The organism is Glycomyces rhizosphaerae, assembly GCF_042647865.1.
GTDB lineage: Bacteria > Actinomycetota > Actinomycetes > Mycobacteriales > Micromonosporaceae > Glycomyces > Glycomyces rhizosphaerae.
The window spans coordinates 113,277-169,358 of record NZ_JBHRWO010000015.1 but is presented as its reverse complement, the minus strand read 5'-3'; the positions used below and the strand labels follow the sequence as shown (position 1 = coordinate 169,358).

Here is a 56,082-nt window from a genome sequence, read left to right as displayed (position 1 = left end):
CGGGACGCCTCGAAGGTGAGGTCCGTGATCGAGCCGGTCGGGACCGGGACGCGCAGGGAGTAGCCGTCGAGCTTGCCGTTGAGCTCGGGCAGCACCAGGCCGACGGCCTTGGCGGCGCCGGTCGTGGTGGGCACGACGTTCAGGGCGGCGGCGCGGGCGCGACGCGGGTCGCTGTGCGGGCCGTCCTGCAGGTTCTGGTCCTGCGTGTACGCGTGGATCGTGGTCATGAGGCCCTTTTCGATGCCGATGGCGTCGTTGAGGACCTTGGCCATGGGAGCCAGGCAGTTGGTGGTGCAGGAGGCGTTCGAGATGATGTGGTGCTTCTCGCCGTCGTACAGGTCGTTGTTCACGCCCATGACGATGGTGATGTCCTCGTTCTTCGCCGGAGCGGAGATGATGACCTTCTTGGCGCCGCCTTCGATGTGGGCGGCGGCCTTCGTGCCGTCGGTGAAGAAGCCGGTGGACTCGATGACGACGTCGGCGCCGACCTCGCCCCACGGGAGGTTCTTCGGGTCGCGCTCGCTGAAGGCCTTGATGGTCTTGCCGTTGACCGTGATCTCGCCTTCGCCGACCTTGACCTCGTACGGCAGGCGCCCGAGGATCGAGTCGTACTTGAGCAGGTTGGCGATGGTGTTGAGGTCGCCCAGGTCGTTGAAGGCGACGATTTCGATGTCGGCACCGGAGGCGAGAACCGCCCGGAAGAAGTTGCGCCCAATGCGGCCGAAGCCGTTGACGCCAACGCGGATGGTCACTTGGCCATCTCCTCGCTTGAACAGGATCGGATAACTGACTGAGACCGGAGGCGGTCTCGCACACGATCCGTTCAACCGAATAGCGACGGTGGAACAGATCGCTGTTCGGCCTCGTCGCCGAGCACTCTTTGACCCTACCGCTGTGGTTCCTGAACCCTTAGCGGCCGGTTCCCCCCGATCATGTCACACCCGGGACGGGGGTGTGACATCGCGGTTAAGCGTAGCTCTTGGAAGTCCGCCGGTGCGACGTACCGCGCCCATGGACGAAAGGTCGTCCGCGGTTCAGCCGACGAGCATTTCCTCTTCGGCGACAACATCGTCGGGACCAGGGATGCCGTGCTCCTGGGCGCGCTTGGTCGCCATGTTGATGAGGCGGCGGATCCGCCCGGCGATCGCGTCCTTGGTGAGCGGCGGGTCGGCGAGCGCGCCGAGCTCCTCCAGGGAGGCCTGGCGGTGGTCGAGGCGCAGGCGCCCGGCCGAGGCGAGGTGCCCGGGGACGTCGTCGCCGAGGACTTCGAGGGCGCGCGTGACCTTCGCGGCGGCGGCGACGGCGGCGCGGGCCGAGCGGCGCAGGTTGGCGTCGTCGAAGTTGGCGAGGCGGTTGGCGGTGGCGCGGACCTCGCGGCGGACGCGCCGCTCCTCCCAGGTGAGGACGGAGGAGTGGGCGCCGAGGCGGGTGAGCAGTTCGCCGATGGCGTCGCCGTCGCGGATGACCACGCGGTCGACGCCGCGCACGTCACGGGACTTGGCGGCGATGCCGAGTCGGCGGGCGGCGCCGACGAGCGCGAGCGCGGACTCCGGGCCGGGGCAGGTGACCTCGAGGGCCGAGGAGCGGCCGGGCTCGGTGAGCGAGCCGCGGGCGAGGAAGGCCCCGCGCCAGGCGGCCTCGGCGCAGCACGGGTAGGCGCCGACGACGTGGTTGGGCAGGCCCCGGATCGGGTAGCCGCGCTGGTCGGTGAGGCCGATCTGCTTGGAGAACGCCTGGCCGTCGGCCATGACGCGCAGCAGGTAGTGGTTGTTGCGGCGCAGCCCTGCGGCGACGAGGACGTGGATCTCGGACTCGTAGTGGTACAGATCGTTGATCATGCGCTTGGCGCGGCGGGCGACGTTGCCGGCGTCGACCTCGGCCTCGACCACGACGTTGCCCTGGCCGACGAGGTGCAGCCCGCCTGCGAAGCGGAAGAGCGCGCCCAGCTCGGCACGTTGGCAACAGGACTTCGTCACCTCGATGCGACTGAGTTCGTCCTTGACCTCCGAGGTCATCGCCATTCGTTAACCACCATCTTCGACCAGCAGATTTCCCAATACGGCAGCCAAAGCGCTGACGTCGTGCGTCACGCCGTCGGAGGCGAGGTGCGCCGCGACCAGCTCTGCCTCCAACGATTGTGCCGCACTGTTCAACGATCCGGGATCGGCGAGGGTTCGGGTGTCGCCTGAGACGACGTAGTGAAACCGGACACCTTCGGAGTAACGACGCAGCGTGTCGACGTGACCGGCCAGGGTCAGGCCGTCGGTCTCCTTCTCTTCCGAGAGGTTGAGCACGACGATGCGCTTGGCTTTGGAGGCGCCGATGGCCTCGCGGAGGTCGGGCAGGAGCAGGTGCGGGATCACCGAGGTGTACCAGGAGCCGGGGCCGAAGATGTGCCAGTCGGCGTCGGCGACGGCCGCGAGGGTCTCGGGGCAGGCGGTGGCGACCGCCGGCAGGAGGCGCACGTCCTTGACGCTACCGTCGGCGATCGCGACGTTGTGCTGGCCGACGATGGTGCGGATGCCGGGGCCCTCCTCGAGGTCGGCCTCGATGTCGAGCGGGGTGCGGGACATGGGGAGGACGCGGGCGCGGGAGCCGAGGAGGCGCGCGGCGAAATCGAGGGCGTCGACCGGGTTGGCGTGGAGTTCCAGGAGCCCGGTGAGGACCACGTTGCCGACGGGATGGCCGGTCAGGAAGTCGTCGCCGCCGAAGCGGTGGGAGAACAGGCGCGCGGTCTCGGACTTGCCAGGGTCGGCGGTGGCGACGAGGGCCTTGCGCAGGTCGCCGGGGGGCAGGACCGGGCGGTTGGCGCGGATGTCCCCGGTGGAGCCGCCGTCGTCGGCCACGGTCACTACCGCCGTCAGCTCGACGTCGAGCTTCGTGAGAGCGCGCAGCGAGGCCGAGAGGCCCCGCCCGCCGCCGAATGCCACGACTTTGAGCATGCGGTTACCTCGGTATCGGGGTGCGTGGGCGGACCGAGGCATTGGCGCCCACCGGTCCGGCTGCGGCGGCGAAGCCGCGGTCACCGAACCACTGGGCGCGTCGGTCACTCGTTGCCCCGGTCGCGGTGATGGGTGTTCGCTGGGAACCCGGCGGCGTTCAGACGCTTCGCCAGTGATTCGGCGATGGCGACGGAGCGGTGCTTGCCGCCCGTGCAGCCGATGGCGATCGTCATGTATCGCTTGCCTTCCCGTTCGAACCCTCGGGTAGTGCCGAGCAGCAGGGAGGCGTAGGCGGCGACGAATTCCTCGGCGCCGTCCTGGCCCAGAACGTAGTCGGAGACGTCCTGGTCGATCCCGGTGTGCTCGCGCAGGGTGGGAACCCAGTACGGGTTGGGAAGGAATCTTACGTCGGCGACGTAGTCCGCATCACGCGGGATGCCGTACTTGAAACCGAACGACATGCAGGTGAAGGAGAGGCCCGGGGTCGAGGGCGCGAGGAAGGCCTCCTCGACGCGGGACCGCAGCTGGTTCTCGTTCATGTGCGTCGTGTCGAACAGCGTGTCGGCCGAACCGCGCGCCGGCTCCAGGATGCGGCGCTCGGCGGCGATCCCGTCCGCGAGCATCCCGTCGCCCTGGAGCGGGTGGGCGCGGCGGACCTTCTCGAAGCGGCGGATGATGATGTCGTCATCGGCGTCAACGAACACCAGGTGGGGTTTGAAGCCGCCCTTGCGGAGGTCCTCGATGACCCCCACGAGGTCGGTCATGAACGCGCGCGAGCGCACGTCGAGGACCATCGCGGTGCGCCGCACCTCTTCTCCCCCGGCCGCCGCCAACTCGGCGGCCTGGCCGACGAGCGACTCGGGGAGGTTGTCGATGACGTAATAGCCGACATTCTCCAGTGCGCGCGCCACCGTCGAGCGGCCGCCGCCGGAAATGCCGGTGACGATGACGAGGTCCAATTCGCCGCGGTCGGTCGAACCCGATTGCACTGCTGCCACACCCATAAGTCAAGTATCCCCGAGATCGATCCTGCCGCCGTGGTGACACGGCGCCGATGTGCTTGCCGAACTGACAAGCGTATTACTACCTACCGCTTCTCAAGCCCCGTTGTCATCGGGATTACGCAGATGTGTCTGCAAAGCCTCGGCCAGTTTCGGCCCGATCCCCGGAACGGCTTCCAAATCGGACAGTTCGGCCTCCCGGATGCGCTTGACCGAGCCGAACTGCTTGAGGAGGGCCTTGCGCTTGGACTCGCCGAGACCGGGCACGCCGTCGAGGGCTGACGTGATCAGGCTCTTGCGCCTTCTGGTGCGGTGCAAGGAGATCGCGAAGCGGTGGGCCTCGTCGCGGACGCGCTGCATGAGATACAGGGCCTCGGAGGTGCGCGAGAGGATCACCGGGTACTCCTCGCCGGGAAGCCAGATCTCCTCGAGCCGCTTGGCGAGCCCGGCGAGGTTGACCGTGTCGATCCCGAGCTCGGCGAAGACGGCCTCGGCGGCGGCGACCTGCGGCTGGCCGCCGTCGACCACGAGCAGCTGCGGCGGGTAGCGGAAGCCGCGCTTGGGCTCCTCGTCTTCTTCGGTGGGCGAGCCGGCGGGCTGGTCGGCGAGCCTCGCGAGGCGCCGGCGCAGCGTCTCCTGGAGCGAGGCGAGGTCGTCCTTGCGCTCGCCCTTGATGACGAAGCGGCGGTACTCGCTCTTGCGCGGCAGGCCGTCCTCGAAGACGACCATCGACGCGACCACGTCCTCCCCCTGGGACTGCGAGACGTCGTAGCATTCGATCCGCAGCGGCGCCTCGGGCAGGTCGAGGGCGTCCGCGAGCTCTTCGAGGGCCTTCGAGCGGGCGGTGAGGTCACCGGCACGCTTGAGCTTGTGGCGCTGAAGGTTCTCGATCGCGTTCTTCTCGACGGTCTCGGCGAGCGCGCGCTTGTCGCCGCGGCGCGGCACGCGCAGATCGACCTTGGAGCCGCGGCGCTCGGACAGGAGTTCGGCGAGGGCTTCGGCGTCGTCGGGGAGGGCCGGGACGAGCACCTCGCGGGGCACGACCTCGTTCTGCTCGCCGTAGAACTGGAGGCAGAACCGCTCCACGATCCCGGGCAGGTCGACCGGCTCGGCCTTGTCGATGACCCAGCCGCGCTGGCCGCGGATGCGGCCCCCGCGCACGTGGAAGACCTGGACGGCCGCTTCGAGCTCGTCGTCGGCCACGGCCATCACGTCGCAGTCGACGTCCTCGGCGAGGACGACGACCTGCTGTTCGAGGACCTTGTCGAGCGCGCCGATGTCGTCGCGCAGACGCGCGGCCTTCTCGAATTCGAGGGCCTCGGAAGCTTCCTGCATCTCCTTGATGAGGCGCCTGCGGACGGGGGCGTGGTCGCCGGACATGAAGGCGCAGAAGCCGTTCACGAGTTCGCGGTAGTCCTCGGCGGAGATCCGCCCGACGCAGGGAGCGGAGCACTTGCCGATGTCGGCCAGCAGGTTGGGGCGTCCGATCCGTTCGCAGCGTTTGAACTCCGAGTCGGAGCAGGTGCGGATCGGGAAGACGCGGGTGAGCAGGTCGAGGGTCTGGCGGATGGCCCAGGCCGAGCCGAAGGGCCCGAAGTAGCGCACGCCTTTGCGGCGCGAGCCGCGCATGACCTGGGCGCGGGGGAACTCCTCCCCCACGGTGACGGCGAGCCACGGGTAGGACTTGTCGTCCTTGAACATGACGTTGAAGCGCGGGTCGTACTCCTTGATCCAGGTCCACTCCAGTTGGAGGGCCTCGACCTCGGTGGCGACCACGGTCCACTCGACGCTGCGCGCCGTGGTGACCATGCGGCGGGTTCGCTCGTGCAGCCGCGTCTCGTCTGCGAAGTAGGAGTTGAGGCGGTTGCGGAGGTTCTTGGCCTTGCCGACGTAGATGACGTGCCGGTCGCGGTCCCGAAAGCGGTAGACGCCCGGCGCTGTCGGGATGGTGCCGGGGGCGGGACGGTAATCAACTGCCACACCATAAGGATATGACCCGCCCCCGACACACCCGTGCCTACGGCATGGCCGCCAAGGCCTTCAGCTCCGCCTGGAGGTCTTCGACCTCGTCGCGGGCGATGCCGCGCGCGGTGAACCACGAGCCGAGGTTCTCGACGTCCCGCTCCAGGAAGCCCATTCCGAGCGGGTTCGCGTAGATGTCCACGACCTGCGGGAGGTCGAGGACGACGAGGCGGCCGTCGTCGACCACGGTGTTGTACGGCGAGAGGTCGCCGTGGGCGAAGCCGAGCTCGGTCATGCGCCGCAGCGACTCGGCGGCCTGCTCCCATAGGCTTTCGAGCTCGTCCGCGTCGGGCTTGGTCTCGGCGAGCCGCGGCGCGGCGGTGCGGCCGTCGCCGATGAACTCCATGACCACTTCGCGGCCGAGGACCTGGACCGGGTACGGGACCGCGACCCCGGCGTTGTAGAGGCGCTTGAGCGCCTCGAACTCGGCGGCGGCCCAGCGTCCCGCGGCCTGCTCGAGGCCGAACGTGGTGCGCTTGGCCATCGCGCGGGCGTCGCGCGAGCGCTTCGCGCCGCGCCCGGCCATGTAGTCCCCGGCCCGGTTGAACTGGGTGTGCTCGGCGCTGCGGTAGCGCTTCGACGCGAGGATCACGGCCCGGTCGGTGCCGGGTACGGCGCGTTCGATGAGGAAGACGTCGGCTTCCTTGCCGGTCTTGAGGACGCCGAGCTCGTAGTCGACGGCCCCGTGGTCGGTGATGACCCACGCCGGCCGGGGTTCAGGGCCGCGCTGCAGCGGCTCGGAGTCCCACCAGATCGACCATCGGTCGCCGCTGGGCGGGCCGTCGTCCTGCGGCATCTCGTCGAAGTCGGTGCGCATCTCCTCGAACCGCGCGTGGTCTTCCTCTGAGAAGATCCGGCTGTTCTTGGACTTGCGGCTTTTGATGGACTGGAAGGATTCGGAAAAGTCAGACTTGCGTGCCAAGGTGGCGAGCTCCTGGAGGAAGGTCCGTCGCTCGCTGCGGAATCAGCGCGAGCCGACGGGAGGTGAACTGAGTTTCAAGGCATGAGCGCGGACAACGACAGCCATCAGTGACACCTCCAATCCTTAAGAGCCCCAAGGCTTCGCACCTCAGGCAGCTTCGAAGACCCTAGCGGATCCCGTCGGACTCGCGCAAGTGGTTTTTCCGCGTGTGCCCCGCCACATCAGTGACCTGCCGATTCGTAGCGCCGCAGACCCGCTCTCGCCACCAGGGCGGCGACGGCGAAGAGGACCAGGGCGACCAACGGCGGGATCGCCAGCCACCAAGCGGGGAGGTCGCCGGTGAGGATGCGGACGGGGATGTAGTTGACGAAAGCGAGCGGGACGGCCCACGTGAGCAGGGCGCGAACCGCCCTGGGGTAGATGGTCAGCGGGAAGCGCGTGGCGGTCTCCTGAGTCTGGGCGGTCAGCCAGGCGAAGACCGGGCTCGGGCCCTTGAGCCAGAAGTTGGCGCAGTTCATGGCCGTGATGACCGTCAGCTGCACGACGACGCCGCAGAGGAAGAGCAGGACCGCCGCGGGGATCATCGACAGCGCGATGCCCGCGCCGCTCCAGCCGATGACGATCATCGTCGCGCCGGTGGTCAGGTTCGCCGCCGACTGCATGCCGATGGCGCTGGCGCCGATCTGCATCATCACCGGGGCCGGGCGGACCACCGCGTAGTCGAGCCCGCCGTCGATGATCTTGCGGCCGACGGTCCACATGCCGTCCCAGCCGACCTCGGTGACCGAATCGGTGAGGACCATGAAGCCGATGAGCATGAGCATCTCCGGGAATCCCCACCCGTCGATGGTGGTGACCTGCGCGAAGATCACCGCGATGAAGGAAATTTGCGCGGCCTGCTGGATCAGCGCGACCGAGACCATCGTCCAGAAGTCGGCGGGGTACTCGGTGATGGAGCGGAACTGCGCCGCGATCAGGCGCGCGTATACGGACGCGGTACGGCGCATGTCAGCCTCCATGGATGGTGACGGCCCGGACCGCGCGGCTCCACAGCCAGCGCCCGAGGAACCAGAGCGCGACCACCCACGCGAGCTGGGCCGCGATGAGCCCGATCGCGCCCAGGGTGTCGACCCGGCCGAGGTAGATCTGGGACGGGGTGGTCGTGAAGTGGACGAACGGCAGGCACCAGGCGAGGACCTGCAGCGGTCCGGGCATGATCGCCAAGGGCACCATCGCCCCCGAGAAGAACGCCACGACGGTCTGCCGGGCCCACATGATGCCGTGGTAGCTGCGGGTCCAGAAGCACAGCATCGTGGACAGGTAGACGACGCTGAACGCGATCGGCGCGATCAGGGCGATGCTGACGAGGGTGAGCAGTCCCGCGGCGAAGGAGGCCGGCGGCAGCGGCGTGAAGAAGATCAGGGCGATGGTCAGCCCCACCGCCATGGTCGGCAGCGAGCCGGCGAGGCCGCCGTAGAACTCCGCGGCCCGGGCCCGCTGGAAGTCGACGGGTTTGAGCAGGTCGATCGCGACGCTGCCGTCGAGGATGCGGTGGGCGGTGTCGGAGCCGCCGAAGATGAAGGTGGCGGTCACGAAGCCGATGACGTAGTAGGTGCGCATCGCGTCCCAGTCGTAACCGGCGACCGAGCCCTGCTCGGCGAGGATGGTCCCCCACAAGGTGAGTGAAACGAGGAGTTCGCCGCCGCCGAGCACGACCCCGAAGATCCAGTTCATGCGGTAGGCGAGGCGCCGTTTCAGCGCGACGACGGCCAAAGCGAGATCGACGGAGAACGCGCTGGGGCGCACTCGGAGGGGTGCGGCTGTCAACGGCATCAGTGTCCTGAGTTCGAGGGGAAGGCGAGGAACCAGCTTGCACTGCAACGGTTCCTGCGTCAAAGCCAATTCCGCTGAGCGGGTCGCGGTGAGGACCTCGGCGGGCCGGCGCGGTACCGTCCTCGCGCGCCACCTGGTACACAAATTATGATACGGTAACCATTATGGGACTCAAGAAGCCGAGTGAAATCGGAATTCGCGAACTCCGGCAGAACGCCAGCGAGTACTTGACCTGGGTAGGCCAGGGCCACGAGCTCATCGTGACCAACCACGGCCGTCCGGCGGCTCGGCTCGTGCCGATCGACGACCCGAATGAAGACCGGATAGAGGCGTTGATTCGCTCCGGCCGACTTATCGGTCCCGAAGATCCCGGCAATCCACGGGACATCAAGAGCATCCCCGCTGTTTCCGGCGCCGCGTCAAGCCAGGAAATCCTCGACGAATTGCGCGAGGACAGGTTTTGATCTACTTCGACACCTCGGCATTGATAAAGCTCGTGGTCACCGAGGACGAGACGGCCCCACTCGAAGCATGGCTTGACGGCCATCCGGAGCAGCCTTGGGCCACAAGCGATCTGACCCGGGTCGAACTACTCCGCGGTGTGATGCGCAGGCAGCCTATGGCACTGCTGCAAGCCCAGCAGCTCATCACGCGCATGGTCCGAGTCCCGCTGTCCGACGGCATCCTGCTCTACGCGTCCACGTGCCAACCGCCGCTGCTGCGATCACTCGACGCAATCCATCTAGCGTCCGTGATGGAGTTCCGCAAGGAAATCGACTGGATGCTGGTCTACGACAAGCGGCTCCTCGAAGTCGCGAACCTCAACGGCATCAACGTCGCCTCGCCTTCCTGACCGTTGCCTGGTGTTCGGTTCAGTGGCCGGCGGAGTCGTAGGCTTTCAGGCCCGCACGGAAGCTCCAGATCGCGATGGCCACGGTCGCCGCCGCTGCGATCGGCGGGGTGAGGATCCACCATTCGGAGAGCCTGCCGGTGAGGATCTGAGCCGGGATGAAGCTGGCGAACGCGAGCGGCAGGCCGAAGGTCAGGGCCAGACGCACCGCAACCGGGAAGATCGTCAGCGGGAAGCGCAGAGCCTCGTTCTGAAGTTCGGTCAGCGCGAACGCGATGACCGGCGTGCGTCCCTTCATCCAGAAGTTCACGGCGTTCGCGACGGTCAGCAGCGATGCCTGGATGACGATCGCGCACGCGAGGAGGAAGAGCCCCACCGGGATCGCGGCAAGGCCGAGCCCGGCGCCGGTCCAGCCGATCACGAGCATCACCAGGCCCATGGTGACTTCGCCGAAGACCTGCATGCCGACGTGCTTCGAGCCGACCTGGACGAGCACGGGCGCGGGCCGGGTGATCCGGTAGTCCAAGTCCCCTTCGACGATCATCTTGCCGGTCTCCCAGATCCCGTCCCACAGCAGCGCCGTGGCGGACCAGGAGGTGGCGAGGAAGCCCGCTAGGACCAGCATTTCGTGGTAGTCCCATCCGGCGATGGCCTTGACGTTCGCGAACAGGATGCTCAGGAACGCGAACAGCATGCCCTGCCAGAAGGTCCCCGAGACGGTCATGACCCAGAAGTCCGCCGGGTACTCCCCGATCGACCTGAGGTAGGCGCCGATGGAGCGGCGGTAGACGCCCGCGGCGTGGAGAGCAGTTCCCTTATCCGCCATGGACGGTCACCTTCTTGACGAGCCGGCGCCAGATGAGGCGCCCGATCACCCAGAGACCGACGGCCCAGGCGGCTTCAGCGGCGATGAGGCCGAGAGCGCCCGCGGTGTCGACCCGGCCCAGGTAGATCGAAGCGGGCGTGGTGGTGAAGTGGACGAACGGCATCGCCCAGGCGAGACCCTGAAGCCAGACGGGCATGAGCGCGATCGGGATCATCATCCCCGAGAAGAACGCCACCATGCTGTCCTTGGCCCACTGGATGCCGAGGAACCGCTGCGTCAGGAAGCAGGCGAGCGTCGCGAGGTAGCTGATGCCGAAGGCCAGCGGGAAGATGAACAGCAGGCTGAACGCGGTCAGCGCCGCCGCGAGCGGCGAGACCGGGCCCGCGGGCCGGAAGAGCAGCACCGCGGCGGCGGTCCCGAGGATCGCGGAGGGGATCGAGGCCGTCATGCCGCCGATGTACTCCGCAGCGCGCGCCCGCTGGAAGTCGATCGGTTTGGTCAGGTCGATCGCGACCATGCCGTCGAGGATCCGGCCGGCCATCTCCCAGTCGGACCCGGCCCAGGCGAGCGTCCCGGTGAGGAAGCCGATGATCAGGTACGCCTTCATGGCGTCCCAGTCGTAGCCGCCGATCTCACCGTCGCCGATGAGGTGGTTCCACACGGCCAGGCCCGCCAGGAGCGACCATCCTCCGAAGAGGACGGAGAAGAACCAGGTGGACTTGTACGCGATCTTGCGTTTGAACGAGATGGTCGCGAGCGCGACGTCCAGGTTCGCCATGTCAGTGCCCCGCCGAGTCGTAGGCGCGAAGGCCGAGCCGGTACACGCCCACGGCCAGGAGCACCGAGCCGATCACGGCCGCGGGGATCCCAACGAGCCACCATGCGGACATGTGCCCGGTCAGGACCGACACCGGCACGAAGTTGATGAACGCCACCGGCACGAGGAACATCGCCACGACCCGCACGCCGATCGGGAAGATCCCCAGCGGCAGCTTCATCGCGTTGCCCTGCAGCTCGATCATGAGGAACGCGAAGATCGACGCCTGCCCCTTGATCCAGAAGTTCACCGCGCACAGCGCCGTCACGAGCGCCGACTGGATGACGGCGGCGCAGGCCATGGCCAGGACGCCGATCGGGATGGCGGCGAGTCCGATCCCGGCCCCGATCCAGCCGTAGACGAACATCGCGGACCCGAAGACCACCTCGCCGATGGACTGCATGCCGATGTGGGAGCTGCCGACCTGGATGATGACGGGCGCCGGCCGGGTGATCCGGTAGTCGATGTCGCCCTTGATGACCATCGCGCCGGTGCCCCACGCGCCGTCCCAGAACAGCGCGTTGCAGCCGCCCGCGACGCTGAGGAGCCCCGAGAGCAGCAGCATCTCGTGGTAGCCCCACCCGACCACATCGGGCACGTTGGCGAAGAGGACGGCCAGGAACGCGAACTGCAGGACGTTCCAGACCGCCCCGGCCGAGGCCATGACCCACAGGTCGGCGGGGTACTCGACGATCGAGCGGATCTGCGCGAACCAGGTGCGCCAATAGATGGCGAACACGTGCCGCGCGGGCACGGCGTATCCGGGGGTGAGCGTGTCAGCCACCGTGCACCGTCACTTTCTTCACTGCTTTGCGGAAGACCAGCCAGCCGAGCACCCACAGGCCGACGGCCCAGGCGGCCTCGGCCGCGAGGAGGCCCAGGGCGCCCGCGGTGTCGATGCGCCCCAGGTAGATCGCGGACGGCGTGGTCGTGAAGTGCGGGAACGGCAGGGCCCAGGCGATGGCCTGGAGCCAGCCGGGCATGAACGCCAGCGGGATCATGAGCCCCGAGAAGAAGCTCAGCAGGGCCTCGCGCAGCCACATGATGCCCAGGTACCGCTTCGTCCAGAAGCACACCAGGGTCGAGAGGTACGTCAGGCCGAATGCCAGCGGGAACATCAGCGCGAAGCTCACGACGGTGAGCAGCCCGGCGAGCGGCGTCGCCGGACCGGGCGGTTCGAAGAGGAGCCAGGCGGCGACGACGCCCATCAGGGCGGTCGGGAACGTCGAGAGCATCGAGCCGATGTACTCGGCGGCGCGGGCCCGCTGGAAGTCGACGGGCTTGGTGAGGTCGACCGCGATGTGGCCGTCGAGGATGCGGTCGGCCATGATCCAGTCGGCCGCGCCGAAGACCATGGTCGCGGCCACGAACCCGATGATCGTGTAGGCCCGCATCGAGTCCCAGTCGTACCCCGAGAGCGTGCCGGTGCCGATGAGGTTCTGCCACATGACCATCGCGATGAGCATGGAGCCGCCGCCGATGGCGAGGCCGAAGAACCAGTGGGACTTGTACGCGAGTCTTCGTTTGAAGGCGATGACCACGAGCGCGCGGTCGACGGCGAGACTGTGGCTCACTTGGAGAGCTCTCCGGCGTACAGGCGGCGGATGACGTCCTCGATGCTCGGCTCGGAGAGGGAGAGGTCCCTCGGGGAGAGCTGGGCGGTGAGGGAGCCGAGCACTTCGGCGGTGGTGAAGCGGCTCGACTCGTACGTCACGACGACCTCGGAAGGTGCTTCGCCCGCGGTCCACTCGTAGTCGGGGAACTTCTCGGCCAGGGCCGGGACGTCGGCGGTGCCTTCGAGGTAGAGGTTCACAGCCTTGGTGGTGATGTAATGGGCCTTGAGCCGCTCGATCGAGCCGTCATAGGCGATGGCGCCCTTGTCGATCACGACGATCCGCTCGCAGACCTCCTCGATGTCGGCCAGGTCGTGGCTGGTGAGCAGGAGCGTGGTGCCGTCGTTGACGAGTTCGCGCAGGAACGCGCGAAGGCGGTCCTTCACCGAGATGTCGAGGCCGATGGTCGGTTCGTCGAGGTAGACCATCTTCGGGTCGTGGATGAGCGCGCACGCGAGGTCGGCCCGCATCCGCTGGCCGAGCGAGAGGGTGCGGGCGAGCGCCGGCATGAACTCGTTGAGGTCGAGCAGCTCGTCGAACCGTTCGATGCGGCGCTTGTAGTCGGCGTCCGAGACGCCGTACATGTGCTTGAGGAGCTTCAGGGACTCCTCGACGGGCAGGTCCCACCACAGCTGGGTGCGCTGGCCGAAGAGGACGCCGATGTCGTGGGCGTTGGCGATGCGCTCGGTGTGCGGGTCGCGGCCCATCACCCGGACGGTGCCTTCGGAGGGGCGCAGGATCCCGGTGAGGAGCTTGACGGTGGTGGACTTGCCCGCGCCGTTGGGTCCGACGTAGGCCACCGACTCGCCCGCCTCGATCGAGAGGTTGATCCCGTCGACCGCCGTGTAGTTCTTGTACTTGCGCTGCATCAGGTGTTTGACGGCGCCCTTGAACCCCGAGGCCTTGTCAGGCCTGCGGAAGTTCTTGGTGAGGGATTGGGCTTCGAGAATCGGCATGCGTCCACCGTAGGAAAATCCGGTGGGAGCGGGCCACTTGTTTTCCGCGACTTAGGACGTCGGTTCGGGCTCCCGGGCCGTCTCGTCGGGTGTCCTTTGCGCAGGTATCGCCTTGCGGGCCTTCAGTTTCCGGCGGACGAGGCCGGGCAGCTCCGGCGCTTTGCGAATCAGCTCACGCGGGTGAATCCTCTCCAGGGGAAGGAAACAGGCCATAGCGACCATATGGGGCAGGAAGCTGATCTCGACGGCGAGGAACACCGTCAGATGGAACAGGTAGAAGAACGCGACGATGCCGTATTTGAGGCGTTTGGCGGCCGCGAACATCACGATGGGACTGAGCAGTTCGAAGCCGACCATCCCCCATTGGGAGAGGCGCAGCAGCATCGGATAGTCGAGGAGCCAGTTGGAGAACTCGGTGCCGCGGCGCAGGATCGCCCAGGTCATGGTCGCGGAGTTGACCCATTCGAAGCCGCCGTAGCGGAACTTGGCCCACGCGGCGAAGAAGTACGTGCAGACCACGCCGATCTGGACGAGGTTGAAGCCCCAGCCGACGTGCTCGGAGAGGGTCTTCCGGTCGCCCCAGCGGGCTTTGGGCATGGTCGGCAGCAGGAACAGCAGCAGGAGGAAGCCGAACTTGCCGTGGTCGACCTTCCCGTAGGACATCGCGATGATCATCCACTCGAAGTAGGCGATCGCGACGATCCAGCCGAAGAGGCGCGGGGCCTTGTCGAACATCATCGGGATCGAGGCGGCGAGGAGCACGACGAGGGTGCCGACGACGATCCAGTAGTCCGGGACGGGGAAGACGGGGAACACGCGGGCGATGAACAGCGGCTGGTAGAGCTCGCCGGGGACGTGGCGGTGGCCGAGGATCCAGGGCATGTACCACCACCAGTCGACCCAGATGAACGCTCCGGCGAGGAAGCGCATCGCGGCGACCCGGCCGAGCGCGACGGGCTGGAAGAACCAGCCGACAGCCTTCTGCGCCAAAGGAAGCTGCGTCATGCGTTCGCTCCTTCGCGCGTGTAGGTGGCCTCGACGACCTCGGTCACCTCACCGGTCTGGTGGCCGTCCTCGAGCCGGTAGCGGCGTTCGATGATCTCGACGGTGACCAGCTCGGGCTTGTCGGGGTTGGTGTTCTCGTACGCCTGGGCGATGTACTCCAGGAGTGTGGGGTCCTCGATGAAGCGGCTCTTCTGGCCTTCGAGTTCGGCGCGGCGGAAACCGGTGGTGGACTCCAGGAGGCTGAAGCGCTCGCCCTCCTCGTTGACGGCCTCGACGCGGGTCGATCCGGCCCAGCCGTCGAGTTCCATGGAGGACGAGTACATCTTGAAGGGCGCGAAGGGGAAGAAGTCGTCGCCGCCCCAGAAGGTGGTGGCGGTGACGAGGGCGAGCACGACCAAGCTGATCGTGACTCGTACGGCCCGCCCGAGGGGCCGGACCTTCGCGTACTGGGTATCCACGGCAAGAGTATGGCACGGGTGTGCCACAGGGGACTCGCCCGAGTCAGCCGGTCGCGGTCAGTTCCGGGTCGGTTTCACCGCGGTCGCGTGGATTCGGCATTCCCTTGCGTCCCTGCAGCTTCGCGCGGGCGCGGCGGGCGAGGTCCTTCGGGTCGATCCGCTCCAGCGGCAGGAAGCAGGCCATGGCGAACAGGTGCGGCAGGAAGCTGATCGTGAGCGCGGCGAAGATCGCGACGTGGAAGGCGTAGAAGAACGCGATGATCGAGTACTGGATCCGCTTCCAGGGGTAGACGAAGAGCACCAGGGGCGTGAGCAGCTCGAACGCGATCATGCCCCACTGGGCGGCGGTGAGCAGCTGCGGGAAGTCGAGCAGCCAGTCCGAGAAGACCGTCCCGCGGCGGATGATCGCCCAGGTGAAGACCCCGGAGTTGGCCCATTCGAGGCCGCCGTAGCGGAACTTGGACCAGGTGGAGAGGAAGTACGTGCACACCACGGCGATCTGGACCAGGTTGAAGCCCCAGCCCACGCGCTGCGAGAGGTGCTCGCGGTCGCCCCAGCGGGCCTCGGGCATCATGCAGAGCACGAGCAGCAGCGCCATGAAGCCGAAGCTCGCGTGGTCGACCTTCCCGTACGAGTTGTAGATGAGCATCCACTCGAAGTACGCGATGAAGAGGATCCAGCCGAACAGGCGCGGGCGGTAGCCGAGCATCACCGGCAGTGCGGCCGCGAGCATCACGACCAGGGTGCCGGTGACGATCCAGTAGTTCGGGGCCGGGATCGGCAGGACGCGGCCGATGAGCAGCGGCTGGTACAGGTCCTCGGGCAGGAAGCGGTGCTGGATGATGAACGGCTTGTAGGCCCACCACTCGATCCAGACGAAGAGCCCCGCGAGGAAGCGCATGGCGGCCACGCGGCCGAGCGCCACGGGCGTGAAGAAGAAGCCGTTCACGTAGCGGGTCACGGAGCTCATGAGGCGGCCCCTTCGGTCCAGGCGGCCGCGATCTCGACGGTCTCGGCGCCGGTGCGCTCGCCGTCCTTGAGTTCGTATCTCACGATCTGCACCTCGGCGGCGACGATCTCGGGGCTGTCGGGGTGGGCGTCCTCGTAGGCCTCGGCGACGAGGGCCAGGAGCGCGGGGTCCTCGCGGAAGCGGCTCAGCTGGCCTTCGAGCTCGGCGCGGCGGAAGCCGGTGTCGTTGTCGCCGATGGCGAAGGTGCGGCCGTCGGCGTCGGTGAGGACGAGGCTCGTGCTGTTCGCCCAGCCGTCGGGGTCATGGGCGTGCGAGTACATCTTGAACGGCGCGAACGGAAAGAAGTCGTCAGTGCCCCACAGCGAAGTCGCCATGAGGGCGAGCGTCATCGCGAGGGTGGCGGCGATCCGCACGATCTTCCCTCGGCGCGTCAACGGGGGCTCGGCAGCGTCCTTGGGCACCGGGCGAGTATGCCATGTCCGGCTAAATCAGCCTGCGACGGAACGTCATCGGCCGGTGAGACGGTCCCGTTCGGCCTGCGGCAGCGAGCAGGCCGCGGTGCCGCCGGGGAGCTTGTGGCGGTTGCGGGAGATCAGCCGGTAGACCGGCCAGGCGGCCTTCGAGACGAGCTTGAACGACAGGAACCAGCCGATGGGCCGCCAGTACCACTGGGCGCGGCGCAGGAGCACCGCGATCGCGTCCGGCCCGGCCTGCTGGTAGTTCGCCTCGACCCAGATCACGGCCTCCTCGGCCTGGGCCTGGGAGACGCCGAGCCCAGCGAGGTCGGCCCACTGCCAAGGCGTGACCTCGGCGGTGGTGCGGACGTGCTTCTCGAGGAACTGGGCGGCCTTGGTGCAGAAGGCGCAGTCCCCGTCGTAGAGGAAGGTGTGGGTCATGCCGGCCTCGTTTCAGCGTTCGTTCTCGACGGTACCGCCCGGTAGAGGGCCTCGCGCATGGCCGTGACGGGCGCCTCGTCCAGGCCGGTGAACTGGGTCCACTGCCGCACCGCCTGGGCGAGCAGGAGGGCGAGGCCGTCGAGGACCTGGACGCCGTCGCGCTCGGCCTCCGCGGCGAGCGGGGTCGGCCACGGGTCGTAGAGGATGTCGAACAGGACCGCGCCGGGCTTCCAGAGCGGGTGCAGGTCATCGGTGACGCCCTTGGGGACCGTGGCGATCACGAGGTCGGCGCCGCCGACGTGCACGGCTTCCTCCCAGCTCTTGGCCACCAGCCGGAGCCCGAGCGCGGAGGCGACCGGTTCGAGTTCGGCGATCGCCTCGCGGCGGCGGGCGTAGACCTTGACGGTGGTCGCACCGAGGTGGGCGGCGGCGGCGAGCGCGGCGCGGGCCGAGCCGCCCGCGCCGAGCACGGCGATCTCGTCGGCTTCGGTCATGCCGACCTCGGCCAGCGCGTCAACGATCCCGGGTGCGTCGGTGTTGTCCGCGAGGCGGCGCCCGCCGCGCAGCACGAGCGTGTTGGCCGCGCCGATGGCCTCGGCCACCGGCGTCGCCTCGTCGGCGACGGCCAGGGCGATCTCCTTGAGCGGCATGGTGAGCGAGAGCCCGGCCCAGGTCTCGTCGAGCGAGTCGACGAAGCGGGCGAGCCCGGGTTCGTCGCATTCGTGTCGCGTGTAGGTCCAGTCGGCGAGCCCCGCGGCGACGTACCCGGCGTTGTGGATGACCGGCGACAGCGAATGCTCGATGGGCTTGCCCAGGACGGCGGCGCGCATTACTGGATCCCGTTTTCCTCGGCGGTATCGATGTTCGTCTGGTGCTCGTCGTATGTCTCGGCGAACAGGGCGCTGCCGTCGTCGAAGGCGGTGACGAAGAACAGGTAGTCGTTGGGTTCGGGACTGACGGCCGACTCGAGCGCGGCGGCGCCCGGGTTCGAGATCGCGCTCGGCAGGTAGCCGGCGTGCTGGGGCGCGCTGGGCGACCACGGGTTGTCGGGGTCGCGCATGACCGAGCCCCAGTCGATGTCCTCGCCGGAGGTGATGGCGTCGTCGCCGTTGAGCAGGCGGCCGTAGTTCCAGATCGCCTCGGACTCGAAGCAGTTGCAGTTGGTCTGCTCGTGCGAGTACGGGTTGATGTACAGCTTGTTGTACATGACCTGGGCGATCTTGGGGTCGTCCGTGGCGATGCCGGACTCGGACTGGACGATGGAGGCGATCTGGAGCGCCATCCACGGCTGGATCTTGAACTCGCCGTTCGTGGGCGGGTAGAAGGTCTGGTTCTCCATGGCGCCCGGGTCGTAGTCCGGGTCGGGGTCCTGGATGGCGGCGAGCTTGTCGAGGAAGCCGATCTCATCGATGGTGGCGTTGAACCGGGAGACCATCTCAGTGAGCATCTCCACGGCGGTCATCGTCTCGTCGAACTCGTACGCGGAGGGGAAGAGGAAGCCCTCGACGGACTTGACCTGGCGGTCGCTGAAGCCCTCGAACCAGATCGGTTCGACGCCGAGCGCCGCCGGGTCCTGGGCGGCGGCCTCGAAGTCCGCGACGGGCACGCCGGTGTATTCGGAGAGGATCTCGTAGATCTCGAAGGACCGCTTGCCTTCGGGGACGACCACGTGGTCGAGCGTCAGGTTCGCCTCGTCGATGAGAAAGGCGAGGGCCGAGGCGGCCGACATCTCCTCTTCCATGGCGTAGACGCCGGGCTGGATCGACTGGCCGGAGTTGCCGTCGTCCTCGGAGGCGTTCAGGAAGGCCCTCGCGGAGGCGACCACGCCTTCGGCTTCGAGGTGGTCGGCGATGTCGGCGACGAGCCAGCCTTCTTCGATGGTGATGACCACCTGGTTGCCGTTGCCGTCGCCGGAGAAGTCCTCGGCGATGAAGTAGTCCTTGATGACGTTGTTGTACGCCCACCAGCCGCCGACGCCGATGACTGCGAACAGGGCCACGACCAGGGTCATCGCGATCAGGGACTTGCCGGAGTCCTTGCGTCGGTGGCTCCTGGGAGCCGCATCCCGCTCGTCCTCGGTCCTGAAATCGCCGAGCATCCTGTGCTTACCTCCGCCGCTGGTCCAACCATTGCTGGAGGATCTCCACCGCCGCCGCCTGGTCCACGATGGAGCGCTTCCGTTTGCCGCGCACGCCGCCTTCGTTCAGTCTGCGGGTGGCGACGGCGGTGGTCATGCGCTCATCGGTCAGGGTCACCGGAACGGGTGAGACGTGATCGGCGAATCGCTGCACCCAGGCTCGGGTGTGAGCGGCAGCCGGCCCCTCCTCACCCGAAAGAGTAACGGGTAGGCCAACGACGATTTCGACAACCTCGTACTCGCGGGCTGTTTCGGCGATTTCGCGGATATCGCTCGGAATGTCCTCACCAGCGGTTTTGAGGTCGCGACGAACCGTCGCGACTGGAGTCGCGAGCAGACCGTCCGGATCGCACACGGCGACTCCGATGCGGGCTTTGCCGAGATCGATGCCGAGACGGCGGCCCCGCACCCACTCGGTGGATGCGGGGCCGTTCGCTGATTCGCTCATTTACGCGCTGATCGCGCCGGTCACGGCGGCGAGCAGCTGCGCGGCCTGGTCGGCCGGGACGCCGCCGCCCTGGGCGACCTCGTCGTTGCCGCCGCCCTTGCCGGACAGCGCGGCCTTGACGAGGGCCTGGGCCGAGACGTGCTGCGCCTGCGCGGCCTTGTTGGCCGCGACGACGATGCTGGCCTTGCCGCCCGCGGTCGCGACGACCGCCGCGACACCGGGCTGGTCCTCGGGCAGGTGCCCGCGGATCTGCATCGCGAGGTTGCGCACGTCGCCGCCCTTGGTGCCCTCGGGCGCCTGCACGGCCGCGACCTTGACGGCCCCGACCTGCTTCGCGGCGGCCGCGAACTCCGCGGCGCGGCCGGAGACGGCCTTCGCCTGGAGGGTCGCCAGCTCGCGCTCGGCGTCCTTGGTGCGCTGCAGGATCGCGCGCACGCGTTCGAGCACGTCGCCGCGCTGCGCACCGATCTCCTCGGCGATCTGCGAGACGAGGTCCCGCTCGCGCGCGAGGTACTTGTAGGCCTCCATGCCGGTGGCGGCCTCGACGCGGCGCTGGCCGGAGCCGACCGAGGACTCGGCCGTGAGGACGAGCGGGCCGATCTGGGCCGAGTGCGACACGTGCGTGCCACCGCAGAGCTCGCGCGACCAGGGGCCGCCGATCTCGACGACGCGGACGGTCTCGTCGTAGGTCTCGCCGAACAGCGCGACCGCGCCGAAGTCCTTGGCCTCAGGGAGCGTCATGTACTTGACGGCGACCGGCAGGTCGTCGCGCACCGCGCGGTTGGAGACCTCTTCGATCTCGCTGCGCGTCTCATCGGAGAGCTTCGAACGCCACGAAAAGTCCAGGCGCAGGTAGCCGGGCCGGTTGAACGAGCCGGACTGGAGCGCGGTCGGGCCGAGCACCTCGCGCAGGGCCGCGTGCACGACGTGCGTGCCCGAGTGCGCCTGGCGGGCGCCGAGGCGCCACTCGTGGTCGACCGAGGCCTCGACCTTGTCATCGATGACCAGTTCGCCTTCGAGGACGCGGACCTTGTGGACCACGAGCTTCTTCACCGGGCGCTGCACGTCGAGGACCTCGGCGAACAGGCTCGGGCCGACGAGCTTGCCGGCGTCGGCGTGCTGGCCGCCGGACTCGGCGTAGAACGGGGTCCGGTCGAGCACGACCTCGATGATGTCCCCGGCCTTGGCCGCGGGGATCGACTGGCCGTCCTTGAGCAGGCCGATCACGCGGGACTCGGTCTCGAGGGTCTCGTAGGCCTTCCAGTCGGTCGGGCCCTGCTCCTGGAGCAGCTGCCAGTACGCCGACAGGTCCGCGTGGCCGGTCTTGCGGGCCGCCGCGTCCGCCTTCGCCCGCTGCCGCTGCTCGGTCATGAGCTTGCGGAAGCCCTCCTGGTCGACCGAGAGCCCCTGCTCCTCGGCCATCTCCAGGGTCAGGTCGATCGGGAAGCCGTACGTGTCGTGCAGCTCGAACGCCTTGGAGCCGGAGAGGGTCTTGCCGCCCTCGGTCTTGGTCTCGGACACGGCGGTGTCGAGGATCGTGGTGCCGTGCTTGAGGGTCTTGAGGAAGGCCTCTTCCTCGCCATAGGCGTAGGAGGAGATCCGCTCGAAGTCGGTGCGCAGCTCCGGGTAGGCGGCGGACATGCGCTCCATGGCGACCGGCAGCAGCTCGGGCATCGCCGGCTTGTCGTAGCCGAGCAGGCGCACGGCGCGGATCGCGCGGCGCATGAGGCGGCGCAGCACGTAGCCGCGGCCCTCGTTGGAGGGCACGACGCCGTCGCCGATGAGCATCAGCGAGGAGCGGACGTGGTCGCCGATCACGCGGAAGCGGATGTCGTCCGGGTGGGACTCGGAGGCGGTGTGCGAGGTCGAGACGCCGTAGCGCTTCCCCGTCAGCTCCGAGGCCTTGTCGATGATCGGCCGGACCTGGTCGGTCTCGTACATGTTGTCGACGCCCTGGAGGAGCGCGGCCATGCGCTCCATGCCCATGCCGGTGTCGATGTTCTTCTTCGGCAGGTCGCCGGTGACCTCGTAGCCCTCCTTGGCGGGGCCGCCGCCGCGGAGGTTCTGCATGAACACGAGGTTCCAGAACTCGAGGTAGCGGTCCTCGTCGACCTCCGGGCCGCCTTCGGGACCGTAGTCCGGGCCGCGGTCGTAGTACAGCTCCGAGCAGGGGCCGCACGGGCCGGGAATGCCCATCGACCACATGTTGTCGGCCTGGCCGCGGCGCACGATGCGGTCGAGCGGCAGCCCGATCTGCTTGTGCCAGATGTCGATCGCCTCGTCGTCGTCGAGGTAGACCGTGGCCCAGATCTTGTCGCCGTCCAGGCCCAGGCCGCCGGACTCGACCGAGCCGGTGGTCAGGTCCCAGGCGAAGCGGATCGCCTGCTCCTTGAAGTAGTCCCCGAAGGAGAAGTTGCCGTTCATCTGGAAGAACGTGCCGTGGCGGGAGGTCTTGCCGACCTCGTCGATGTCGGGCGTGCGAATGCACTTCTGCACCGACGTGGCGCGGTTCCAGTCGGGGGTCGCCTGGCCCAGGAAGTAGGGCACGAAGGGGACCATGCCCGCGGGCACGAACAAGAGGTTCGGGTCCTCGAAGGCGGGCAGCGGTGCGCTGGGGACCACCGTATGGCCGTTGGACTCGAAGAACTTCAGAAACCGGCGTTGGATTTCAGCGGTCTCCATGGGGCACCTCCTTCAAGGTCTAGAACGGCCGGCCCTTCAAGGCCTGCTCGTCTTCGTCTTCGTCTTCGGCGAGCAGCGGCGAGATGTCCTCGCCCCGCTCGATCGCGTCGAACAGCTCGGCCTCTTTGGCCTGCTTGGCCTCAGAGACGTCCGCCCAGAACGCTTTGAACGACTGCTTCATTTCAGCACCGGCGTCGCCCACGCGCTCGGCGACCCCGCCGGGAGTGACCGACTCCGCCACCTTCGTGAGCTTGCGGACCACGACCACGCCGACCGCGATGCCGATGCCTACCCAGATCATCCGTTTCAACACGGGAACTCCTCAAGCTTATTAATCGCGAGGCGGGTTATTCGCCGGCCTTCTTGCGGGACTTCTTGGCCCGCTTCGCCTGGCGCCTGGTCTGGCGGGACGCCTCGACCATGCGGCGCACCTGCTGCTCGTCGACGCCCTGGTTGCGCTTCTTCACGGCCGAGCGCAGACCGAAGCCGAACGCGGCGGCCTTCACCAGCGGGGAGCCGACGGCCGAGACGACCAGGCTCGTGATGTTGGCGACGTTCGACGAGATGTGCGCGGCGTTCCCGGTGATGGCGCCGACCTTCTCCAGCTCGCCCTCGACCTGGGTGAGGGAGCCGTTGACGTTGTCGAGGGTCGTGTTGACGTTGCGCAGGATCGGGCCGATCTCGTGATCGACCTTGTCCAGGGTCGAATTGACCCGCTTGAGGGTGGCGGTCGCCTTGTTGATGAGGCGGAACGCGAGCATGACGCACAGCAGGAAGATGCCGAGTCCGGCGAGCAGAACCCCCAGCTCCCAGACGCTCCCGGTCCATCCTGCCGCCACGGTCTCCTCAGGCACGGTCTCCCCCTGTCGCGATATCGCCGGCGCCGCCGGCGATGAAGTGTGTGGTCTCGGTCCTCTCAGACCTGAATGCGGCTGACGCGGCTCCGGCGCACCGGCCGGGCCTTCGTGCAGGCGTTACCGACCTTACCTTGCGGGACCGGACATCTAGCACAATGGGGCCGTCAGTCCACTCTCCAGTTAACGGCGCCGCCGTGATGCGTTCCTCGGCGAGGCGCGGCAGGGCCGCCTGGGCGGCTATCACGGCCGTGACCTCGGATCCGACGCACAACTCGTAGCGGTCGCCGCAGTCGACCGGGACGACCCAGATCTCGAGGTACAGCTCGTCGCGCACGTAGCAGCCCTCCTCGCCGAGGCCGCCCACGCACAGCTCCGGATCGGCCGGGGTCCAGCCCGCGTTCAGGACCGCCTGCCAGTACTCGTTCGCCGTGTCGTCCACAGTGCCTTCCGAGGTCCAGGTGCGCATCCGCACCCGGCACTCCCCCAGGCACCAGCGGCTCCCGTACGTCTCGTCGTGCACGCTCACCGCCGCCCAACCGGGGACCCTCAATTCGTCGACGGCCCGGCGCGTCGGATCCACGCTGAAGGCCCGGCCGAGCCACAGGACGGCCGCGACCAGCAGCACCGCGGTGACGGCGATAGCGAGCACGGTCATACGCAGCTTCTCGATGCGCGCACCGGACTGCTCGAGGTCCGCGGCGATGCGGTCCGAGGCACGCCCGTCGCGCTGCGGGCGGTCAGTCGCCATCGGCCGGTCTCGCGCCGCGGCCCGATCGCACGATCCGGCGCAGTTTCTCGAGGCGGTCGGCGATCTCGGCCTCGTTGCCGTGCCGGGTCGGCCGGTAGTAGTCGCGCCCGGCGACCACGTCCGGGGCGTACCGCTGCCCGACCACGCCGCGCGGGTCGTCGTGCGGGTAGCTGTAGTGATTGCCGTGGCCGAGCGCCCCGGCACCCTGGTAGTGGGCGTCGCGCAGGTCGGCCGGGACGGGCCCGATCTTCCCTCGGCGCACATCGGTGATCGCCTCGTCGATCGCGGTGATGACGGCATTCGACTTTGGGGCCGTCGCCAGGTGGGCGACCGCCTGGGCGAGGTTGATGCGGGCCTCGGGCAGGCCGATGCGCTCGACTGCGGTCGCCGCGGCGGTGGCGGTCTGGAGCGCGGTCGGGTCGGCCATGCCGATGTCCTCGGAGGCGAAGATGACCAGGCGGCGGGAGATGAACCGCGGGTCCTCGCCGGCGACGATCATGCGCGCCAGGTAGTGCATCGCGGCGTCCACGTCGGAGCCGCGGAGGCTCTTGATGAAGGCGCTGGCGACGTCGTAGTGGCTGTCGCCGTCGCGGTCGTAGCGGACCGCGGCGGTGTCGATGGCGGCCTCGACCACGGCGACGGTGAGCGCGGGCTGCTTCTCGTCGTCCTCGGTCTGCACGGTCAGCGCGGCGGCCTCGAGCGCGGTGAGGGCCTTGCGGGCGTCGCCCGCGGCGGTGCGCACCAGGTGCTCGCGGGCCTCGGGTTCGAGGGTGACCGAGCCGTTCAGGCCGCGCTCGTCGGCGACGGCGCGGTCGACGACCTCGCCGACGTCGGTGGCGTCCAGTTCGCGCAGGGTGAGGAGCACGCAGCGGCTCACGAGCGGGGCGACCACGGAGAAGTACGGGTTCTCGGTGGTCGCGGCCAGAAGCGTGATGGTGCGGTCCTCGACCGCACCGAGCAGTGAGTCCTGCTGGGTCTTGGTGAAGCGGTGCACCTCGTCGATGAACAGGATCGTCTGCGGGCCGCCGGTGCGGCGGATCCGGCGGGCCTCGTCGATCGCCGCGCGCACGTCCTTAACGCCGGAGTTGAGCGCCGACATCGCGCGGAAGCGCCGGTCGCCCGACTGGGCCACGAGGTGCGCGATGGTGGTCTTGCCGGAGCCGGGCGGGCCCCACAGGATCACCGAGAGCGGCTGGCGGCCCTCGACCACCTGGCGCAGCGGCGAACCGGCGCCGAGCAGGTGGTCCTGGCCGACGAGCTCGTCGAGGGCGCGCGGCCGCATGCGCACGGCGAGCGGCTCGTCGCCGGAGGAGGAACCGGTGCCGAGGATGCCCGAGCCCTGGGGTTCGGGCGGGCCGGCGTTGTCGAACAACCCTGGTGCGTCCATATCGCAACCAGCGTAAGCCATCTGCGAGTACTCATCGAATCACCCGGGGTTGCTTGAAACTTCCACAAAGCTTAGCTTAGGCTTACCTCGCTTGTTCGGCCCACGAACACGCATGGCTCATTTCTGTGAAAGGCCCAGCCATGTCTGCACACATCACCCGTCGGGGATTCGCCCTCCTCGGCGCCACCGCCCTTGCCGCCCCCTTGGCCGCGTGCGGCTCTGACGAGCAGCCCGCCGCCGACGAGACCGCCGCGGAGGACCAGCCCGTCGTCCTCTACAGCGGCCGCAACGAAGAGCTCATCCAGCCGCTGCTCGACCAGTTCACCGCCGACACCGGCATCAAGGTCGACGTCCGCTACTTCGACTCCGCCGAAGCCGCCGGCCTGCTGCTCGAAGAGGGCGACCGCAGCCCCGCCGACCTGTTCCTGTCCCAGGACGCCGGCGCGCTCGGCGCCGTCGCCAAGGCCGGGCTGCTCGGCGAACTCGACGCCGACCTCCTCGGACTCGTCCCCGAGCAGTACCGCTCCTCCGAGGGCGCCTGGGTCGGCCTGACCGGCCGCTCCCGTGTGATGGTCTACGACCCCGCGAAGATCACCGCGGACCAGCTGCCCTCCTCGGTCCTGGACCTCACCGGCGAAGCCTGGGACGGACGGGTCGCCATCGCCCCGCTCAACGGGTCGTTCCAGGCGTTCGTGACGGCACTGCGCGTCACCGAGGGCGACGACGCGGCCGCGGCATGGCTCGAAGGCATGGCCGACGCCCCGCAGCTGGAGAAGAACGGCCCGATCGTCGAGGGCGTCGCCTCCGGCGAGCTCGAAGCCGGCCTCGTGAACCACTACTACGTCTACGAGATGGCCGCCGAAGCCGGCGTCCCGGTCGAGGAATACGGGCCGGCGCTCCACTACTTCGCCCCCGGCGACCCCGGCGCGCTGGTCAACGTCTCCGGCGTCGGCGCGCTCGGGGACTCGGCCGAGAAGGCGAACGTCGCCGCGCTGCTGGACTACCTGCTGGCGACCGAGGCCCAGACCTACTTCGCCGAGACGACCTTCGAGTACCCGCTCATCGAGGGCGTGGCCGGTCCTGCGGGCCAGCCCGCGCTGGCCGAGCTCGCCGGTCCCGCGATCGACCTGAACGACCTCGACGATCTGGAGACGACGGTCCAGATGATCCAGGAAGCCGGGCTCGCGTAGAGCACGGCGGACCATCGCATCGGATTTCGCATGACAAGTACCACCGCCGACCGCGATCGAGCGGCGACTTCCCGGCCCGGCCCGGCGCTCCTGCGCCGGGCCGGGTCGGCCGCCGCTTGGCTGTGGTGCCTGCCGGCCGTCATCGCCGCACTCGTGCCGGTCGCCTACCTGGCCTGGCGCACAACCGAAGCGGGCGGTGCGGCGGTCCTGGAGCAGTTGGCGCGCCCTCGCCTGACCCAGATGACCGTCAACACGCTGCTGCTGTCGGCGGCCGTCACGGCCGCTTGCCTGGTCATCGGTACCGCCACGGCGTACCTCGTCTCGCGGACCGACCTGCGCGCCCGAACCGCGGTGAACCTCGCGGCCTCGCTGCCGCTCGCCGTGCCCACCTACGTCGCCGCCTTCTCGTGGCGGGCGGCCTTCCCCGGCACCGAGGGCTTCTGGATCTCGGCGCTCGTGCTCACCGTGTCCAGCTTCCCGTACGTGCACCTGCCGGTCGCCGCCGCGCTCAGCCGCACCGACCCGGCCCTGGAAGAGCAGTCGCGAATCCTCGGCGACGGGCCGTGGCGGACGTTCTTCAAGGTGACCCTCCGCCAGATCGCCCCGGCGGCGGTGGCGGGAGCGCTGCTGTGCGCCCTCTACGTGTTCCACGACTTCGGCGCGGTCTCGATCCTGAGATACGAGACGTTCACGACCGCGATCTACTCGGCCTGGCGGCTCGGATTCGACCGCACGGGCGCCCTGGTCCTGTCCACCGCGCTCGCGGTCCTGGCACTGATCCTCCTCGGCGGGGAATGGGCCGCCACCGCGCCCGGCAGGCGAGCCCGGCGCGAAAGCTCCTCCGGGCGTGAACCGGCCAGACTCCGGCTCGGGCGCGCCGCGCCGCTCGCCTACCTCGGACTGGCCGGTCTCACCGTGCTCTCGCTGGGCGTCCCCGCCTGGAGTCTCATCCGCTGGACACTCGACGGCGTCTCCACCACCGATCCCGCCGAGGTGTGGACCGCGGCCTGGACCTCGCTGAGCCTGTCGGCCGCCGCCGCGACTTTGACCATGGCGCTCGTCGTCCCCGTCGGGCTCTACGTCGCCCGGCACCGAAGCCCCCTCGCCGCCGTCACCGAACGCCTCGTCTACCTCGGCTACGCACTGCCGGGAGTGGTCATCGGCCTGTCGCTGGTGTTCCTGGCGATCAACCTCGACTGGGTCTACGAACGGTTCTACCAATCGGTCCCGCTCCTGGTGTTCGGCTACGCGGTCCTGCTGCTGCCCTTGGGAATGGGCGCGGTCAAGGCCAGCGCGGCCCAGGCGTCGCCGCAGCTGGGGCAGGTCGCCGCCTCGCTCGGCGCCGGGCCCGTCAGACGATTCGCGACGATCACGCTGCCGCTGACGGCGCCGGGCATCGCCGCCGGGGCAGCGCTGGTGTTCCTGACCGCCATGAAGGAACTCCCGGCGACACTGCTCCTGCGCCCGGCCGGGACCGAGACGCTGGCGACGCGCTTGTGGACTTACACCGACGTCGCCGCCTTCTCGGCGGCCGCCCCGTACGCCGCGCTCATCGTGGTGTCCTCGGCGGTGCCGATCTGGTTGCTCAGCAGAAGAATCGGGAGGCTCCGGCCATGAGCGAACTGCACATCGAAGGCCTGCACAAGACCTTCGGCGACACCGTCGCCCTCGCCGGTGCGGATCTGGCCGTCGCCGAGGGCGAACTGGTCGCCGTGCTGGGTCCCTCGGGCTGCGGGAAGACCACGCTGCTGCGGTGCGTGGCCGGGTTCGAACGGCCCGACGGCGGTTCGATCACGGTGGCGGGCAGGCGGATCGAACACCTGCCTCCGCAGGCGCGGCGGGTCGGCGTCGTCCCCCAGGAGGGGGCGCTGTTCCCGCATCTGTCGGTGGGCCGCAATGTCGCCTACGGGCTGCACGGCGCGGGCCGGGGCGGCCGTGTCGCCGAGGTACTCGATCTGGTGGGTCTGGACGGGTACGCACGGCGAATGCCGCACGAATTGTCGGGCGGCCAGCGCCAGCGGGTGGCGCTGGCGCGTGCGATGGCGCCCAAGCCCGAGCTGATCCTGCTCGACGAGCCGTTCAGCGCGCTCGACGCCGGGCTGCGGCAGTCGCTGCGCGGCGAGGTGGCCGCGGCGCTGCGGGCCGCCGGTGCGACGGCGGTGCTGGTGACGCACGACCAGGACGAGGCGTTGAGTCTGGCCGACCGGGTGGCGGTGATGCGGGAGGGCCGCATCGTCCAGTTCGCTCCTCCGGCCGAGGTGTACCGGTCGCCGGTCGACCCGTGGACGGCGTCGTTCGTGGGCGACGCGGTCTGGCTCGACGGCGATGTGGACGGGGATACGGCCGCGACCGCGGTCGGCGATGTCGCGGTCGAGGGCCCTGACGGTCCGGCGCGTCTGCTGTTGCGGCCCGAGCAGTTGCGTCTGAGCGAGGGGGCACCGAACGCGACGGTGTCGGCAGTGGAGTACTTCGGCCACGACGCGCTGGTGACGCTGGAATTCGCGAACGGAGTGCGGTTGCGTTCCAGGGTGCTGGGTGGGGCTCCGGTTGCGGGGCAGTCGGTGTCGGTCGCCGTCGACGGAGCGGCGCGGGCCTTCGCGCGTTGACGCCGTAGGCGTTGGAGCAGTTCGCAGACGAAGCGAAAGGCCGCCGCACCAGCATCGGTGCGGCGGCCTTTCGCGTTGCGGGAGTTACATACCGCCGCCGAGAGCGGAGGTGAACTCCTCGAAGTCGTGCAGGTTGGTCGACTCGGGGGCCTTGATGTCGTAGGAGCCGCCGACCTCGACGATCTCGCTGGTCATCTCCATGGTCATGCCCTCGATCTCGGGCATCGCCATGGTCATGGTCTTCAGCAGGCCGTCGTCGTCGAGGGTCACGGTCACCTCGGTGCCGTCGATCGCGGCGGCCGCGTCCGAGTCGGCGCCGAGGCCGGAACCGGAAAGGGCGGACATGGCCTCGGAGTCGGCGCTGAGCGTGCCGGTGAAGGTGTTGTCGCCGGTCTCCTCGACGTTCTCCAGCTCGGTGAGCATGAGTTCGGTCTGCGCGCCGAGGTCCATGCCGCCGTACTGCGAGTAGATCTCGGCGAGCGCCTCGTCGCCGGTGAGGTCCATGGTGAACCAGGCGTCCTCGCCGTAGCTCTCGGCCATCGCGTCGAACATGCCGCCGCTCATCTGCATGTACATGACCTGGTCGACGACGATGGTCTCGGTGTGCATGTCGCCGAACATGTCCCCCATCATCGCCTCCTCTTCGGCGGTCATGGTCTCGCCGGAGGCCTCCATCATCGCGCTCATGAAGATGTCGGCGCTGGCCTGGGAGCTCTCGCCCTCGTAGGAGCCGGTCATGGCCATGAACTCGGTGCCGTCGACGGTCATCGTCGACTCCATCTTGTACGAGGAGGCGTCGAGGCCCTCGACGGAGGCGAGGACGGCCTCCTGGGGGCTGAGCGCGGCGACGGCGCCTTCGTTGCCGCCGTTGGAACCTTCGGACGGGTTCTCGTCGGAGCCGCAGGCGGCCAGGCCGAGGCCGAGGGTGGGGATGGCGAACGCGCCGATGAGGCGGGTTGCGGTGCGGGAAGACATGGGTGCTCCTGGTATCGGGGGATCTGGATTCCGGTCCCGAGCATAAGGGACGGCCTCCACACCCGAAGGTACAGAGGCCGTCTCTACTCATGCGCGGGGGCACCCGGGGTCAGTTCCGCTCAAGGGCGGCACCCCGGGGGGTGCATTACCAGGTCGCCTGCAGCAGTTCGTATTCGGCGGCAGTGATCGGCAGGACGGTGCCGTGGCGGGGACTCGACGGCAGGTCGTAGTCGGCCACGGGCGTCCACTCGCCGGAGGCGAGGTCGGTGGTCTCGAACGGGACGTAGCCCCGGCCGCCGAACTCGTCGATGAAGAGGTACCACTTGTCCTCGGTGTTGGACTTGAAGACCAGCGGGCCCTCACCCGCGTTGATGGCGCCCGAGCCGATGCAGTCGGCGAGGAACTGCCATTCGGCATCGGCCGCAAGGGAAGTGGCCGTCTCGGCGAGGATGAACTTGCCGCAGGGCGTCGAAGGCGAGTTGCCGCGCTCGTCCTTGGTGAAGCGGTAGAACGTGCCGTCATCCTCGATCATGGTCGAGTCGATCGTGGAGTAGCCCTGGTCGACCCACACCTGCGCTTCGGAGAAGTGCACGAAGTCGCGGGTCGTCGCGTACATCATGCGGTGGTAGAAGCCCTCGGAGTGGTCGTCGGTGGTGAAGAGCGGTGAGGCCCAGTAGACGACGTAGGCCTGCTGCTCGGGGTCCCAATAGGCCTCGGGAGCCCAAGTGGCGCCGGCGTTCTCGGGCGAGACCTCCACGAGGCGGCCTTCGGACCAGTTCACCAGGTCGTCCGATTCCCAGACCATGATCGAGAGACTGCCGTGGCGCTGGGCCCGGTTCCAGTCGCCGTTGCCGTTGATCTTGAGGTCGGTGGCGATGAGGAAGAACCGGTCGCCTTCGGGCGAGCGGATGAGGAACGGGTCGCGGACGCCCTGCTCGCCTTGGTCGGAGGTGAGGATGGGGGCGGCGTTGTTGAGCTCGGTGAAGCTCAGCGGGTCGTTGCCGTCGCTCAGCGCGCCGTAGACCTGCTCGCCGGTGGCGGTGCCTTCTCCGGTGAAGTAGGTGAAGAAGTAGCCGGTGTAGTCGGCCGGGGCCGGCAGCGGCGGCACGGTGGCGGTGTAGGAGAGCTTCGTCTTCTCGCCGCCGCGCTCGACGGTGGCTTTGAGCTTGACGGTGTAGGTCTGGCCGCCGGGCTCGTCGCGGTTCACCAGGCCGTCGGCCGAGATGACCGCCGGGTTGTCGGACTTCCAGGTGATCGTGGAGCCGTTGTCGCCGGAGGTGGGCAGGTTGATCGCCGAGCGCACGTCGCTGACGTTCGGGATCGAGACGGCGGCGGCGTCGAGGGCCACCGCCTCTTGGTCGTCGTACTCGGCGATGACGTTGGCGGTGAAGTCGCGTTGTTCTTGCACAGTGCCGAGGATAGCGGTTGCCGTGAGGGTGACCGTCGCGTCGTCGGCGTCCATGGCCGGGCGGGCGACCGTGCCGTCAGTGCCGATGACCTCGGGATCGCTTGAGGCCCAGGTGATCTGGGAGCCGTTCGCGCCCCGGGTCGGGAGGTCGAGGTCGGCGGTGACGGCGGAGGTGTCGCCGAGGTCGATCGCGGCGGCGTCCTCAGCGGCCTTCTCGGCGCTGATGTGGGCGGCCTGCGCGCCGATCTCGGCGCCGGTGAGCGCGCCGTCATAGATGCGGAAGTCCGCGAACTTGCCGTGGAGGTAGCGGTCGCCGCTGTAGAGCGAGCGGCCGAGGTAGTTGGCGACGGTCGTGCCGGAGCCGATGTCGCCCGGCCTGATCGTCACGGACTCGTTGCGCGCGACTTCCTGGCCGTTGAGGTAGAGGACGGCCGTGCCGCCTTCGAGGGTGTAGGCCAGGTGGTTCCAGGTGCCGCGGGCGAGGTTGGAGCCGGTGGAGGCGTTCTGCTCGCAGGTCCAGTGGCAGGTGGAGATGGAGGTCCGGTAGCCGTTGCCGGTGGTGAAGAGGTAGCCGTTGCCCCAGCTGCCGCTGGAGTTGCCGAGGCCGTAGATGAAGTAGGCGCCGGACTGGTCGGGCTCGATGTAGACCTCGGCGGTCACGGTGATCGCGTCGAGGCCGGTCAGGAGGTTGTCGGGCATGTCGACGTAGTCGTCGACGCCGTCGAGCTCGAGGCCGTCGTTCCAAGTGCCGCCGCCGACCAGGGTGCCGTCGCGGCCGTTCCCGGAGGCGTCGGTGACGACGGTGCCGGAGGCCTCGTCGAACTGGTACCAGAGCAAGGGTCCGTCGGCCGGGGCGGCGACCGCCGCGGAGGCCGGAAGCGCCACTGCCGCAATGGCAACGAGGGCGCCGATGAATCGTTTAGACGTCACTGTCCAACCAATCTTCACTCGACCGACCATGCAGGTGGGGAGCTGCGTGAACGGTAACCAACAGGGGGCTCAGGCCAGCTTATTCCAACCATCGGCATAAGCGAACATGCGAATGTCACGATTCTCGATCGATTTCGTCGATTCCGGCCGCCTGGACATCCGGGCCATTCGTGCTTACGATGGCAATTCAATTGATATGGCTCTATATCAGCTTTTCTTCGCTTTCTTACCCGGCACAAAGAGAGACAAGGAGCAGCCATGCGACGCAGACTGCCCGCCATCGGCGCGGCGCTCGCAGGAATGGCCCTGGCCGTAGGGACGGCCACCGCGGCGGCCGAGGAGGGCCCGGAGACCAGGCCCCTCCAGGAGCCCGCGTTCGACTTCAACACCGGCGACACGGTCGCCACCGGCCTCACGATCCCGTGGGGCCTGGGCTTCCTCCCGGACGGATCGGGGATCGTCGCCGAACGCAACTCGGGCGACGTGCTGCGGATCGGCACCGACGCCGACCCGGTGGTCCTCGGCAACCTCGAGGTCGTCGGCGGCACGAGCCAGTTCGACGAGCGCGGGCTGCTCGGCCTGGCCGTCTCCCCCACCTTCACGACAGATGGATGGGTCTACGCGTACGTGTCGACCGCAGAGGACAACCGCGTCGTGCGCTTCACGCTCGACACCTTCGACCCCGAACCGGTCGTCACCGGGATTCCCTCGGCGCTCAACCACAACGGCGGCCGCCTGGCCTTCGGCCCCGACGGCAAGCTGTACATCACGACCGGGGACGCGAACAACACGGCGAACGCGCAGGACCTCGACAGTCTCGGCGGGAAGATCCTGCGGGTCAACGCGGACGGCTCGGTGCCCGAGGACAACCCGATCGAAGGCTCACTGGTCTACACGTGGGGCAACCGGAACGTGCAGGGCCTGTCCTGGGACGCCGACGGCGGCCTCTACTTCTCCGAGCTCGGCCAGAACACCTGGGACGAGCTGAACTACGCCGAGCCTGGCGCGAACTACGGCTGGCCCGAAGTCGAGGGGACCGGCGGCGCACCGGAGTTCGTCGACCCGTTGGTCACCTGGACCACGGCCGAGGCTTCGCCTTCGGGCGCTGAGGTCGTGGGCGACACGATGTACGTCGCGGCCCTGCGCGGCCAGCGACTGTGGACGGTGCCCGTCGCGGGAGGCGAAGCGGGAGAACCGGTCGCGGTGCTGGAGTCGGAGCTTGGCCGCATCCGCACGGTCGAACTGGGTCCGGACGGCTGGCTGTGGGTGACCACATCGAACGGTGGGGGCCAGGACAAGGTGGTCCGGTACCGGCCGATCGGCGGTTAGGAACGCGAAGCGGCCCGCGGCATGCTGCCGCGGGCCATTGCAGCCGTTGCTAGTTCGTGCCTTCGCTGGCGCCGGCTTCGGTCGTCGGGTCGACGGGGTCCTCCGAGGTGGGCGGATCCGAGGTGGGCGGATCCGAGGTGGGCGGTTCCGAGGTGGTCGGCTCCTCGGAAGTCGGTTCCTCCGAAGGGCTCTCGCTCGGCGTCTCGGAGGTCTCCTCCTCCGTCGTCGGGTCCCAGTGGGTGTCTTCCTCTTCAGTGGTCGTCTCTTCTTGAGTCGGCTCTTCAGTCTCGGTGGGCGACTCGGTCACGGTGGTCGAGTTCTCGTCGATCTTCGCGCCGGGGTTCTCGTTCTGCCTTACGCCCCACCAGATGAGCAGGCCGATGACGACGAGGGTGGCGACGACGGCCGCGGTGATGATCCACGGCGTGACGTTGCCGTCGTCCTCCTCCTGCACCATCGCGCCGGTGGGCTGCTCGGCGGTGTTGCCGCCGATGCCCGCGCCGAGGAGGGCCGTCTGGTCGGAGCCGAAGTACTGGGCCTGGCCGTCGGGCGGAGTCGAGGGCACGACCGGGATGCCGCCGGTGACGACGCGGCCTTCGCGGGCGGAGCGGGCCATCTCGGCGGCCGAGGTGTAGCGGGCGCGCGGGTCCTTCTGGAGGGACTGGAGCACGACTTGGGCGATCCCGGCGGGTATCTCGCGGGAGAGCGGCGGCGGGGCCTGTGTCATGTGGCCGTTCATGACCGCGACCGGCGTGTCGGAGACGAACGGCGGGCGGCCCATGAGGGCCTCGTAGGCGACGATGCCGAGCGAGTAGAGGTCGCTGGCGCCGGTCAGTTCCGCGCCGTTGAGCTGCTCGGGGGACGCGTAGGCGAGGGTGCCCATGACGGTGCCGGTCTCGGTGAGGCCGGAGGCGCCGCGGGCGGCGGAGATGCCGAAGTCGACGATCTTCGCCGCGCCGGTCTCCTCGTCCACGAGGAGGTTCGCGGGCTTGATGTCGCGGTGGATGATGTCGTGGCGGTGCGCGGTCTCGAGGGCATCGGCGGCGGCGGCGACGATCGCCATGACCTCGGCGGGCGGCAGCGGTCCGCGGTCGCGCAGGATCTCGGCGAGCGAGCGGCCGCGCACGAGTTCCATGATGAGGTAGGAGACCTCACCGTCGTCATTGGTCTCCTCGCCGTAGTCGTACAGCGCGACGATGCCCGGGGACTGCAGGGCCGCAACGGCTCGGGCCTCGAGCTGGAAGCGGGTGCGGAACTTCTCGTTGCTCGACAGTCCCGCATGGAGGAGTTTGATGGCCACAGTGCGACCGAGTCGGGTGTCGGTGCCTTTCCAGACCTCTCCCATGCCGCCTGCGGCGAGCCGCTCATCCAATCGATAGCGACCCGCCACCAAGGTCCCGCTTTGCACGTCGAACCCGCTCCTCTTACTCCTGCATCGGCCGGATGCTACATATAGCAGCCGTTAACGGGCCGCGGCCACCGCCCACACGGACTCCTGCCAGTCGGAATTGGCTGAGGGGCAACCGGGCACACATCGAACGAACGGCGGCCCGGGCCGTAGGCCCGGACCGCCCACTACGACATCGTAGGGCTAACCGGCTAGCGCGTCGGTACCCGCTTCCTCTTCCGGCTCGTAGTCGATGCCGGCCTCGGCGCGCTGCTCGGGCGTGATCGTGGTGGGAGCCGAGGTCAGCGGGTCCATGCCGCCGCCGGACTTCGGGAACGCGATCACGTCGCGGATCGAGTCGGTCTTGGCGAGGATGCCGCAGACGCGGTCCCAGCCGAGGGCGATGCCGCCGTGCGGCGGAGCGCCGTACTTGAGGCCCTCGAGCAGGAAGCCGAACTGCTCCTTGGCTTCTTCGTGAGTGAGTCCGAGCACGTCGAAGACGCGGCTCTGGACCTTGGCGTCGTGGATACGGATGGAGCCGCCGCCGAGCTCGTTGCCGTTGCAGACGATGTCGTACGCGTAGGTGAGCGCGTTGCCCGGGTCGGACTCGAACTTGTCGACCCACTCGGGGTTCGGCGAGGTGAAGGGGTGGTGGATCGCGGTCCAGCCGCCGTCGTCGGTGGGCTCGAACATGGGGGCGTCGACGACCCAGCAGAACGCCCAGGCGTCGGCGTCGATGAGGCCGACGCGCTTGCCGACCTCGAGGCGGGCGGCGCCGAGCAGTTCCTGGGCCTCGCGGCGGTGGGCGCCTGCGGCGAAGAACACCGCGTCGCCGGCCTTGGCGCCGACGGCGTCGGCGAGCCCGGCGAGGTGGTCCTCGGAGAGGTTCTTGGCGACGGGGCCCTTCGGTTCGCCGGTCTCGGCGTTGAAGGTGATGTAGGCGAGGCCCTTGGCGCCGCGCGCCTTCGCCCAGTCCTGCCATCCGTCGAGTTCTTTGCGGGTCTGGGAGGCGCCGCCGGGCATGACGACCGCGCCGACGTAGCCGCCGGCTTCGATGGCGCCGGCGAAGACGCGGAACTCGGTGCCGCGCAGGTAGTCGGTGAGTTCTACCAGTTCCTGGCCGAAGCGCAGGTCGGGCTTGTCGGAACCGTAGCGGTCCATGGCGTCGTGCCAGGTCAAGCGCGGGATCGGCAGTTGGATGTCGTAGTCGGCGAGCTCGGCCCAGAGGGCCTTGACGACGCGCTCGCCGAGGTCGATGACGTCGTCCTGGTCGACGAAGGAGGCCTCGATGTCGAGCTGGGTGAACTCGGGCTGGCGGTCGGCGCGGAAGTCCTCGTCGCGGTAGCAGCGGGCGATCTGGAAGTATTTCTCGAAGCCGCCGACCATGAGGAGCTGCTTGAACAGCTGCGGCGATTGCGGGAGGGCGTACCAGGTGCCGGGCTGGAGACGCACGGGGACGAGGAAGTCGCGGGCGCCCTCGGGGGTGGAGCGGGTCAGCGTCGGGGTCTCGATCTCGACGTAGCCGTCCTCGACCAGGAGGTTGCGGGCGATGTGGTTGGCCTTGGAGCGCAGGCGGATCGCGTGGTTCGGGCCGGTGCGGCGCAGGTCGAGGTAGCGGTGGCGCAGGCGGATGTCCTCGGAGACGTCCACGTGGTCGTCGATCTGGAACGGCAGCGGCGCGGACTCGGAGAGCACCTCGAGGCTGGTCGCGTTGATCTCGATCTCGCCGGTCGGCAGGTCGGGGTTCTCGTTGCCTTCGGGGCGGCGGGTGACGGTGCCCGTGACGGAGACGCAGTACTCGTTGCGCAGCTTCTGGGCGGCCTCGGCGGCCTCCGAGTCGCGGAAGACGACCTGGACGACGCCTGATGCGTCGCGAAGATCCACGAACTCCACCCCGCCGTGATCGCGGCGACGCGCCACCCATCCGGCGAGGGTGACTTGCTGGTCGACGTCAGCGGCACTCAGCGTGCCGGCGAGGTGTGTCCGATACACGGGTTCAAAACTCCTCGAAGGAAACGGTTGGTCGATTGGACCGGCGGGGCCGGTTCACGGCCCGCGGGCTTCGCCCGGAACGCCGTGCCGAGGCTCGCGATGCGAGCCGGGGCCTATGACATTCTCTCGAGAACCCGGTGCCAGCAGCAATCGTATAACCGCCCGTGCCGAAGCCGTTCGGCCGTGCCGTCCGCCACGGCGGGCGTCACGCAGGTCACGCCGCGCGCCCTCGAAAGGCGCGGCGGTCTTGGAGCACCGATCCTTCAACGCGCGGCGCCCGCTGCGCCTCTGGTTCAGCGCGCGAGCGCGCTACTGCACCTCTCGTTCAGCGCGCGAGCGCGCTACTGCACCTCTCGTTCAGCACGCGAGCGCGCTACTGCACCTCTCGTTCAGCACGCGAGCGCGCTGAACCCCAGCAGCCGCACCACCACGTCGAGGAACCGGCGGGCGTCGGCGACGATCGCGTCGGCCTCTTCGGGGGTGACGATGTCAGGGATGCCGGCCTGCGCCAGGACCCGCTTGCGGGCGGTGCGGGCGAAGTGCGAGGCCCATTCCTCCAGTTCCGGGGCGACCCCCCGCAGGAGCTCCCAGGTGCTCGACGGGCGGCCGGGCCGCCGCCTGCCGGTCGCGTCGCCGGCCCGCACGGCGAGCACGGCCACAGCGACCCTGAGGGCGGCCAGGTGGGCCTCCGCGTAGCGCTCGCCGGGCCGGGTGCGCTCGGCCGCGTCATCGAGGTCGACTCGGGCGGTGGCGAGCAGCTGGAGCGGGGAGCGGTTGGGTAGTTGGTCGGCGGGGATGCGCAGACGGGAGTTCTGCACGGTGCCGGCTTGCACGAGTCGGGGGCCGCTCCCGCCGCGAGCGCCCATGGGCGAAGCGGAACGGGGGGCGCCCGGTCGAGAAGAGTTCAGTCGAGAAGCTGCCATGACGTGGGCCTCCTAAACCTGTTCGAACTTGCGTTCGAGAAATATGGAACCACAGGGGTCCGACATTTCCAACCCCCATCGTCGCCGGAAAGCAGCAAATCGCTACAGACTGTCGCGCATCCGACAGGATTGTCATTGGGCGGCAACAGAAAGGGGTCGTGAACCTGACGGTTCACGACCCCTGTCATTCGCCTGAGGCACACCGGGTGTTCGAAAAAACGCGGGCGCCTGCGCTCGGTAGCCCGCGTGGTTCGGACTATTCGGCGATCTCGTCGATCATGCGGAGGTGGCCTCGGGCCTCGTCGGCGCGACCGAGACGCTGGAGGGTGCGGCCGAGGAGCATCCGGGCGTAGAAGTCCGCCGGATTGGCCTCGACCATCTTCTCGGTGAGTTCGAGCGCCTTGTTCAGCTGCGCGGACTTGAAGTACGCGCGCGCGGCCATGAGCATGACGTCCGGGTGGTCCGGGTGCTCGCGGAGGAGCGGCGCGAGGAACTGCAGCGCTCCGAGCGGGTCCTTGAGCGAGAGCATCTCCTCGGCGTCGCGCAGCCGCCGGACCTCTTCGGGGACCTGGCGCGGCCGCGAGTCGGAGTCGATGAAGGCGGCGATCTGGTCGTCGGTGATGTCTTCGTAGCGCATGCCGGGGACAACGCGACGACTCGTCAGATCATTCCCGGCGCTCAGTCGTTGCGCAGCGCGGTGGCGACCACGATCACCAGCTGGAGTAGGCCGAGGGCGGCCAGGAGCATCCAGGCGGTCACGGTCACCGTGATCGCGCCGCCGGTCCACTCCTGGTACTGGCCGCCGCCGGCCACGGCGATGACCCCGGCCGCGCCGAGGCCGAGCGCGACCACGAACTCGCGCACCGACCGCTCCCCCAGCGTCGTCATGCCGAGGTCGCGCAGGCCCACCTGCCTTGCCCGCGAACGGGTCAGCACGTACAGCCAGCACAGCGCGCCGGTGATCGTGACCGCCCAGCCGGGCGCGCCGAGGAACCACAGCGCGAGCAGCCAGGCCCCCTCGGAGATGCGGGCCCCGAGCGGTTCGAACACCAGGACGCGGCGCGAGAGGCTCGTCGAGCGGGCCGCGAGGAGCGCGTACGACGCGTCGGCCAGCGCCGTGATCGCTATGAGCGGCAAGGAGACCAAGATGATCGGGCCGCCGAGGAGGACGCAGAGCGGGATGAGGAGGCTGGCGATCAGGCCGACGCCGACCACGGCGCCGGGCTGGAACCGGGTGGAGAGGATGACCCGCCCTACAAGGGAGTCGGCGGGCACTCGGGTGCGCATGGATGTTTTTGTAGCAGACGGCTCCAACCGCGCATTCGCAGCATCGAACATAGAAGAGGACTCTACGTGTCCGTGCGGTGACCACAACCCCTCGATCGGGTAGCCGACACTCGCTGGCCGCTACGGGCGGAGGTTCTGCCAGACGCGACGGGTGGAGCGGGAGTGGTTGAGGGTGGTGAAGTGCAGCCCGGGGGCGCCTTCCGCGAGGAGTCGGGCGCCCATGTCGGTGGCGACCTCGACGCCGATGTCGCGGATGGCGTCCTTGTCGTGCTCGACGGCGCGCAGTCGCGCGGCGAGCGCCTCGGGGAAGACCATGCCGGTGAGGACGGCGAACCGCTCGATCTGCTTGATGTTGGTGACGGGCATGATGCCCGGGACGATCGGGATGTCGCAGCCGGCGGCGGCGACGGCGTCGCGCAGGCGCAGGTAGTCCTCGACGTCGTAGAAGATCTGGGTGATCGCGAAGTCGGCCCCGGAGCGGCATTTCTCCACGAAGAAGCGCACGCCGGTGTCCCAGTCCACGTCGCGCGGGTGGCCTTCGGGGAAGGCGGCGACGCCGACGCTGAAATCGCCGGACTCCTTGATGAGTTCGACGAGTTCACGGGCGTGGAGGACGCCTTCGGAGTGCTGGACCCAGTCGGCGCGCGGGTCGCCCGGCGGGTCGCCGCGGACTGCGAGGATGTTGCGCACGCCGACGTTGGCGAAGTGGCCGATGAGGTTGCGCAGCTCGGCGATCGAGTGGTTCACGGCCGTGCAGTGGGCCATGGTCAAGAGGGTCGTCTCGGAGTTGATCCGCTCGGTGGTCTCGACGGTCTTCTGCCTGGTCGAGCCGCCCGCGCCGTACGTGACGGAGACGTAGTCGGCGTTCTGGCCCTCGAGGGCGCGGATGGTGCGCCACAGCACGCCGTCGGCGGCCTCGTCGCGGGGCGGGAACATCTCGAACGAGAACTTCGGCATGCCCGAGCGCAGCAGATCGCCGATCTTGGCGGTCTTCTGCGGCATCACGCTGGGCACTCCGAGAGTCATGCCCACAAATGTAACGGCACGGGTACACGTGTTCTGACCTGCACTGCGGACCACCCAATAGTTGGGACGGAGTGCCGGTCTCCTAGGGTTCGACCCGTGGAGCTCAACGAGCGCATCGACGCCGCCCTCACCGTCTTCCTGGACCGGCAGGCCGCCGTGATCTGCGGGATCGACGACAGTCTCGGCGCGTACGCGGACGCCGTGCGCGATTTCGTGCTGCGCGGCGGCAAGCGCCTGCGTCCGGCGTTCGCGTACTGGGGCGCGCGCGGCGCGGGGCTCGCGGACTCGGACGAGCTGGTGGCGTGCGTCGCTTCCCTGGAGCTGCTGCAGGCCTCGGCGCTCATGCACGACGACCTCATCGACGGCTCGGACACGCGCCGCGGGATGCCCTCGATCCACCGCCGCTTCGCCTCGCTGCACGAGCGCGAGGGCTGGTCGGGACGGCCCGACGAGTTCGGCACGGCGGCGGCGATCCTGCTCGGGGACCTGTGCCTGGCGTGGTCGGACGAGCTGCTGTGCTCGGCGGGGATGCCCGTGGCCGCGGTCGCGGCGGCGCGGCGGGACTTCGACCTGATGCGCACCGAGGTGAGCGCCGGCCAGTACCTGGACGTGCTCTCGGAGGTGCGCCGGGACGTCTCGGAGACGACGGCGGCGAAGGTGGCCCGCTACAAGTCCGCGAAGTACACGATCGAACGCCCGATGCTCATCGGGGCGTCGCTGGCGGGCGCTCCCGAGCGCATCCGCGAGCACTACTCGGCGATCGGGCTGCCGCTGGGCGAGGCGTTCCAACTGCGCGACGACGTGCTCGGCGTGTTCGGCGACCCGGCGCAGACGGGCAAGCCCGCCGGGGACGACCTGCGCGAAGGCAAGCACACGTTCCTCATCGCGCGCGCCTCGGCCGCGGCGGACGCGGCACAGCGGGCGGCCCTGGACTCGGGGCTGGGCGACCCGGACCTCGACGAGGCCGGGGTGGTCCGGCTGCGGGCGGTCCTGATGGACACCGGGGCGCTGGCCGACACCGAGGAGCGCATCGCGGCGCTCGCGGCGGAGGCCGAGGACGCGTTGGAGGCCTCTCGCACAGATGTCGATCCGGCGGCGCTGCAGGTCTTCGCGGGCCTGCTGGTCAAGGCCGTCAAACGCGACTTCTGAGATCCGTCCACGTTGGAATTAGGCGCTTCGGTCCGGATGCGTTCACCCGAACGGGCCTTATGTTCCACGCACGAGTGACCCAACGGTTACCACCGGTCGCCTCGCTCGTTGATTCGAGTGAAGGAAACGAATGGACGGTGGGACTCAGGTGGGACTCTTCGGCGCCATCGGGCGCGAGACCAAAGGCGCGCTCCGATCGCTCGGTTACGATCTGCGCCGCTCGCGGCGGATTCAGCGGATAGGGGCGATCACGGTAGTCGCGGTGGCGGGCGGGGTGATCGCGACCGGGGCGTTCCTGCGAGAACCGGTGCCGGGCATGGTGGGACTGGGCGACGAGGACTCCGACATCACCGAAGGCTGGTTCGGCCTAGGCGCCGACACGACCGGCCAGGACGCGGAATCTTCAGAAGCCGAATCCTCTACTGGGACGAACGAAGCCCCGCATCCGGAGGCCGCGACTTCCACTGCCGAGGTCGAGGCCCGGGGCAAGACCGTCGGGGAGGCGCCGGGGCTGGTGCCGGTCGGCGACGAGACCTCGCGCCCCGCAGAGGAAGAGGACGGCGAAGTGTCGCCCTCCCCCACGCAGGAGCCGACCGAGGAACCGACGGACGAGCCGACCGAGGAAGCGCCGACGACCGAGGCGCCCACTGAGGAGCCCACCACGGAGGCCCCGACCACACAGGAGCCGACGCCGAGCCCCACGGTGACCACGACCGAAGACTTGACGCAGGAGCCGACCCAGGAACCGACGTCGACGCCGACCGCGGAGCCGAACGCCGAGCGGGCCACGCTCGGCCCGAGGGCGCCGATCCCGCGCAAGGGCCCCATCGAGGGCTGAGCCGCTATTTCGCCATGGCCTCGGCCAGCTCGGCCCGAATCGCGGCGATGTTGCGCTTCACCGCGGCCACGTCGGGCCCGTCGGGGACGTCCTCGCCGCGGCGCTGGTCGCGGGCGACGAGCGCCGCCAGGTTCACCAGCTCCCGGTGGAGCTGCCCCAGCAGTTGCGACGCCTCCTTGCCCCAGCGCTTGTGCGCACGCTGCCGGGCCTTGCGCCTGCTGCGCAGCGACCGCATCTCGGTGAGGTCCCCGGTCGTGATCACGCTTTCGTCCTGATCGGACATCGTGGTGACGAACCAGTGCCATTCGGCGCGGGCCGCGAAATGGTAGAGCACGAAGAACAGGCACAGGATGATCAGGCCCTTGCCGTAGCTCAGCGGGATCGACAGCGCGGGCGGCAGGCTCGAGGGCAGCGGCAGGTTCCACAGGCCGTGCATCCCCAGGGCCAGCGCGTAGAGGCCGATCATGACGCCCCAGCGGGTGCTGAGCCGGCGCCGGGTCTGGGTCACGAAGAACGCGATGCCGAGCCCGGCCGCGCCGGTGTACAGCGGGTGCGACCACGGTCCGGCCACCAGGACGCGGGTGAACGTGACCGTGAGCGCGCCGGTCAGGTCGGAGTTGGGGTTCATGACCGCGTACTTGATGGCGTACGTGAGGTTCTCGACCACCTGGAAGCCCAGGCCCACGAGCGCGCCGTAGATGAGGCCGTCGATGGAGCGGTCGAAGTGCTCGCGGACGATGAGCACGAGCATGACCACGCCCATGGCCTTGAGCCATTCCTCGTTCAGCGGCCCGACGATGGACGGGCCCCAGGTGCGGGCCCATTGGGCGTCGGTGTACTCGGCGAGGACGACGAGCGCGGCGTCGTTGGCGAACATCGCGAAGGCGACGGCGGTGAGGCCGCCCCAGCACATCGCGGCGGCCCGCACGGTCGGCGGTTCGCGTTCGAACAGGTCGAGGCGCGCGAGGATGTCGAGGAAGAAGTACGCGAGCACCGCGTTGACGCCGATGGAGGCCCACAGCGCGGTCGCGATGTCGCCGTAGTCGGGTGAGAGGACTCGGCCGAGTTCGAGCAGACCGTAGACGAGGCAGGCGACGAACAGCCAGTAGGCGGGTCGCCTGATGCGGATGAAGGCGCCCTGGCTTTCGACGACGACGCGTTCGGTCCGGACGATCACTTGCCCTCCAGTGCGAAGGTGTCGATGATCGGATCGGGGTCGACGGTGGCGCTGTTCGGGTCGTCGCCCGGGGCGATGAGGATGAGGATCGCGGCCGCCCCGCCGTCCTCGCCGACGACGGTGATCGACCCGGCGGTGTCGAGCCCGACGATGTCGGCGCGGTAGCCGGAGAGGCCCGAGGCCTCGTTCGTGTAGGCGCGTTCGTTGTTGTACGCGTAGCCGCGCTCGTTGATGATCGGGTCGGCACGGCGGACCAGGAGGTTCTCGAGGCTCTCGACGTTCGTGTCGACCTCGACGGCGGCGGTGAGGCTGCCGTGCCTGAAGTTCTGGAGCTGGTCGGCCATGTGGATGCCCGGGGAGGTCCAGCCCTCGCCGGGGAGCAGGAACTCGAGGCTGGCGCCGGTGACGGGATAGGACTGGAGGTAGAGGGTCTCGCCGGGGTCGATCTGCTGCACGGAGTCGCCGAGGGCGCGTTCGATGCCGATCCAGAACGCCAGGGGCAGCGCGATGGCCAGGGCCGCGACGACGGCCTGCCACATGCGGCCGCGCTCGACCCCGAACTTGTTCAACTGGATGGTGACCTCGGCCAACGTCCCTCCCTTGTCCGCTGCGCACGAGACGCGGAGTGCCGCAAGCACTCCGCGCGTGGAGTACAAGGTTACGGGGGTAATGCGACACTGCACCCGGGTTTGCCCGATCCGGGATGCCCCCACGATAAGTCCGCGTTGCCGGTACCGGTCCCGAACGAGCGGCGGGGAGCGGGCCCGAAGCCCGCTCCCCGCCGCTCGTCGATTCGCGTTCAGGCGACCCTGACGGTCCAGCCGTGGGTGTCCTCGGCGCGGCCGTGCTGCAGGTCGAGGATGGTCTGGCGCAGCTGCATCGTGAACTTGCCGGCCTCGCCGCCGTTGATCTGGAACTCGCCCGAGCGGTCCTTGACGGTGCCGACCGGGGTGATCACCGCGGCGGTGCCGCACGCGAAGGCCTCGGAGAGGATGCCGGACTGGGCGTCGTCCCTCCAGCGCGCGAGCGAGTACTCGGTCTCGCGGACCTCCCAGCCGGCCTCGGTCGCGAGGGTGAAGATCGCGTCGCGGGTGATGCCGGGCAGGATCGTGCCGAGCTTCGGCGTGTAGAGCACCCGCTCGTTCTCATAGGCGAAGAACAGGTTCATGCCGCCGAGCTCGTCCACGTTCTCGTACTTGACGGCGTCGAGGAAGACCACCTGGTCGCAGCCGTGCTCGATGGCCTCGGCCTGCGGCAGGAGGCTCGCGGCGTAGTTGCCGCCGGCCTTGGCCGCGCCGGTGCCGCCGGGCCCGGCCCGGTTGTACTCCTCGGAGACCCACAGCGTCAGCGGCTTCGGCCCGTGCTTGAAGTAGGCGGCGGCCGGGGAGGCGATGACCAGGTACGTGTACTCCTTCGCGGGGCGCACGCCGAGGAACGCCTCCGAGGCGAACATGTACGGCCGCAGGTAGAGGCTGGCCTCCTCCAGGCTCGGCACCCAGTCCCCGTCCACGGCGATCATCTCGCGGATCGAGGCGAGGAACCACTCCTCGGGCAGGGACGGCATCGCCATGCGCTGCGCCGAGATGTTGAGCCGGCGGGCGTTGGCCTCGGCGCGGAACAACCCGATGCCCCCGTCGGGGTAGCGGTAGGCCTTGAGCCCTTCGAAGATCTCCTGGGCGTAGTGCAGGACCGCAGCGGCCGGGGAGAGCGTCAGGGGCCCGTAGGGCTTGACGACGGCGTCGTGCCAGCCGCGCCCCTCGGTCCAGGTCATCTGGAACATGTGGTCGGTGAAGTTGGTGCCGAACCCCGGGTTGTCGAGGATGCGCTCGCGCATCGCGGCCGGAGTCGGGTTCGGGTGCGGCTCGTGCCGCAGGTCGGGAAGACCTTCGCTGGTCATTGATCTGTCCTTCAGTGCGAATGGCTTAAGTATGGCGATGCTTCATGGTCCTGATGCCTAACTTACCGCTCGTTCAGGTGGTCGAGCGGCGCGTGGCCCGGGTCGACGTTGACACGGAAAAACGCCCGGCGAGGCGCTCTTGTCGGAGCGCTGGCCCGCCGGGCGTCGAAGCTGCTTTGGTGTTAGCTGAGCTGTCCGGCGACGTCGGCGGCTACTCGGTCGCCTACCTCGCCGGTACGGATCTTGGTGCCGGAGTCGCGTCCGGCCAGTTCGCGCTCGACCGCGGCGTTCACCGCGGCAGCGGCGTCGGGGCGGTTCAGGTGCTCGAGCAGGAGCGCGGTGGAGGAGATCGCGGCGACCGGGTCGGCGATGCCCTGCCCGGCGATGTCGGGGGCCGAGCCGTGGACGGGCTCGAACGTCGACGGGTGGGTGTGGTCGGGGTTGATCGAACCCGTGGCCGCCAGCCCGATGCCGCCGGTCACCGCGGCCGCGATGTCGGTGAGGATGTCGCCGAACAGGTTGTCGGTGACGATCACGTCGAACGTGTGGGGCCGGTTCACCAGGAACATGGCCGCGGCGTCGACGTGCTGGTACTCGGTGGTGATGCCCGGGTACTCGGCGGCGACCTCGTCGAAGGTGCGCTTCCAGAGCCCGCCGGCGTGCACGAGCACGTTGGTCTTGTGCACCAGGGTCAGGTGGCCGCGGCGGCGCTTGGCCCGCTCGAAGGCGTCGCGGATGACCCGCTCGGTGCCGTAGCGGGTGTTCAGGGACTCCTCGGTGGCGATCTCGGCCGCGGAACCGGTGTGGAGGTTGCCGCCGGCGCCGGTATACAGGCCCTCGGTGCCCTCGCGGACGACCACGAAGTCGATGTCGCCGGGCTTGACGTCGGCCAGCGGCGAGGACGCGCCCGGGTAGAGGCGGCTGGGCCGCAGGTTCACGTACTGGTCGAACTCGAAGCGGAGCTTCAGCAGCAGGCCGCGCTCGAGGACGCCCGGCGGGACCGACGGGTCGCCGATGGCGCCCAGGAGGATCGCGTCGTGCTCGTCCAGTTCGGACAGGACGGTTTCGGGCAGCACCTCGCCGGTGCGGTTGTACAGGCGGGCGCCCAGGTCGTACTCGGTCGACTCGTAGCCGGGAAGGGCCACGGCGAGCACCTTCTGCGCCTCGGCGATGACCTCTTGCCCGATCCCGTCGCCCGGGATGACCGCGATCCTGCTCATGCTGCCTCTCTGGTTTCGTCCTCAGTCGCTGACGCGAACTGGTGCGCCGCTTCCGGTCCCAGACCGGCCGGTTCCCCCTTGGAGAACGCGGAAATGCGGGGCGAGTGCGTTCACCTTAACGCACCCGTCCCGCATTCCGACGAACGACTCTCAATAGGTGGAATCGGTCCGGCGCGCCACATGAGTGGAACGCCGAGCCCGTCAATCCTTCAGGGTCACCGTCTTGGCGCCGGTGGCGCCCACCGACTCCTTGATGCGGCCGAGCAGCTCGGCGGGCACCGGGGCGTCGAGGGCCATGGCCATGACGGCTTCGCCGCCCGCGGCCATGCGGGCCACCTGCATCGCGGCGATGTTGATGCTCAGATCGCCGAGCGCGCCGCCGATGAGGCCGACGACGCCGGGGCGGTCGGTGTAGCGCAGGAACAGCAGCGAGCCGTCCAGGTCGATGTCGAGCTCGAAGCCGTCGATCTCGGTCAGGCGCAGACCGCCGTGCGGGCCGGGGCTGATCGTGCCGGACACCTGGAGGCTCCGCCCGTCGACGAGCGCGCCGCGCAAGGTGATCAGCGTCTGGTACTCCGGCGATTCCTTCGAGGTGAACAGGCCGACCTCGACCCCGCGCTGGTCCGCCACGAGCGGCGCGTTCACGTAGGTGACCGAGTCGGCCACGTCCACGAACAGACCCTTGGTGGCCGCGAGCTGCAGCACCGTGACGTCGTGGTCGACGACGTCGCCGCGGACCTCGACGGTGAGCGACTGGACGGCGGCGCCGGCCAGCGCGTTGAAGGTGCGGCCCAGGCGCTCGGCCAGCGGCAGCAGCGGGCGCACGTCCTCGTGGACGACACCGCCGGCCTGCACGTTGGCGGCGTCGGGCACGAACTCGCCCGACAGCGCGAGGCGGACGCTCTTGGCGACCGCGAGGCCGGCGTTGTCCTGGGCCTCGCGGGTGGAGGCGCCCAGGTGCGGGGCGGCGACCACGTTGTCGAGGGCGAACAGCGGCGAGTCGGTGCACGGCTCCTTGACGAAGACGTCGAGGCCGGCGGCGGCGACGCGGCCGTCCTGGAGCGCGGCCGCGAGGGCCTCTTCGTCGATGAGGCCGCCGCGGGCGGCGTTGACGATCCGCACGCCCGGCTTGACCTTGTTGAACGCGTCCTCGCCGAGGATCCCGACGGTCTCGGGGGTCTTCGGCAGGTGGATGGTGATGAAGTCCGCGGCGGCCAGCAGCGTGTCGAGGTCGACGAGCTTGACGCCGAGCTTCGCGGCGATCGCGGGCTGCGCGTACGGGTCGTAGGCGACGACGTCCATGTCGAAGGCCTGCATGCGGGTGGTGACGAGCTGGCCGATCTTGCCGAAGCCGATGACGCCGAGGGTCTTGCCCTGGATCTCGACGCCGGTGAACTTCTTGCGGTCCCAGCGCCCGGCGCGCAGCGAGGCGTCGGCGCGGGCGATGTGGCGCGCGCTGGCGAGCAGCAGCGTGATGGCCTGCTCGGCGGCGGAGACGATGTTGGAGGTCGGCGCGTTGACGACCATGACGCCGCGTTCGGTGGCGGCGGGCAGTTCGACGTTGTCGAGCCCGACGCCGGCGCGGGCGATGACCTTGAGTTTCGGCGCGTGCTCGAGAGCGGCGGCGTCGATGGTGGTGGCGGAGCGGACGATCACGGCATCGGCCTCGACCAGCGCGGCGTGGAGGGACTCCACGTTCGTACCGTCGATCTCCCGGACATCGAAGTCGCCGGAGAGGACCTCGATCGCGGCGGGCGCGAGCGGGTCGGCAATGACCACGACGGGTTTCGGTTCGGTCATGGATACCTCGCAAAGGTAAGGAGAGACGGAGGACCGGGCGCGGCGCTGCGTCGTCGCGGCCAATGGTATGTCGAACGCGTTAACGGCTCCTTACCGACCTGCCGCATTCCGAATCCTGGAACACCCATCGCCGGTCAGACCCCACAGGTCACGGCTGAGGCGGTGCGCACCTCACGAGTCGCGGTCCGCTTCGTGAGACTCAGTGTTACTCGAAATTGGCGTCCTCGTCGAGGAGTTCGGCCGCATCGCTCTCCGCTTCGGCGAGGACCTGCTTGACCACCGGGATCGCGATGCCGGACCCGTAGCCCTTCCTGGCGAGCATGCCCACGAGCTTGCGCAGCACGGTGTCGTCGGTCTGGCCGGCCAGGGACCGGTAGCGGCGCCTGGCCAGGGCGAGGGCCGCTTCGCGTTCGTCCTCGTCGGTGACCGCTTCGACGGCGGCGTCGACGAAGTCGGGGTCGACGCCTTTGCGGCGCAGCTCCCCCGCCAGGCTCCGTTTGGAGAGGCCGCGGCTGCGATGGCGGGATTCGACCCACGCGCGGGCGAACACCGCGTCGTCGATGAGGCCGACCTCGGCGTAGCGCTGCAGGATCTCGGTGACGATCTCCTCTTCGAAGCCCTTGCGGCGCATCGAGTCGCCGAGTTCGGAGCGCGTGCGGGGCCGGCCCGACAGCAGTTGGAGACAGTACTGCCGGGCCGCCTCGGGATCGTTCGGCTTAGAAGTCGACCGGGGGTTCTTCAATCTCGACCTCGTCCGGCGCATCGGCGGCGGCGTCGACGCCGAGCTTCTCCTTGATCTTCTTCTCGATCTCCAAGGCCAGGTCCGGGTTCTCCTTGAGGTTGGTCCGGGACTTCTCCTTGCCTTGGCCGAGCTGGTCGCCTTCGTAGGTGTACCAGGCGCCGGACTTCTTCACGATGCCGTGCTCGACGCCCATGTCGATGATCGAGCCCTCCTTGGACACGCCGTGCCCGTAGAGGATGTCGAACTCGGCCTGGCGGAACGGCGAGCCGACCTTGTTCTTGACGACCTTGACGCGGGTGCGGTTGCCGACGGCCTCGCCGCCGTCCTTGAGCGTCTCGATCCGGCGGATGTCCAAGCGCACCGAGGCGTAGAACTTGAGCGCCTTACCACCGGCGGTGGTCTCGGGCGAGCCGAACATCACGCCGATCTTCTCGCGCAGCTGGTTGATGAAGATCATCGTGGTGCCCGTGTTGTTCAGGCCGCCGGTGATCTTGCGCAGGGCCTGGCTCATGAGCCGGGCCTGCAGACCCACGTGCGAGTCGCCCATCTCGCCCTCGATCTCGGCGCGCGGCACGAGCGCGGCCACCGAGTCGATGACGATGAGGTCGACGGCGCCGGAGCGGACCAGCATGTCGGCGATCTCCAGGGCCTGCTCGCCGTTGTCCGGCTGGCTGACCAGGAGGTCGTCCACGTTCACGCCGAGCTTCTCGGCGTAGATCGGGTCGAGCGCGTGCTCGGCGTCGATCATCGCGGCCACGCCGCCTTCGGCCTGCACGTTCGCCATGGCGTGCAGGGCGATCGTGGTCTTACCACTGGACTCGGGACCGTAGATCTCGATGATCCGGCCCTGCGGGAGACCGCCGACCCCCAGCGCCACGTCGAGCGCGATCGAGCCGGTCGAGATGGTCTTGATGTTCTGCTTGGGCTTCTCCCCCAGCCGCATGACCGAGCCCTTGCCGAACTGCTTGTCGATCTGCGCGAGCGCGAGATCCAGCGCCTTCGACTTGTCTTGTGCGGAGTTCATGCCGCCTCCCCTGGAACCTGTCTGCTTAGCCATGTCGAATACGGTAGCCGCCCCCTCCGACAACCTAGGACAACGGCTTGTTCGAACAGGGCACATCTCGCAGAGATGAAGGAAGCACGGTTCGCGGAAATAAGGTGAGCGCGGTTCGCAGAAACGAGGAACGCGGATCCCGGAGGCGCGGTCAGCGCACGAGCCGGGAGGGAATCCGTTCGGGCCAGGCGCGGCAGACGGCCATCCACACGGCCTTGGCGTTCTCGCCCTCGGCGAGCGCCTGGTCGATGGTGCGGCCGCCGAGCTGACCGATCGAGTGGTCGGAGGCGACCGACCGGGCGTAGGCGGCCCCGAAGGTCTCGTTCATCCGGTCCCAGAAATCGCTCTGCTTCATGCGCCGCTCCCCTGCCTGCCGCACCGGTCGATGCGTCGTTCCCGCCGTTCTCGTAGGACAACGGTAGGCGACTCAGTGGGGCAGGGCCAATCCCAGGTGGCAAGATTGCCGGGTGCCTCGCGTCAGCCAAGAACACCTCGACTCCCGCCGTCAGCAGATCCTCGACGGCGCCCGCTCGTGCTTCGCCAAGTACGGATACGAGGGAGCGACCGTGCGGCGGCTCGAGGAGGCGACGGGGCTCTCGCGCGGTGCGATCTTCCACCACTTCCGGGACAAGGACGCGCTGTTCCTGGCGGTGGCGTCCGTGGACGCGGCGGAGATGGCGGCGACGGTGGCCGAGCGGGGCCTGGTGGGCGTGATGCAGGACCTGACGACGGGCGCCGACAAGCCCGAGATCGCCGGCTGGCTGGGCACGCAGCTCGAGGTGGCCCGGCGGCTGCGCACGGACCCGGAGTTCGCCGAGGCCTGGGGGCGGCGGCGCGAGGCGATCGCGGAGGCGAGCCGGGAGCGCCTGGAGCACCAGCGCGAGATCGGGGTGCTGCGCACCGACGTCGACATCGAGGTCCTCGCCGGGTTCCTGCAGTTGATGTACGACGGCCTGGTGCGCTATCTCGCCACGGGCCGCGACGACCTCGAGATCACCCGCATCCTCAAGCTCGTGGAAGAGGCCGTGCGCCGCCACTGAGCGGGCCGCCTCGGACGGCGGCGGAAGGTGCGCGCATTGTGCCCGCTCTTCCGGCATTTGTCACGCGTCAGCACGACGCAAAACGCGCATGGTATTCCTAGCCAGCAGATATTTACTTCCATCATTACATTTTGCTAAACTTCTCCTTTAGCTGAAAAGGCAACAAGTCGCTTCAGGCTCCTCCGCTGCAGCGGTCGGCACCGACCGCCCCAGTGCCTCTCGCAGGCCGGACGCGGCATGACACCCCTATTGGAGGGCATAAATGATCAACCGACTCCAACCGATCGGTCTCCTCATCGGACGCGTCGTCCTCGGCGTCGTCTTCATTGCGCACGGATGGCAGAAGTTCAACGAGAACGGCATGGACGCGACCGCGCAGGGCTTCGAGGGCTTGGGCATCCCGGCACCCACGCTGTCGGCCTACTTCGCTGTCGGAGCCGAACTCATCGGCGGATCGATGCTTATTGTGGGAGCGCTCCTACCGCTCGCCGGACTCTGGCTCGCCAGCGTCATGCTCGGTGCGATGTACTTCGTCCACCCCCTCAACGGCGCGTTCTTCTCCCGTGAAGGCGGCTACGAGTACGTGCTCCTGCTGGCCGCCGTCGCCCTCGCCATCGGCTTCTCCGGCGGCGGCGCACTGGCAGTCGACTCGCTCTGGCTCAACAAGGTGGGCGAAAAGAAGAAGGAGGACGAACCGCTGCGCGCCGAGAGCCTCGCGTAACCGGTACGACTGGACCCGGAGCCTCCGAGCGATTCATGCTCGGAGGCTCCGGCCTTCCATGAGACGGTCGTTCAGAGCAGAGCCAGGAACTTGCGCACACGGGCGCGGACGCCCTCCGCGTCCAAGCCGTGCAGGTGCTCGTGCTCGGCCGCGGTGCCGTAGCGGCGCAGCTCATCTCGGCCCACCCCGATCGACAGCAGCCGGTGCGGCCGGTCCGCGAAGGCCCGCGAGACCAGCCAGTCCGAGGTGCCCTCCAGATAGGGCTCGACCATGACCACCGCGTCGCCGGTGTCCGCCGCCAGCTCCCGCAGGCCTTCGATGTCGAGCGGGCGCGGCGTGTTCGTGTACGCCACCGTGACGTCGAGATCGGCGGTGGCTTCCAGGACGTTGTCGAGCAGCGGGCCCACCGCGACCACCGTGGCGCGCCTGCCTTCACGCAGGACCAGGAGCGCATCGTCCGGGACGGCGTACGGGTTCTCGTTGTGGCGCAGCGAGAGCCGCATGTAGGCGCCCTCGTCGGATCGCACCGCCCGGTCCAGCAGCGGCGGAACCTCGGCGGCATGGCCGGGCACGAACACCCGCCAGCGCTGCAGCGTGTCGAACAGCGCCACGTCGCGCGGACTGAAATGCGTGAAGCTGCCCTCGGCCCAGTCGTACGAAGCGCCCACGCTCACCAGGACGCCGCTCGTGCCCTGGTGCTCGAAGTCGAGTTTGATCTGCTCGAACGCGCGCTCCACCAGGAACGGCGCGTACGAGTGGGCGATCGGCCGCAGCCCGGCCAGCGCCAGTCCCCCGGCCGCGCCGACCATCAGCTGCTCGCGGATGCCCACGTTGATCACCCGATCGGGATGGGCGGCAGCGGCTTCGCGGAACAGGTCGGCGGAGATGTCGGCCAGGACGACGGCGACGCGCGGGTCGGCCTCGAGCAGCTCATTGGTGCGCGCGGCCCAGGCGTCGCGCATCGTCAAGGGCTGCATGTCATCGGTCAACGGGTCGGTACGGAACACCATCGGTTCTCTCCTGGGTCAGTGGGGGGTGGTCTCGGAGACGGCGACCGTGACGTGCGGCCGGTCGGGATGGGGCGCGGTGAAGGACCGATACAGCGCTTCGTGGTCGGCCATGTCGACGGTGGCGGCGCTCCAGCAGTTCACCGTGAAGCGGGACGCGACGCCGCCGGGCCAGCCGTGCGAGGCCGAGCCGTTGTCGGCCACGATCACGTTCAGGTTCGCGAGACCGACGGCCCCGGCGTACGCGATCGCCTCATGGTTCGAGCCCTCGTCGAGCTCGGCGTCGCCCACGAGCGTGAACACGCGGGAGTCGCCGAATCCGGTGGCGCGCAGGCCGTGTGCGAGCCCGACCCCGAGCGGCAGGCCGTGGCCCAGCGATCCCGAGGAGATCTCCGCCCCCGGCACCAGGGTCGCGTCGGGATGGGACCCGAGCGGGGATTCGAGGGCCGCGATGCCGTCGAGCCACTCGGCCGGGATGAAGCCCTTGGCCGCCAGGACCGCGTAGAAGGCGCTCGGCCCGTGGCCCTTCGACAGGAGGAACCGGTCCCGGGACGGATCGTCGAGCCGCTGCGGGTCGACGCGCAGGACCCGGTCGTAGAGCACCCAGATCGCGTCCAGTGTGTAGCTCTTGACGACCGGATAGCGCACATCGGTCACGGTGCGCTGCGCGAGCTCCCGGACCTGTTCGAAAGTGACGTTCACGCGGAGCATCATGTAACTTCAAGTCGACTTGAAGTAAAGACCGAAGTGAGCAGGGCCACATGACTTCCCACGATCCGGCGACGATGCTGGCCATCGGCGACTTCGCCGCGCGCGCCGGCGTGACGACCTCGGCGATGCGCTACTACGAGTCGCTCGACCTCATCCGCTCGATGCGCACCGGCGGCAACCAGCGCCGCTACCGCCGCGCCGAACTGCGCCGCGTCGCGTTCATCCGCGCCGCCCGGTCGATCGGCCTGTCCCTCGACGAGATCAAGGAGACCCTCGACCGGTTGCCCGACAAGCGCATCCCCGACCGCGCCGACTGGCAGCGCCTCTCCGCCGAATGGAGCCGGCGGATCGACGACCGCATCGCGCACCTGCGGGGGCTCCAAGAGGACCTCGACGGGTGCATCGGCTGCGGCTGCCTCTCGATCGACAAGTGCACGATCTACAACCGGGAGGACGCGCTGGCCGAGGAGGGGGCGGGACCGGTGCGCGGGTTCAAGCCGCTGTAACCGTGCCTTGGTTCAGCACTCGGGAAGGCCCCCCAGGGAGTTCAGGTCCTCCGGGTCGATCACGAGCCACACGAAGGGAATGTAGCCCTTGGCGCCGTCGGGCAGCTCCACCTGGATCATGAGGTCGGAGGCGTCCTTGCCCGGGTGGTAGTCCCAGAAGCCGTCTTCCTCCTCTCCGCGCGGAGTGATCTCCTCGGCGGCGTAGGTGCAGTTGAGGTGGAAGGTCTCGCCGACGGCGGCGGTGCCGATGCTGCTGCCGGGGACGGTGGCGGTACCGCGGATGCCCGGTTCGCCGCCCTGGTCTTGGCAGTACTCGCGGGTCTGCGGGCAGTCCCAGTAGACCTCGCCGACGACCGTCTCGGTTTCGGCCGTTACGAAAAGAGCGTCATCGTCCGGATCCGCACGGTAGACCCGAACCTCATAAGTCTCGGAGGCCCACAGGCCGGTCACGCTGACCCGATTGCATGGCACCGGCAGCATGGGGGCCGCCGCTTCGGCGCCGTTGATGTCCGCGAAGCAGCTCCCGAGCTCCTCGGCCGCGTTGGTCACGACGGTGATCGAGCTGGCGGTGGTCTGGACGTCGACGATCTCGACCTCGGCCCATTCGGAGACGACGTCGCCGTCGACGAGGTCGTCGGGCGTCGGGCTCGTCTCGGGTTCCGAGGCCGCGTTGGAGGTCGGATCGCCACCCGGATCGCCGTCACCGCCGTTCTGGAGCGCGGAGAGGACCAGGCCGATGACGAGCGCGATGAGGATGCCGAAGATGAAGAGGGTCGACGGCCGCGGCGAGCGCTGAGGCGCTTTTGGCGAGGGAGGGGTCAAGGGCGGCAGGGCGCCGGTCATCGGGGTGGTCGGCGGGCCTTGGACGGTTTCGGGCGTCGGGTCGGCGGCGAGCGGTCGCGTCGGTGGCGGCAACGGGGTGTACATCGGCGCGGTGACGCCGACGGCAGGCGTGTGGGGCGGCGCGGCGGCCGCCGGTGTGAGCGGCGGCGCGGGCGACTGCACCGGAGCCTGGATCGCGACGGCGCCCTCGCTCACGACCAGTTCCGGCTGTTCGATGAGCGTCGGCGCGACGCCGAGTTCCTGGTGGATCATGGTGGCGGCCAAGGGCATCCGGCTCGCGCCGCCGACCATGAAGAGGCCCGCGAGCTGTTCGGGCGCGAGCCCGGCCTCGCGGATCACGGCCCTGGTGATCTCGACGGCCTGGGCCATCAGGGGGCGGGCCAGGAGTTCGAGCTCGGAGCGGGTGAGCAGTTCCTCGATGGCGAAGCCCGGCACCGCGATCTCGGTGCTCGTGTGGCGCGACAGGCGCTCTTTCGCTTCGCGCACTTCGTCGTAGAGCATGAAGCGCTGCCGCAGTTTCTCGGCGCCGGCGTCCGGGTCGAGCAGCGCCGCCCACCTTGCGGCGCGTTCCTCGGAGGCGGCGAAGCGACCGCCGAAGTAGTCCACGAGGGTCTGGTCGAGGTAGTGGCCGCCGATGCGGTCCGAGCCGTCGACGGCGAGCACCTCGTAGCCGGTGTCGGTGCGCGCCACCGCACTCGCGTCGAACGTGCCCGCGCCGAGGTCGAAGACCACGAGGGTCCGGCCGGGCGGGAGGTCGTGGCCGAGCACCTCCGCGAAGTAGCGGGCGGCGGCCACCGGTTCGGGCAGGAGCACGGGCGACACCGCACCGGCGGCGACGGCCGCGTCGCCGATGATGTGGCGACGCGCCGGGCCCCACCCGGCGGGGACGGTGACCGTGACGGACCGGGGCACGCCCGCGATCGCGCCGCAGTCGGCGATGACGCGGCGCAGTAC

General features: G+C 69.0%; 56 protein-coding genes (2 of these 56 running past the window's edge). 11 read left to right on the top strand and 45 right to left on the bottom strand.

Translation table 11 applies throughout. The annotated features are described in order from the left end of the window. The 8 genes from gap to ACFO8M_RS17975 form a co-directional block, all read right to left on the bottom strand. On the bottom strand, nt 1-752 hold the 5' portion of the coding sequence (gene gap / locus ACFO8M_RS18010; RefSeq protein WP_387978079.1) for a type I glyceraldehyde-3-phosphate dehydrogenase. 244 nt of this gene lie to the left of the window's left edge; the window shows 752 of its 996 coding nt (coding positions 1-752); the start codon lies at nt 750-752; its stop codon lies off the left edge, out of view. A gap of 282 nt (nt 753-1,034) precedes the next feature. Continuing rightward, entirely contained in the window at nt 1,035-2,021 is a 987-nt protein-coding gene (gene whiA, locus ACFO8M_RS18005; RefSeq protein ID WP_387978077.1) for a DNA-binding protein WhiA, read from the bottom strand. Between the two features lie 3 nt (nt 2,022-2,024). Next, nucleotides 2,025-2,942 (bottom strand): gluconeogenesis factor YvcK family protein, encoded by a 918-nt coding sequence (locus tag ACFO8M_RS18000; RefSeq protein ID WP_387978075.1) that lies wholly within the window; start codon nt 2,940-2,942, stop codon nt 2,025-2,027. Between the two features lie 104 nt (nt 2,943-3,046). Next, entirely contained in the window at nt 3,047-3,946 is a 900-nt protein-coding gene (rapZ, locus tag ACFO8M_RS17995; protein ID WP_387978074.1) for an RNase adapter RapZ, read from the bottom strand. A 93-nt stretch (nt 3,947-4,039) separates the two neighbouring features. Then, the gene (gene uvrC, locus ACFO8M_RS17990) at nt 4,040-5,923 is read right to left on the bottom strand and encodes an excinuclease ABC subunit UvrC (protein WP_387978072.1); all 1,884 of its coding nucleotides are present in this window, start codon (nt 5,921-5,923) and stop codon (nt 4,040-4,042) included. A gap of 37 nt (nt 5,924-5,960) precedes the next feature. Then, nucleotides 5,961-6,887 (bottom strand): serine protein kinase RIO, encoded by a 927-nt coding sequence (locus ACFO8M_RS17985; RefSeq protein WP_387978070.1) that lies wholly within the window; start codon nt 6,885-6,887, stop codon nt 5,961-5,963. 221 nt (nt 6,888-7,108) lie between these two features. Further along, complete coding sequence (locus tag ACFO8M_RS17980) at nt 7,109-7,894, bottom strand: ABC transporter permease (RefSeq protein ID WP_387978068.1); 786 nt, start codon at nt 7,892-7,894, stop codon at nt 7,109-7,111. A 1-nt stretch (nt 7,895) separates the two neighbouring features. Beyond that, nucleotides 7,896-8,714 (bottom strand): ABC transporter permease, encoded by an 819-nt coding sequence (locus tag ACFO8M_RS17975; RefSeq protein ID WP_387978066.1) that lies wholly within the window; start codon nt 8,712-8,714, stop codon nt 7,896-7,898. Between the two features lie 170 nt (nt 8,715-8,884). On the opposite strand from ACFO8M_RS17975, the gene ACFO8M_RS17970 reads away from it, so the two are divergent. After that, nucleotides 8,885-9,184, top strand: a complete 300-nt coding sequence (locus tag ACFO8M_RS17970; protein ID WP_387978064.1) for a type II toxin-antitoxin system Phd/YefM family antitoxin — start codon at nt 8,885-8,887, stop codon at nt 9,182-9,184. Next, nucleotides 9,181-9,573 carry a type II toxin-antitoxin system VapC family toxin gene (locus ACFO8M_RS17965; protein WP_387978063.1) on the top strand — a complete coding sequence of 131 codons (393 nt, stop codon included), beginning with the start codon at nt 9,181-9,183 and terminating at the stop codon, nt 9,571-9,573. The genes ACFO8M_RS17970 and ACFO8M_RS17965 overlap by 4 nt, the downstream gene beginning before the upstream one ends. Before the next feature lie 19 nt (nt 9,574-9,592). Here the strand turns inward: ACFO8M_RS17965 and ACFO8M_RS17960 are convergent, their stop codons facing one another. Genes ACFO8M_RS17960 through ACFO8M_RS17875 form a run of 18 tightly spaced genes read right to left on the bottom strand, consistent with a single transcriptional unit; the run spans nt 9,593 to nt 25,370 of the window. Beyond that, nucleotides 9,593-10,396: an ABC transporter permease gene (locus ACFO8M_RS17960; RefSeq protein WP_387978061.1), complete on the bottom strand. Its 804-nt coding sequence runs from the start codon at nt 10,394-10,396 to the stop codon at nt 9,593-9,595. Then, nucleotides 10,386-11,174 (bottom strand): ABC transporter permease, encoded by a 789-nt coding sequence (locus ACFO8M_RS17955; RefSeq protein WP_387978059.1) that lies wholly within the window; start codon nt 11,172-11,174, stop codon nt 10,386-10,388. The genes ACFO8M_RS17960 and ACFO8M_RS17955 overlap by 11 nt, the downstream gene beginning before the upstream one ends. Before the next feature lies 1 nt (nt 11,175). Continuing rightward, nucleotides 11,176-11,997, bottom strand: coding sequence for an ABC transporter permease (locus ACFO8M_RS17950; protein WP_387978057.1), 822 nt, complete (start codon nt 11,995-11,997; stop codon nt 11,176-11,178). Then, nucleotides 11,990-12,787 (bottom strand): ABC transporter permease, encoded by a 798-nt coding sequence (locus ACFO8M_RS17945; RefSeq protein ID WP_387978055.1) that lies wholly within the window; start codon nt 12,785-12,787, stop codon nt 11,990-11,992. Before ACFO8M_RS17945 ends, ACFO8M_RS17950 begins: the two co-directional genes overlap by 8 nt. Then, entirely contained in the window at nt 12,784-13,782 is a 999-nt protein-coding gene (locus ACFO8M_RS17940) for an ABC transporter ATP-binding protein (protein WP_387978053.1), read from the bottom strand. The genes ACFO8M_RS17945 and ACFO8M_RS17940 overlap by 4 nt, the downstream gene beginning before the upstream one ends. A gap of 51 nt (nt 13,783-13,833) precedes the next feature. Further along, the gene (locus tag ACFO8M_RS17935; protein WP_387978051.1) at nt 13,834-14,787 is read right to left on the bottom strand and encodes an MFS transporter permease; all 954 of its coding nucleotides are present in this window, start codon (nt 14,785-14,787) and stop codon (nt 13,834-13,836) included. Then, on the bottom strand, nt 14,784-15,245 hold the full coding sequence (locus tag ACFO8M_RS17930; protein WP_387978050.1) for a hypothetical protein: 462 nt from the start codon (nt 15,243-15,245) through the stop codon (nt 14,784-14,786). Before ACFO8M_RS17930 ends, ACFO8M_RS17935 begins: the two co-directional genes overlap by 4 nt. Nucleotides 15,246-15,288: 43 nt before the next feature. After that, nucleotides 15,289-16,215, bottom strand: coding sequence for an MFS transporter permease (locus ACFO8M_RS17925; protein WP_387978048.1), 927 nt, complete (start codon nt 16,213-16,215; stop codon nt 15,289-15,291). Next, nucleotides 16,212-16,676 (bottom strand): hypothetical protein, encoded by a 465-nt coding sequence (locus tag ACFO8M_RS17920; protein WP_387978047.1) that lies wholly within the window; start codon nt 16,674-16,676, stop codon nt 16,212-16,214. Before ACFO8M_RS17920 ends, ACFO8M_RS17925 begins: the two co-directional genes overlap by 4 nt. A gap of 45 nt (nt 16,677-16,721) precedes the next feature. Then, nucleotides 16,722-17,111 carry a thiol-disulfide oxidoreductase DCC family protein gene (locus ACFO8M_RS17915; RefSeq protein WP_387978045.1) on the bottom strand — a complete coding sequence of 130 codons (390 nt, stop codon included), beginning with the start codon at nt 17,109-17,111 and terminating at the stop codon, nt 16,722-16,724. After that, nucleotides 17,108-17,941, bottom strand: a complete 834-nt coding sequence (locus ACFO8M_RS17910; RefSeq protein ID WP_387978044.1) for a shikimate dehydrogenase — start codon at nt 17,939-17,941, stop codon at nt 17,108-17,110. The genes ACFO8M_RS17915 and ACFO8M_RS17910 overlap by 4 nt, the downstream gene beginning before the upstream one ends. Further along, complete coding sequence (locus ACFO8M_RS17905) at nt 17,941-19,209, bottom strand: endolytic transglycosylase MltG (RefSeq protein ID WP_387978042.1); 1,269 nt, start codon at nt 19,207-19,209, stop codon at nt 17,941-17,943. Before ACFO8M_RS17905 ends, ACFO8M_RS17910 begins: the two co-directional genes overlap by 1 nt. Before the next feature lie 7 nt (nt 19,210-19,216). Further along, on the bottom strand, nt 19,217-19,696 hold the full coding sequence (gene ruvX / locus ACFO8M_RS17900; RefSeq protein ID WP_387978040.1) for a Holliday junction resolvase RuvX: 480 nt from the start codon (nt 19,694-19,696) through the stop codon (nt 19,217-19,219). Then, nucleotides 19,697-22,378, bottom strand: coding sequence for an alanine--tRNA ligase (alaS, locus tag ACFO8M_RS17895; protein ID WP_387978038.1), 2,682 nt, complete (start codon nt 22,376-22,378; stop codon nt 19,697-19,699). 19 nt (nt 22,379-22,397) lie between these two features. After that, on the bottom strand, nt 22,398-22,691 hold the full coding sequence (locus tag ACFO8M_RS17890; RefSeq protein ID WP_387978036.1) for a hypothetical protein: 294 nt from the start codon (nt 22,689-22,691) through the stop codon (nt 22,398-22,400). A 34-nt stretch (nt 22,692-22,725) separates the two neighbouring features. Continuing rightward, entirely contained in the window at nt 22,726-23,232 is a 507-nt protein-coding gene (locus ACFO8M_RS17885; protein WP_387978034.1) for a DUF948 domain-containing protein, read from the bottom strand. Further along, nucleotides 23,225-23,983, bottom strand: a complete 759-nt coding sequence (locus ACFO8M_RS17880) for a hypothetical protein (RefSeq protein WP_387978032.1) — start codon at nt 23,981-23,983, stop codon at nt 23,225-23,227. Before ACFO8M_RS17880 ends, ACFO8M_RS17885 begins: the two co-directional genes overlap by 8 nt. Next, nucleotides 23,973-25,370, bottom strand: coding sequence for a replication-associated recombination protein A (locus ACFO8M_RS17875; RefSeq protein ID WP_387978031.1), 1,398 nt, complete (start codon nt 25,368-25,370; stop codon nt 23,973-23,975). Before ACFO8M_RS17875 ends, ACFO8M_RS17880 begins: the two co-directional genes overlap by 11 nt. A gap of 140 nt (nt 25,371-25,510) precedes the next feature. On the opposite strand from ACFO8M_RS17875, the gene ACFO8M_RS17870 reads away from it, so the two are divergent. Genes ACFO8M_RS17870 through ACFO8M_RS17860 form a run of 3 tightly spaced genes read left to right on the top strand, consistent with a single transcriptional unit; the run spans nt 25,511 to nt 29,166 of the window. Further along, nucleotides 25,511-26,560 carry an iron ABC transporter substrate-binding protein gene (locus ACFO8M_RS17870; protein ID WP_387978029.1) on the top strand — a complete coding sequence of 350 codons (1,050 nt, stop codon included), beginning with the start codon at nt 25,511-25,513 and terminating at the stop codon, nt 26,558-26,560. Between the two features lie 30 nt (nt 26,561-26,590). After that, the gene (locus tag ACFO8M_RS17865; RefSeq protein ID WP_387978027.1) at nt 26,591-28,177 is read left to right on the top strand and encodes an ABC transporter permease; all 1,587 of its coding nucleotides are present in this window, start codon (nt 26,591-26,593) and stop codon (nt 28,175-28,177) included. Next, on the top strand, nt 28,174-29,166 hold the full coding sequence (locus tag ACFO8M_RS17860; RefSeq protein ID WP_387978025.1) for an ABC transporter ATP-binding protein: 993 nt from the start codon (nt 28,174-28,176) through the stop codon (nt 29,164-29,166). Before ACFO8M_RS17865 ends, ACFO8M_RS17860 begins: the two co-directional genes overlap by 4 nt. Before the next feature lie 84 nt (nt 29,167-29,250). On the opposite strand, the gene ACFO8M_RS17855 is transcribed toward ACFO8M_RS17860, so the two are convergent. Together ACFO8M_RS17855 and ACFO8M_RS17850 are read right to left on the bottom strand one after the other, a co-directional pair. After that, nucleotides 29,251-30,141 carry a hypothetical protein gene (locus tag ACFO8M_RS17855; RefSeq protein ID WP_387978020.1) on the bottom strand — a complete coding sequence of 297 codons (891 nt, stop codon included), beginning with the start codon at nt 30,139-30,141 and terminating at the stop codon, nt 29,251-29,253. A gap of 145 nt (nt 30,142-30,286) precedes the next feature. Continuing rightward, the gene (locus tag ACFO8M_RS17850; protein ID WP_387978019.1) at nt 30,287-32,479 is read right to left on the bottom strand and encodes an immunoglobulin-like domain-containing protein; all 2,193 of its coding nucleotides are present in this window, start codon (nt 32,477-32,479) and stop codon (nt 30,287-30,289) included. 258 nt (nt 32,480-32,737) lie between these two features. Between ACFO8M_RS17850 and ACFO8M_RS17845 the strand changes: the two genes are divergently transcribed. Beyond that, complete coding sequence (locus ACFO8M_RS17845; protein WP_387978017.1) at nt 32,738-33,808, top strand: PQQ-dependent sugar dehydrogenase; 1,071 nt, start codon at nt 32,738-32,740, stop codon at nt 33,806-33,808. Nucleotides 33,809-33,857: 49 nt separating this feature from the next. On the opposite strand, the gene ACFO8M_RS17840 is transcribed toward ACFO8M_RS17845, so the two are convergent. The 6 genes from ACFO8M_RS17840 to metF all read right to left on the bottom strand — a co-directional run bounded on the left by ACFO8M_RS17840 (nt 33,858) and on the right by metF (nt 40,423). Next, nucleotides 33,858-35,216 (bottom strand): serine/threonine-protein kinase, encoded by a 1,359-nt coding sequence (locus ACFO8M_RS17840; protein WP_387978015.1) that lies wholly within the window; start codon nt 35,214-35,216, stop codon nt 33,858-33,860. A gap of 183 nt (nt 35,217-35,399) precedes the next feature. Then, entirely contained in the window at nt 35,400-37,187 is a 1,788-nt protein-coding gene (gene aspS / locus ACFO8M_RS17835) for an aspartate--tRNA ligase (protein WP_387978013.1), read from the bottom strand. Between the two features lie 389 nt (nt 37,188-37,576). Continuing rightward, on the bottom strand, nt 37,577-38,053 hold the full coding sequence (locus ACFO8M_RS17830) for an SAV_6107 family HEPN domain-containing protein (RefSeq protein ID WP_387978011.1): 477 nt from the start codon (nt 38,051-38,053) through the stop codon (nt 37,577-37,579). A gap of 313 nt (nt 38,054-38,366) precedes the next feature. After that, complete coding sequence (locus ACFO8M_RS17825; RefSeq protein WP_387978009.1) at nt 38,367-38,747, bottom strand: tetratricopeptide repeat protein; 381 nt, start codon at nt 38,745-38,747, stop codon at nt 38,367-38,369. A gap of 41 nt (nt 38,748-38,788) precedes the next feature. Then, a complete protein-coding gene (locus tag ACFO8M_RS17820) occupies nt 38,789-39,397 on the bottom strand; it encodes a hypothetical protein (protein ID WP_387978007.1) in 609 nt (202 codons plus the stop codon). A 120-nt stretch (nt 39,398-39,517) separates the two neighbouring features. Then, complete coding sequence (gene metF / locus ACFO8M_RS17815) at nt 39,518-40,423, bottom strand: methylenetetrahydrofolate reductase [NAD(P)H] (RefSeq protein ID WP_387978005.1); 906 nt, start codon at nt 40,421-40,423, stop codon at nt 39,518-39,520. A gap of 96 nt (nt 40,424-40,519) precedes the next feature. Here metF and ACFO8M_RS17810 point away from each other — a divergent pair, with 96 nt between their 5' ends. Together ACFO8M_RS17810 and ACFO8M_RS17805 are read left to right on the top strand one after the other, a co-directional pair. After that, entirely contained in the window at nt 40,520-41,572 is a 1,053-nt protein-coding gene (locus tag ACFO8M_RS17810; RefSeq protein WP_387978003.1) for a polyprenyl synthetase family protein, read from the top strand. A 130-nt stretch (nt 41,573-41,702) separates the two neighbouring features. Beyond that, on the top strand, nt 41,703-42,410 hold the full coding sequence (locus ACFO8M_RS17805) for a hypothetical protein (RefSeq protein WP_387978001.1): 708 nt from the start codon (nt 41,703-41,705) through the stop codon (nt 42,408-42,410). A gap of 4 nt (nt 42,411-42,414) precedes the next feature. On the opposite strand, the gene ACFO8M_RS17800 is transcribed toward ACFO8M_RS17805, so the two are convergent. From ACFO8M_RS17800 to ACFO8M_RS17765, 8 genes are all read right to left on the bottom strand, one after another. After that, nucleotides 42,415-43,587, bottom strand: coding sequence for a PrsW family intramembrane metalloprotease (locus ACFO8M_RS17800; protein WP_387977999.1), 1,173 nt, complete (start codon nt 43,585-43,587; stop codon nt 42,415-42,417). After that, nucleotides 43,584-44,177: a hypothetical protein gene (locus tag ACFO8M_RS17795; RefSeq protein ID WP_387977997.1), complete on the bottom strand. Its 594-nt coding sequence runs from the start codon at nt 44,175-44,177 to the stop codon at nt 43,584-43,586. Before ACFO8M_RS17795 ends, ACFO8M_RS17800 begins: the two co-directional genes overlap by 4 nt. Nucleotides 44,178-44,386: 209 nt before the next feature. Next, entirely contained in the window at nt 44,387-45,484 is a 1,098-nt protein-coding gene (locus ACFO8M_RS17790) for a branched-chain amino acid aminotransferase (protein ID WP_387977995.1), read from the bottom strand. A gap of 182 nt (nt 45,485-45,666) precedes the next feature. Next, nucleotides 45,667-46,704, bottom strand: coding sequence for a 3-isopropylmalate dehydrogenase (locus tag ACFO8M_RS17785; protein ID WP_387977993.1), 1,038 nt, complete (start codon nt 46,702-46,704; stop codon nt 45,667-45,669). A gap of 201 nt (nt 46,705-46,905) precedes the next feature. After that, nucleotides 46,906-48,504, bottom strand: coding sequence for a phosphoglycerate dehydrogenase (gene serA / locus ACFO8M_RS17780; protein ID WP_387977991.1), 1,599 nt, complete (start codon nt 48,502-48,504; stop codon nt 46,906-46,908). Between the two features lie 205 nt (nt 48,505-48,709). Then, nucleotides 48,710-49,246, bottom strand: a complete 537-nt coding sequence (locus tag ACFO8M_RS17775; protein ID WP_387977989.1) for a regulatory protein RecX — start codon at nt 49,244-49,246, stop codon at nt 48,710-48,712. Next, nucleotides 49,221-50,270, bottom strand: a complete 1,050-nt coding sequence (recA, locus tag ACFO8M_RS17770) for a recombinase RecA (RefSeq protein ID WP_387977987.1) — start codon at nt 50,268-50,270, stop codon at nt 49,221-49,223. The genes ACFO8M_RS17775 and recA overlap by 26 nt, the downstream gene beginning before the upstream one ends. Nucleotides 50,271-50,451: 181 nt before the next feature. Next, entirely contained in the window at nt 50,452-50,655 is a 204-nt protein-coding gene (locus ACFO8M_RS17765) for a DUF3046 domain-containing protein (protein WP_387977985.1), read from the bottom strand. 112 nt (nt 50,656-50,767) lie between these two features. On the opposite strand from ACFO8M_RS17765, the gene ACFO8M_RS17760 reads away from it, so the two are divergent. Next, nucleotides 50,768-51,340, top strand: a complete 573-nt coding sequence (locus ACFO8M_RS17760) for a TetR/AcrR family transcriptional regulator (protein WP_387977983.1) — start codon at nt 50,768-50,770, stop codon at nt 51,338-51,340. A 262-nt stretch (nt 51,341-51,602) separates the two neighbouring features. Then, nucleotides 51,603-52,061 carry a DoxX family protein gene (locus ACFO8M_RS17755; RefSeq protein WP_387977981.1) on the top strand — a complete coding sequence of 153 codons (459 nt, stop codon included), beginning with the start codon at nt 51,603-51,605 and terminating at the stop codon, nt 52,059-52,061. Nucleotides 52,062-52,132: 71 nt separating this feature from the next. Here the strand turns inward: ACFO8M_RS17755 and ACFO8M_RS17750 are convergent, their stop codons facing one another. Then, on the bottom strand, nt 52,133-53,023 hold the full coding sequence (locus ACFO8M_RS17750) for a transketolase family protein (protein ID WP_387978129.1): 891 nt from the start codon (nt 53,021-53,023) through the stop codon (nt 52,133-52,135). Nucleotides 53,024-53,086: 63 nt separating this feature from the next. Further along, the gene (locus ACFO8M_RS17745; protein ID WP_387978128.1) at nt 53,087-53,779 is read right to left on the bottom strand and encodes a transketolase; all 693 of its coding nucleotides are present in this window, start codon (nt 53,777-53,779) and stop codon (nt 53,087-53,089) included. A gap of 50 nt (nt 53,780-53,829) precedes the next feature. On the opposite strand from ACFO8M_RS17745, the gene soxR reads away from it, so the two are divergent. Next, a complete protein-coding gene (gene soxR / locus ACFO8M_RS17740) occupies nt 53,830-54,285 on the top strand; it encodes a redox-sensitive transcriptional activator SoxR (protein ID WP_387977979.1) in 456 nt (151 codons plus the stop codon). A 12-nt stretch (nt 54,286-54,297) separates the two neighbouring features. On the opposite strand, the gene ACFO8M_RS17735 is transcribed toward soxR, so the two are convergent. Beyond that, nucleotides 54,298-56,082 carry the 3' portion of an Hsp70 family protein gene (locus tag ACFO8M_RS17735; protein WP_387977977.1) on the bottom strand. The gene runs 297 nt beyond the window's last position, so the window shows 1,785 of its 2,082 coding nt (coding positions 298-2,082); its start codon lies beyond the right edge, outside the window — the gene reads right to left on this strand; its stop codon occupies nt 54,298-54,300.

Bases quoted from the DNA above. Each gene is read 5' to 3' on its own strand.
- whiA (WP_387978077.1), bottom strand. From the start codon at position 2,021: ATGGCGATGACCTCGGAGGTCAAGGACGAACTCAGTCGCATCGAGGTG.
- ACFO8M_RS18000 (WP_387978075.1), bottom strand. From the start codon at position 2,942: ATGCTCAAAGTCGTGGCATTCGGCGGCGGGCGGGGCCTCTCGGCCTCG.
- rapZ (WP_387978074.1), bottom strand. From the start codon at position 3,946: ATGGGTGTGGCAGCAGTGCAATCGGGTTCGACCGACCGCGGCGAATTG.
- ACFO8M_RS17980 (WP_387978068.1), bottom strand. From the start codon at position 7,894: ATGCGCCGTACCGCGTCCGTATACGCGCGCCTGATCGCGGCGCAGTTC.
- ACFO8M_RS17970 (WP_387978064.1), top strand. From the start codon at position 8,885: ATGGGACTCAAGAAGCCGAGTGAAATCGGAATTCGCGAACTCCGGCAG.
- ACFO8M_RS17960 (WP_387978061.1), bottom strand. From the start codon at position 10,396: ATGGCGGATAAGGGAACTGCTCTCCACGCCGCGGGCGTCTACCGCCGC.
- ACFO8M_RS17955 (WP_387978059.1), bottom strand. From the start codon at position 11,174: ATGGCGAACCTGGACGTCGCGCTCGCGACCATCTCGTTCAAACGCAAG.
- ACFO8M_RS17940 (WP_387978053.1), bottom strand. From the start codon at position 13,782: ATGCCGATTCTCGAAGCCCAATCCCTCACCAAGAACTTCCGCAGGCCT.
- ACFO8M_RS17935 (WP_387978051.1), bottom strand. From the start codon at position 14,787: ATGACGCAGCTTCCTTTGGCGCAGAAGGCTGTCGGCTGGTTCTTCCAG.
- ACFO8M_RS17925 (WP_387978048.1), bottom strand. From the start codon at position 16,215: ATGAGCTCCGTGACCCGCTACGTGAACGGCTTCTTCTTCACGCCCGTG.
- ACFO8M_RS17915 (WP_387978045.1), bottom strand. From the start codon at position 17,111: ATGACCCACACCTTCCTCTACGACGGGGACTGCGCCTTCTGCACCAAG.
- ACFO8M_RS17910 (WP_387978044.1), bottom strand. From the start codon at position 17,941: ATGCGCGCCGCCGTCCTGGGCAAGCCCATCGAGCATTCGCTGTCGCCG.
- ACFO8M_RS17905 (WP_387978042.1), bottom strand. From the start codon at position 19,209: ATGCTCGGCGATTTCAGGACCGAGGACGAGCGGGATGCGGCTCCCAGG.
- ruvX (WP_387978040.1), bottom strand. From the start codon at position 19,696: ATGAGCGAATCAGCGAACGGCCCCGCATCCACCGAGTGGGTGCGGGGC.
- alaS (WP_387978038.1), bottom strand. From the start codon at position 22,378: ATGGAGACCGCTGAAATCCAACGCCGGTTTCTGAAGTTCTTCGAGTCC.
- ACFO8M_RS17880 (WP_387978032.1), bottom strand. From the start codon at position 23,983: ATGGCGACTGACCGCCCGCAGCGCGACGGGCGTGCCTCGGACCGCATC.
- ACFO8M_RS17875 (WP_387978031.1), bottom strand. From the start codon at position 25,370: ATGGACGCACCAGGGTTGTTCGACAACGCCGGCCCGCCCGAACCCCAG.
- ACFO8M_RS17870 (WP_387978029.1), top strand. From the start codon at position 25,511: ATGTCTGCACACATCACCCGTCGGGGATTCGCCCTCCTCGGCGCCACC.
- ACFO8M_RS17865 (WP_387978027.1), top strand. From the start codon at position 26,591: ATGACAAGTACCACCGCCGACCGCGATCGAGCGGCGACTTCCCGGCCC.
- ACFO8M_RS17860 (WP_387978025.1), top strand. From the start codon at position 28,174: ATGAGCGAACTGCACATCGAAGGCCTGCACAAGACCTTCGGCGACACC.
- ACFO8M_RS17855 (WP_387978020.1), bottom strand. From the start codon at position 30,141: ATGTCTTCCCGCACCGCAACCCGCCTCATCGGCGCGTTCGCCATCCCC.
- ACFO8M_RS17845 (WP_387978017.1), top strand. From the start codon at position 32,738: ATGCGACGCAGACTGCCCGCCATCGGCGCGGCGCTCGCAGGAATGGCC.
- ACFO8M_RS17830 (WP_387978011.1), bottom strand. From the start codon at position 38,053: ATGGGCGCTCGCGGCGGGAGCGGCCCCCGACTCGTGCAAGCCGGCACC.
- ACFO8M_RS17825 (WP_387978009.1), bottom strand. From the start codon at position 38,747: ATGCGCTACGAAGACATCACCGACGACCAGATCGCCGCCTTCATCGAC.
- ACFO8M_RS17820 (WP_387978007.1), bottom strand. From the start codon at position 39,397: ATGCGCACCCGAGTGCCCGCCGACTCCCTTGTAGGGCGGGTCATCCTC.
- metF (WP_387978005.1), bottom strand. From the start codon at position 40,423: ATGACTCTCGGAGTGCCCAGCGTGATGCCGCAGAAGACCGCCAAGATC.
- ACFO8M_RS17805 (WP_387978001.1), top strand. From the start codon at position 41,703: ATGGACGGTGGGACTCAGGTGGGACTCTTCGGCGCCATCGGGCGCGAG.
- ACFO8M_RS17790 (WP_387977995.1), bottom strand. From the start codon at position 45,484: ATGACCAGCGAAGGTCTTCCCGACCTGCGGCACGAGCCGCACCCGAAC.
- ACFO8M_RS17785 (WP_387977993.1), bottom strand. From the start codon at position 46,704: ATGAGCAGGATCGCGGTCATCCCGGGCGACGGGATCGGGCAAGAGGTC.
- serA (WP_387977991.1), bottom strand. From the start codon at position 48,504: ATGACCGAACCGAAACCCGTCGTGGTCATTGCCGACCCGCTCGCGCCC.
- recA (WP_387977987.1), bottom strand. From the start codon at position 50,270: ATGAACTCCGCACAAGACAAGTCGAAGGCGCTGGATCTCGCGCTCGCG.
- ACFO8M_RS17765 (WP_387977985.1), bottom strand. From the start codon at position 50,655: ATGAAGCAGAGCGATTTCTGGGACCGGATGAACGAGACCTTCGGGGCC.
- ACFO8M_RS17755 (WP_387977981.1), top strand. From the start codon at position 51,603: ATGATCAACCGACTCCAACCGATCGGTCTCCTCATCGGACGCGTCGTC.
- ACFO8M_RS17750 (WP_387978129.1), bottom strand. From the start codon at position 53,023: ATGCGCGACGCCTGGGCCGCGCGCACCAATGAGCTGCTCGAGGCCGAC.
- ACFO8M_RS17745 (WP_387978128.1), bottom strand. From the start codon at position 53,779: ATGCTCCGCGTGAACGTCACTTTCGAACAGGTCCGGGAGCTCGCGCAG.
- soxR (WP_387977979.1), top strand. From the start codon at position 53,830: ATGACTTCCCACGATCCGGCGACGATGCTGGCCATCGGCGACTTCGCC.